This is a genomic window from Kitasatospora sp. NPDC059327, from assembly GCF_042752535.1.
Taxonomy (GTDB): Bacteria; Actinomycetota; Actinomycetes; order Streptomycetales; family Streptomycetaceae; genus Kitasatospora.
This window is the reverse complement of the sequence record NZ_JBHYYB010000069.1, coordinates 1-47,700: the sequence shown is the minus strand read 5'-3', so window position 1 is coordinate 47,700 and position 47,700 is coordinate 1. Positions and strand designations below refer to the sequence as shown.

Here is a 47,700-nt window from a genome sequence, read left to right as displayed (position 1 = left end):
AGCCCGTGCAGCAGGCGCCCGCGCCCGTCCAGGCGGCCCCGGTCGCCGCTCCGGCCCCGGCTCCGGCCGCTTCGCCGGCCGCCGCGCCCGGTGGCGGGCAGCCGTCGGGCGCCGCGCAGCAGGGCGCCGGGCAGGTCCGGCAGATGTGGCCGCAGATCCTGGAGGCGGTGAAGAACCGCCGCCGCTTCACCTGGATCCTGCTCAGCCAGAACGGTCAGGTGGCCGGGTTCGACGGCAGCGTGCTGCAGGTCTCGTTCATCAACGCGGGTGCGCGGGACAGCTTCGTCAGCAGCAACAGCGACGACGTGCTGCGCCAGGCGCTGGCGGACGCGCTCGGCGTGGACTGGCGGATCGAGTGCATCGTCGACCCCTCCGGCGGCTCCGGCGGCACGGGGGGCGGCACCGCCGGCGGCAGCAGCCCCAGCGGATCCGGCGTCTCCACCGGCGGGTGGGGTGCGCCACCGGCGCGTCCGGCGGCGTCCGCGCCTCCGGTCCAGGCCGTTGCGCCCGCGTCCGTACCGGCGCCCGCGCCGATGGCCGCGCCCCCGGTGATGCCTGCCGCGCCGGTGCCCCCGCCGGTGCAGGCCCAGCCGGCGGCGCCGGCCGCGCGACCGGCGCCGTCGGTCGCGCTGGAGGACGACATCCCGGAGGAGGACGATCCGGAGCTCAAGGAGGAGACGTTCTCCGGCCAGGAGTTGATCATCCGCGAGCTGGGCGCGACGGTGCTGGAGGAGATCCGGCACGGCGGCAACTGACCGACGGACGACCGACGGACGACCGGCGGACGGGTCCCCACGCCTCCGGGCACCCGCCCGCCCGTGGCCCGGCGCCCGCCCGTGGCCCGGCACCCGCCCGGCTCCGGTGGCACGTAGGCTCGGTACGACGACGACGCGGCGACGCACGCGACGCCCGGGGCCGAGCACGGCCGGCGGCGCGCACGGAGCACGCGGACCAGCACGAACGCACGTACCGACGCACGAGTCGAAGCACGACGGACGCAGAACGCAAGGAGTGAGCCGTGTTCCCCGGTGGTGGCCAGCCCAACATGCAGCAGCTGCTCAAGCAGGCGCAGAAGATGCAGCAGGACCTCGCCCAGGCCCAGCAGGAGCTGGCCGAGACGAAGGTGAACGGTTCGGCGGGCGGTGGCCTGGTCGAGGCCACCGTGACCGGTGCCGGTGAGCTGGTGGCGCTGGCCATCGCCCCGGCCGCCGTCGATCCGGAGGACACCGAGACCCTGGCCGACCTGATCCTCGCGGCCGTCCGGGACGCGAACCAGGCGGCGCAGAAGCTGCAGGCCGAGCGGATGGGTCCGCTGACCCAGGGCCTGGGCGGCGGCGGCATCCCCGGCCTGCCGTTCTGACCTGGTCGGATCTCCGGATCGGGATGGAAAGTCCGAAGTCATGAAGGTCTGAAGTTCGGACAACCGACCTGTGTGATTTATGCGGGAGTAGGGCGTCGGGCGGTGTGCCCGGCGCCCGATTCGTTGGATGATGGCACCGGGACTCCGGGAAACCGGTGCACCACAGACCCCTGAGGGAAGGCGCGACGTGTACGAGGGCGTGGTTCAGGACCTGATCGACGAACTGGGCAGGCTGCCCGGCGTCGGGCCCAAGAGCGCGCAGCGGATCGCCTTCCACATCCTGCAGGCCGACCCGACCGACGTCCGCCGGCTGGCGCACGCGCTGCTGGAGGTCAAGGACAAGGTCCGGTTCTGCGCCGTCTGCGGCAATGTCGCGGAGGCCGAGTGGTGCCGGGTCTGTCTCGACCAGCGCCGCGACCTCACGGTGATCTGTGTGGTCGAGGAGCCCAAGGACGTCGTCGCGATCGAGCGCACCCGCGAGTTCCGCGGCCGGTACCACGTGCTGGGCGGCGCGATCAGCCCGATCGAGGGCGTCGGCCCGGACGATCTGCGGATCCGCGAGCTGCTGGCACGCCTCGCGGACGGCACGGTCACCGAGCTGATCCTGGCCACCGACCCCAACCTGGAGGGGGAGGCGACCGCCACCTATCTGGCCCGGCTCTGCAAGCCGATGGGCCTGAAGGTGACCCGCCTGGCGAGCGGTCTGCCCGTCGGCGGGGATCTGGAGTACGCGGACGAGGTCACCCTCGGTCGCGCCTTCGAAGGGAGACGACTGCTCGATGTCTGACCGGACGATCAACCAGCAGCCCCACACGCCCCACCAGGCAGGCCCGCAGCAGGACCGGCCCGCCCCGCACACCCACGCGCACGGCTCGGAGCCGGACGACTTCGCGGTGCAGATCGCGGACTCGGTGGCGAGCTTCGTGCTCGCCGTCACCGAGGTCGCCAAGGGTGACGAGCCCGGCAGCGCCGTCTCGCTGCTCCTCCTGGAGGTCTCGCAGCTGCTGTTGGCCGGCGGCCGGCTCGGCGCGATCGAGGACGTCCTCCCCGAGGACCGCTTCGAGCCCGACACCGGGCCGGAGCCGGACAGCGAGCAGCTGCGCGAGCGACTGGCCGAGCTGCTCGCGCCGATCGACGTCTACCACGAGGTCTTCGACCCGTACGGGCCGCCGGAGAAGCCGAACGCCTTCCGGATCTCGGACGACCTGGCCGGCGTGGTCAGCGAGCTCCAGCACGGCCTCACCCACTACCGCGAGGGCCGGGTCAGCGAGGCGCTCTGGTGGTGGCAGTTCTCGTACCTCTCCAACTGGGGCACGACCTGCTCGGCGGTGCTCCGGGCGCTGCAGTCGCTGATCGCCCACGTCCGGCTGGACAGCCCGATCGGGGCGGTGCCGGACGGTGCGGACACCGACGACGACGGGCTCACCGACGAGCAGCTGGAGCAGCAGGCCGGCGACCTGATGGCGGCCGAGCTGGGCCTGGGCCGCTAGCGCGATCGCGGGCCTGGGCCGCCGGCGCGGTCGCGGGCCTGGGCCGCCGGCGCGGTCGCCGGGTCGGCGGCGCCGGACGCCGCCGGGCGCGGGTGCCCCGGAGGGCGGGAGCGGACTGTGACGGACGCCTCAGGGATTTCGGCGGAAGAGAAAACCCCGGGGTCCCCGTCCGTTCGTCCGCCGATTCTCCGGGGCCGCGCCGGATACCCCGCAGACCTGCCCGTGGCGGGCCGCGAACCGCCGCCCACCTGCTGAAACAGGTGTCTCATCATATGGAAAGCGCAGGTCGCGGCACCCCCGCTCGGTAGACTGGCGCGGACCGCACAACCCCCGCCACCCGGGGGTGCGGGGGCCCAGCGCCCCCGGAAACGACACAAGTCGAGGAGCGCACGTGGGCCTTGTCGTGCAGAAGTACGGCGGCTCATCCGTTGCGGATGCCGAGGGCATCAAGCGCGTGGCCCGTCGAATCGTCGACACCAAGAAGGCCGGCCATGAGGTCGTCGTCGTGGTGTCCGCGATGGGCGACACGACGGACGAGCTCATCGAACTCGCGGAGCAGGTGTCACCCATCCCTGCCGGCCGTGAGTTCGACATGCTGCTGACCGCTGGAGAGCGCATCTCCATGGCCCTGCTGGCCATGGCGATCAAATCCCTGGGTCACGAGGCCCAGTCCTTCACGGGCAGCCAGGCCGGTGTCATCACCGACTCCGTCCACAACAAGGCGCGCATCATCGACGTGACGCCGGGCCGCATCCGCACCGCCCTGGACGAGGGCAACATCGCGATCGTGGCCGGTTTCCAGGGCGTCTCGCAGTCCAGCAAGGACATCACCACGCTCGGCCGCGGCGGCTCGGACACCACCGCCGTCGCCCTCGCGGCGGCCCTCAAGGCCGAGGTCTGCGAGATCTACACCGACGTGGACGGTGTCTTCACCGCCGACCCGCGCGTGGTGAAGAAGGCCCGCAAGATCGACTGGATCGCGTACGAGGACATGCTGGAGCTGGCCTCGTCCGGCTCCAAGGTGCTCCTCGACCGCTGCGTGGAGTACGCGCGGCGCTACAACATCCCGATTCACGTACGCTCGTCCTTCTCGGGCCTTCCCGGGACCATCGTCAGCAACGACAACCCGAACCAGCCCGAAGGGGGCGAGATGGAGCAGGCCATCATCTCCGGAGTCGCCCACGACACGTCCGAGGCCAAGGTCACGGTCGTCGGCGTGCCGGACAAGCCGGGCGAGGCGGCGCGGATCTTCCGCGCGATCGCCGACGCCGAGGTCAACATCGACATGGTGGTGCAGAACGTCTCCGCCGCGTCGACGGGCCTGACCGACATCTCCTTCACCCTGCCGAAGACCGAGGGCCAGAAGGCCATCGACGCGCTCGGCCGGGTCAAGGAGGGCATCGGCTACGAGTCGCTGCGCTACGACGACGCGATCGGCAAGATCTCCCTGGTCGGTGCGGGCATGCGCTCCAACCCGGGGGTCACCGCGACCTTCTTCGAGGCGCTCTCCGAGGCCGGCGTCAACATCGAGCTGATCTCCACCTCGGAGATCCGGATCTCGGTGGTCACCCGGGCCGACGACGTCAACGAGGCCGTGCGCGCCGTCCACCGGGCCTTCGGCCTGGACAGCGAGTCGGACGAGGCGGTCGTCTACGGAGGCACCGGGCGATGACCCGGCGGCCGAACCTCGCCGTCGTCGGCGCCACCGGCGCGGTCGGCGAGGTGCTGCTCGGCCTGCTCTCCCTCCGTCAGGACATCTGGGGCGAGGTGCGCCTCGTCGCCTCCCCGCGCTCGGCCGGCCGCAAGCTGACCGTGCGCGGGGAGCCCGTCGAGGTGCACCCGCTCGCCGAGGAGGCCTTCGACGGGATCGACGTCGCGCTGTTCGACGTGCCCGACCAGGTCTCCGCCCGGTGGGCGCCGATCGCGGCGGCCAAGGGCGTCGTGGTGGTCGACAACTCCGGTGCGTTCCGGATGGCCGAGGACGTCCCGCTGGTCGTTCCCGAGGTCAACGCGGCGGCGGCCCGGATGCGTCCGCGCGGCATCGTGGCCGGACCCAACTGCTCCACCCTGGCGATGATCGCCGCGATCGGCGCGCTGCACGCCGAGTACGGGCTCAGCGAACTGGTGGTCGCCTCCTACCAGGCGGCCTCCGGCGAGGGCCGCGCCGGTGTGGACGCGCTGCGTTCGCAGGTCGCGCTGGTTGCCGGCACCGAGGTCGGCGAGCAGACCGGCGACCTGCGCGCGGTGATCGCCGACAACGGCCCGTTCGCCGCCCCGCTGGCGCTCAACGCGGTGCCGTGGGCGGGCGCGCTGATGGACGGCGGCTGGTCGTCCGAGGAGCTCAAGCTCCGCGACGAGTCGCGCAAGATCCTGGGCCTGCCGGCCCTGCGGGTGTCCGCGACCTGCGTCCGCATCCCGGTGGTGCGCACCCACGCGCTGGCCGTGCACGCGGTCTTCGAGCGTGAGGTCACCCAGGAGCACGCCCAGCAGATCCTCCGGGACGCCCCCGGCGTGGTGCTCTACGACGACCCGGCGGCCGGGGAGTTCCCCACCCCGAACGACGTGGTCGGCACGGACCCGGTCTGGGTCGGGCGGGTGCGCCGGGCACTGGACGATCCGACTGCGCTGGACCTGTTCCTCTGCGGCGACAACCTGCGCAAGGGCGCGGCGCTCAACGCCGTGCAGATCGCCGAGCTGGTGGCGGGCGAACTGCCCGTCTGAGGCACCGTCGGCCGGTGAGAGGCCCGGCGGGCCCGGGGGCCGGGGGTTCGGACCCGCCCGCGGTGGCCACCGGTGTCCCGTGTGGACCGTGAGAACGGTACGAACGGTGAGACGTCGTGAGATTCCGTGCGCCTTCTGCGGTCCTTCGGGGCCCACTTGCCCAATCCGCTCGAATCCCCTGGAGCGGTCCACCACCCGTACGGGAGAATGTTCCGCGGGCTGGGGCAACCATGACAGGGGATCGAGTGTCCAACGGGCGTGGCGAACGTGATGGTGGGGGTAGGGGCGGGCATCTCGGCACCGGCCGCGGTGACGTTCTCGCCGCGCGCCCAGCGGCCTGCGGATAGGTCGGAAGACAGCCAGATGACGGCGGTCGCACCCGGCGCGGCGGACTCCGGCGCCGGTACCAGCGAGGATCTGCTCACCGAGACCTACCAGGCCCACTACCGCTCCCTGTTGCGGTTGGCGGCGCTGCTCCTCGACGACCTCTCGACCTGTGAGGACGTGGTCCAGGAGGCGTTCATCCGGGTGCACTCGGCCCGCCGCCGGGTGCGCGAGCCGGAGAAGACCCTGGCCTACCTGCGGCAGACGGTGGTCAACCTGTCCCGCTCCACGCTGCGCCGGCGGATCCTCGGCCTGCGGCTGCTGCCGAAGCCGATGCCTGACATGGCCAGTGCAGAAGAAGGAGCCTACGATGCGCTGGAGCGCGACCAGTTGAAGGCCGCGCTGCGGGGTCTGCAACGCCGTCAGCGGGAGGTTCTGGTGCTCCGTTACTTCGTGGACATGACGGAGGCGCAGGTCGCGGAGACGCTGGGGATCTCGCTCGGCTCGGTGAAGGCGTACGGCTCGCGGGGGATCGCGGCGCTGCGGGTCCAGATGGAGGCCGGGCATGGCTGACGACCGGGCACGTGGCGGCGGACCGAACGCGGGCGGACCGAAAGCGAGTTGGCCGAGCGCGGGCGGATCGAACGCGGGCGGGCCGGACGCCGCCGGCGCCGACGGGCCGGACATCGACGAACAACTGGTCCGGGTCCTGCTGCAGCGCGCCGTGGCCGAGGTGCGGCCCGACCCCGGCGGACTGCACCGGATCCGCCGTGCGGTGCCCCGGCGGCGGGCCGCCCGGCGCGGTGCCTGGACGGGTGCCGCCGCCCTGGCCGTGGCGGTGGCGATCGCCCTGCCGACCCTGCACGACAACGACCACCTCGGACTCTCCGGCGGCCCCGGCACGCCCGGCGCGCAGGGTGGCTCGCCCTCGGTCACCGCTGCGGGCAGCCCGTCCGGCAGCGCGGCCGTGGACCCGAACTGGCCGCCGCACCCCGGCGCGAGCGGGACCACCGGCAGCGGCAGCCCGTCCGGGTCGGCGAGCGCCACACCCCGTCCGGAGGCCGGCAGCGCCAGCACGGGCGGAGGGGCGCCCGTCCCGGCCGCCGCGTCCAGCACCGGCGGCGGCTCCGGCGCACCCGCGCCGCTCTGCCTCCGGGGCGACCTCGGGCACGGGGCGGCCAAGGTCGGCGCGGCCGACGGCGACGGGCGGATCTACGGGTACTTCACGCTCGTCAACGTCTCGGCGCGCACCTGCCGGCTCGGCGGTCCGGGCTCCGTGGCCGTCACCGGGGCCACCGGGACGGACACCGCGCGGATCCGGGTGACCGACCACACGGCGGGCGATCCGGCGACCGAGCTGCCCGCCCCGCGCCCGGCCGACGTGGACGGCCCCGGCCTGCTGCTCGCGCCGCAGGCCGCGTACCGGGTGGACTTCGGCTGGGTGCCGGACGCCGGCTGCCGGGCCCCGAGCGGCGCCCCGCCCAGCGCGACGACCGACCGGAGCGGTTCGGGCGCCGTCGGTTCGGGCACCGCCCTGGCGGGGCAGCCCGGCGGACCGGGTGGGGCGGCCACGGCCGGAGCGCCGGGAGCCGTCGGTCCGGCGGGCGGTGCCTCGGGGGCGCCGACCGCGGCGCCCCCGGCGTCCGCCACGCCGACGACGGACCCGACCTCGGCGCCGAGCCCCTCGGCCACGCCGACCGCCGGGCCCAGCGCGCCGCCGGCCACCGTCACGCTCACGCACACCCCGGCTCCGGGCAGCCCGGCCGCCGCCTCCGCCGTCCTGCCGGGTGCCTGCTCCGGCACCGTCTACCGGACGGCTCCGCAGCCCGTCGCGGGGCCGTCCGCGCCCGCGACCCCGGTGCCGTCCGGCTCCCCGTCGGCCGACTGAACCCGCCGCGGCGGGGACCCGGTCCGGTCGTGCGCCCTGCGGCCGCCAGCGCGGGCGGCCCGGCACTCGGCGCACTCGGCCCGGCCCGGTACCCGGCCCGAGGAGGCGTGGCGGGGGCCCCTGTGGTCGGGAGAGGTGTGAGGAGTGGTTACCGTGGGGGGTGTGTACCGGTTCCTCCTCACTCCGCGCTGGCTGAGCGGCACCGCGCTGGCCGTCGCGGCCGTGGCGGTGTGCGTCTGGCTCGGCACCTGGCAGCTCGGCCGGTTCGAGGACAAGGTCTCCTCGCACCAGGAGATCAGCAGGTCGATGGACGACGCCGGAGCGGTCGCGCCGCTCGGCGAACTGCTCGGCCCCGACCGTCCGCAGGTCACCACCGACACCGTCGGCCGGGCCGTGACGGTCTCCGGGACCTTCGACCAGCAGCACCAGCTGCTCGTCCCCAACCGGGTGTTGGACGGCAAGCAGGGCTACTACGTGCTCACCCCGCTGCGCACCGACGACGGCCGTACCGTCGCCGTCGTCCGCGGCTGGGCACCGGGCACGCCCGCCGAGGGCGCGTCCGCCGCGGCGCTGCCGCCGGCCGGTGAGGTCACGGTGGCCGGGCGGTTGCAGGCCGGCGAGAGCAGCGGCAGCGGCGGCGCCGTGGCCGGCGGGCTCCCGGCCGGACAGCTCGGCACGATCAACACGGCCTCGCTCGTCAACAAGCTGTCCTACGACGGCTGGTACGACGGCTGGGTGTCCGCGGACACCGTGCCGGCCGGGCTGACCCAGGTGCCGACCGTGCAGCCGCAGGGCGGCAACGGCCTCACCCTGCGCGCGTTCCAGAACCTCGGGTACACCCTGGAGTGGTTCGTCTTCGGCGGCTTCGTCGTCTTCATGTGGTTCCGCCTGGTGCGCCGCGAGGCGGAGGCCGAGCAGGACCGGGCCCTCGGGCTGGACCCGGTCCTGGAGTAGTTCCGCGGAAGCCCGCGGGGGATCAGCGGGTCGGTTTCACCGACGGGACGCCCGGCTTGGACGGCGGCACGGGCGCCGTCGGCACCACCGGAGTCGACGGCGCGACGGCTGTCGGCGACGGGTGGGGCGTACCGGACGGGGAGGACGACGAGGACGACGGGGAGGGCGTCGGAGGCGGCTCGGTGCACCGGCTGCTGCCGTTCCCGCTCCCGTTCCCGCTCCCGCTGTCGTCGTCCGAGTCGTAGGTGTCGGTGTGGTGGCGCGGGCCGCGGCTGCCCTTGGAGCCCTTCGACCCCTTGGAGGAGGACGACTTGGACCGGGCGAGCACGACCGTCCCGTCACCGGCCTCCCCGAACCCCCCGGCCTCCCCGAACTCCCCGGCGCCCGGGAGACCGGCCGGACTCCCGGGCGCCGGGGCGCCCGCCGTCCCGGCGGCCCGGAAGACCGCCCGGACGGCCGGGCTCCCCGTCGCGGTGCCGGCGCCCGCCGGCGGGCTCGCGGTGCCCGTCGTCGGCGTCGGCGTCGGCTGCGTGGACGGCGACAGTGGCGGCGGGCAGGCCGCGTCGTCGCTGTCCTGACCCGAGCAGCCGGTGAGCACGAGCGCTCCGGCCACCCCCACCCCCAGGACGGTCAGCAGCCGTCTCACCCGGTCCCCCCGTCGCCCTGGTCCGCCCCGACCGTCCGCGCCTGCCCGTCGCCCAGGTGCCGCCGGACGAAGTCGATCTCCAGCCGCAGCTGCTTGATCCGCTCCTCCACCACCAGGGAGCCGTGCCCGGCGTCGTACCGGTAGACCTCGTGCGGCGTGCCCAGCCGCTCCAGCCGCTCCACGTAGTTCTCGATCTGCCGGATCGGGCAGCGCGGGTCGTTCACCCCGGCGCTGATGTAGACCGGGACCCGCACCTGCTCGACGTAGGTCAGCGGGGAGGAGGCGGTCCAGCGTTCCGGCACCTCCGTGGGCGTGCCGCCGAACAGCGTGCGGTCCAGCGACTTCAGCGCCTCCATCTCGTCGTCGTACGCCGTCAGGTAGTCGGCGACCGGGACGGCGGCGACGCCGAGGGTCCAGGACCCCGGCTGCACGCCGAGGCCGAGCAGGGTGAGGTAGCCGCCCCAGGAGCCGCCGGTGAGCACCAGCCGCTCCGGGTCGGCGAGTCCGCTCTCCACCGCCCAGGCGCGGACGGCGGCGATGTCCTCCAGCTCGATCAGCCCGACCCGCTCGCGCAGCGCGTCCGTCCAGGCCTGGCCGTAGCCGGTGGAGCCGCGGTAGTTGACCCGGACCACCGCGAAGCCGTGGTCCAGCCAGGCGGCCGGCCCGGCGGCGAAGGAGTCGCTGTCGTGGTGGGTCGGCCCGCCGTGGATGTCGAAGACGGTCGGGAACGGGCCCTCCCCGGCCGGGCGCTGGACCAGCGCGTGCACCCGGCCGCCGGGGCCGTCCACCCAGACGTCCTCGACCGGCAGCGAGCCCGGCGGCACCGCGCCGGGCGCCCGCAGGACCACGGTGCCGGCGGTGGAGCGGACGGCGGACGGCTCGGCGGCGGAGGACCAGAGGAACTCCACCGTGCCGTCCGGGCGGGCGGTCGCGCCGCCGACGGTGCCGCGCGGGGTCTCCAGCCGGGTCAGCACCCCGGTGTCGAGGTCGTACGAGAACAGCTCGCTGCGTGCCTCGTACTCGTGCTCGACCAGCAGGGCGCGGGCGCCGGGACGCCACTGGGCGGAGACGTCGCCGGGCAGCTCGCGGCCCTGCTCGTCGCGCAGCTCCAGCGCGGTCTCGGCCCCGGTGGCCACGTCCCAGATCATCGGCTCCCAGCGGCCGGTGCGCTGGTGGGCGACCAGCAGCCGGGTGTCGCCGTCGACCGGCGCGAAACCGAGGCAGGCGACACCGCGCGGCTCGGCGCGGCCGGTGACCTCGTCCAGCTCGGCGACGGTCCCGCCGTCGGAGAGCCGGACGATCCTGATCGCCGAGTGCATCGCGTCGCCGTGCTCGGTGTGGTCGACGGCCAGCAGGGCGCTGTCGTAGCTGAGGTCGCCGACGCCGCCGTACTCCTCGTGCCGGTAGATCTCCTGCGCCTCCGCCGCGCCGGGGCGACGCAGGTGCAGGGTGGTGCCGTGCTCGTCGGTGGAGCGGCCGACCACCACCGTGCCGTCCCGGCCGAGGGCCAGGCCCGCCGAGTAGGAGGCGGCCAGGCCGGGCACGGCCTCCTCGTCGGGGCCCCCGGGACCGTCCGGGCGGCCCCCGAACGGCTGGCGGCGCCAGATCCCGAACTCGTCGCCGTCGTTGTCGTCGAACCACCAGACCCACGCGCCGTCGGGCGACAGCTCGGCGTCGGTGGTGCCGTTCGGCCGGTCGGTGACCTGCCGGTGGGTGTCGCCGGCCCGGTCCCAGGCGTACACCTCGTAGGTACCGGTGGCGTTGGACACGTAAAGCGCCCGGTCGGGGGCGTCCTCCGCCCAGTCCGGAAGCGAAACCCGGGCCGCCCTGAACCGCTGCTCCCACGCCGGAACGGCGCTCTTCTCCTCGCTCATCCACCCATCCAACCCGATCGGGGGGAGAGAACGGAACGGGCGGGCGGACCGTGACCGGCCCACCCGCCCCGCCCCACCCGCGCTCAGACCGTCCGGCGGGGCAGCAGCCGCACCAGAGCCACCAGCAGCAACTCCAGTACCGCCAGCACGCCCACGCTGCGCCCGAAGGCGGTGGCCGGGTCGCCGGCGCCGAAGTGGACGATGCCGATCAGCGCGATCCCGAGCGCCCCGGCCACCTGCTGGACGGTGGCCAGCAGCCCCGCCGCCGAACCGGCCAGCCGGGGCTCGACCGAGGCCAGCACGACGGTGGTCACCGGGGCGATCACCAGACCCATCCCGAGTCCGTCCACGAACAGGCCCGGGGCCAGCCACCAGACGCTGCCGGTCGTCCCGCCGGCGTGGACGGCCAGGCCGAGCAGGCCCAGCCCGGCGGCCATCAGCAGCCCGCCGAGCGCGATCACCCGGCGCCCGAGCCGGGCGGCGAAGCGGTGCGCCGCGGTGGAGGTGAGCAGGTAGCCGACACCGATCGCGGTGAAGACCAGGCCGGCGCCGAGCGCGTCCAGGCCACGGCCCTGCTGCAGGTGCAGGGCGAGTACCAGGAAGAACGAAGCCTGGCCGAGCCAGAACACGAGTTGGGCGAGCAGACCGGCGGCGAAGGCCCCGTTCCGGAAGAGCCCGGTGTCGACCAGCGGCGAACCGGGGTGCCGGTGCTGGTGGACGGCGAAGCCGGCGAGCAGGACGACCGCGCCCCCCAGACAGAGCCAGGTCCAGAGCGGCCAGCCCGCCGCACGACCCTGGATCAGCGGCAGCACCAGGCCGGTCAGCCCGACGGTGACCAGCAGGACGCCCACCGGGTCCAGACCGGGACGGTGCGGGGCGCGGGACTCCGGCAGGCAGCGGCGGACGAGCGCGAGGGCGGCCAGGCCGATCGGCAGGTTGAGCAGGAAGCAGCTGCGCCAGTCCAGGCCGAAGAGGTCCGCGCGGATCAGCGCGCCGCCGATCAGCTGGCCGAACACCGCCCCCACGCCCATCGTCAGCCCGTACATCGCGAACGCCCGGGCCAGCGCGGCGCCGCTGAACGCCGTCCGCAGGATGGCCAGCACCTGCGGGCCCATCAGTGCCGCCGCCAGACCCTGCGCGATCCGCGCGCCGACCAGGGCGGCGGCCGTCGGGGCCAGGCCGCAGCCGGCCGAGGCGAGGGTGAACAGGGCGAGGCCGAGGGCGAACACCCGGCGCCGTCCGTACCGGTCGCCCAGCCGGCCGGCGGTGATCAGCCCGGCGGCCAGCGCCAGGCCGAAGCCGGCGATCACCCACTGCACGGCGGCCGGGCCGGCCCCCAGATCGGCCTGGACGGAGGGGACGGCGACATTGACCACGAAGACGTCGAGGGCGGTCATGAAGGTGGCGGTCAGGACGACCGGGAGCAGACCCCGGGCGGAGGGTGCCGGGGCCTTCGCCGGGACCGGGCGGGCGTGCAGGGCGGTGCTCATCTCGGGCTCTCCTCGGCGGAGTGGGGCGGGAGCGGCGGGGGGCGGGGTGGTTCGGGGAGCGGCGGGGGCGGGGAGCGGCGGCCGCAGGAGGGGCGGGCAGGTCCGCCCGCCCTCCTCCGCCCCGGGGCGGCGGTTCAGGCGCCCGGGACACGGTCCAGGAAGCCGTACACCGAGGCGATCCGGCCGTCCGGGCCGGCCACCAGCACGTCGAACCCGACCACCAGGGGCTCCCCGCCGGCCGGCCCGAGGTGCCAGGTGAACCGGGCGATGTCGTGGTGCGCGTCGACCGGGCCGAGGGTGAACTCCAGGCCGGGGAACTGCGCCTGGGCCGCGCCGATCAGCGCGTCGACGCCGTCCCGGCCGGTGACGGCGGCCAGCGGGTCGGTGTAGCCGGCGTCCTCGGCCCACACCTCGTCGACCAGCGCGCGCCGGGCGGCCGGGTCGGCCTCGTTCCAGACGGCGAGGTAGCGCTCGGCGAGCTGCTGGAGGTCGAGCCGCTGAAGACCGGTCATCGTCTTCTCCCTTGTCCTGCTGGGTGGTTCGGCGGGGCGTTCCCGCTGCTCATGAAGGTACGGAGGGCGCGCGGGCGGCGAATCTGTCACGGATGGGTAGGGCATCGGTCGGCGCCGCGGAAGCCGTGGGTAGCTCGCGCCAGTAGGGTCGGCGTATGGGGGAGCTCTACGGGCGGGAACAGGAGCAGGCCGTCATCGACGCGCTGCTCGACGGTGCGAAGGGCGGCCGCAGCGGGGTGTTGGTGCTGCGCGGCGAGCCCGGGATCGGCAAGACGGCGCTGCTGGAGTACGCGGTGGCGGCGGCCGGCGGCGCGTTCCGGGTCATCCGGGCGACCGGCGTCGAGTACGAGGCCGAACTGCCGTTCGCCGGGCTCAGTCTGCTGCTCGCGCCCGGCCTGGACCGGCTGGCCGCGCTGCCCGGTCCGCAACGGCGCTCCCTGGAGGGCGCGTTCGGGCTGGCAGAGACCACCCCGACCGCCGGACCGAGCGGCGACCGGCTGCTCGCGGGGCTCGCCACCCTCGGCCTGCTCGCCGAACTCGCCGCCGATCAGCCCCTGTTGTGCGTCGTGGACGATGTGCAGTGGCTGGACCGGGCCTCGCTGGACGCGCTGCTGCTCGCCGCCCGCCGGCTCCAGGCGGAGGGCGTCGCCCTGCTGCTCGCCACCCGGGAGGCGGGCGCCGGCGCCGGTGACGGCCCGCCGTCGACCGGTCTGCTCCAACTCCGGCTGCCCGAGATCCGGTTGGCCGGGCTCGCCGAGCCGGCCGCCGCCCGGCTGCTCGACGCCCGGGCCCCCGCGGCCCTGACCGGCGCGGTCCGCCGCCGACTGCTCGCCGAGTCCGCCGGCAACCCGCTGGCGCTCACCGAACTGCCCCTCTCGGTCGCCGGACCGGTCGCCGGATCAGCCGTCGGCCACTCGGGCACCGGCCAGTCGGGCATCGGGGAGTCGGGCACCGGGGAGTCGGCCGCCGCCCCCGGCGTGCTGCCGCTCACCAGCCGTCTGCAGATCGCCTTCCACGGCCAGGTCACCGGGTTGCCCCCGGCCACCCAGAACCTGCTGCTGGTCGCCGCCGCCGAGGAGAACGGCGACCTCGACGTCGTGCTGGCGGCGGCCGCCGCGTTCGGGGCGACCGCCGAGCACCTCGCCCCCGCCGAGGCGGCGGGCCTGGTCACCCTGACCGCCGACCGCCGGCTCGCGTTCCGGCACCCACTGCTGCGCGCCGCGATCCTGCACCGCGCACCGCTGCAACACCGGCTGACGGCGCATCGGGCGATCGGCGGGGCGCTGGAGGAGGGCGACCGCCGGACCTGGCACCTGGCCCTCGCCGCCACCGCGCCCGACGCCGACCTCGCCGACGCCCTGGAACGCGCCGCCGTCCGCGCCGGGACCAGGGGCGCCCACGGTGGCGCCGCCGCCGCGTACGAGCGCGCCGCCCGGCTCACCCCCGACCGCGACGGCGCCACCCGGCGGCTGGTGCTGGCGGCCGAAGCGGCCACCGAGGAGGGTAAGTTGGCGCAGGCCGAGGCGCTCGCCGAGCGGGCCGGGGCACGGACGGACAGCGTCTTCGCGCACGCCCTGCTCGACCAGGTGCGGGCCACCGCGCAGTTCTGGCGCGGCTCCTACCCGGCGGCCTACCGCCTGCTGCTGGACGCGGCCGCCACCGACATCGAGCCGCCGCACGCCGCCCGGATGCTGCTGCAGGCCTTCCACGCGGCCTGGTACGCCGGCGAGGAGCCGGTGATCACCGTGCTCGACCGGCTCGCCGCGCTCCCGCTGGCCGAGGGGGATCCGCTCACCCCGCTCGCCCGTCACCTGTCGGCCGCCGTCCTGCCCGCCCTTGGCGGCCCCGCCGCGCCGCTGCCCGCCGCCCGCGACACCGCGGCGGCGGCCCGCCGGGCGGGCGCCGAGACGCCGAGCGACCTGGTCCAGCTCTGCGGGGTGACGCTGGTGCTCGGCCGGGACGCCGAAACGGTCGACCTCGCCGCCGAACTCGTCGCCGAGGCCCGGTCCAAGGGGACCGTCGGGGTCCTGCCGACCCTGCAGTTCTTCCTCGCCGAGGCGGAACTCTTCCACGGCCGGCACCGCGACGCCGAGGTCACCGCCACCGAGGCGCTGGCGCTGGCCCGGGACACCGGACAGCACCAGTGGGTCAGCCAACTCAGCGCCCTGCTCGGGCTCCTGGCCGCACTGCGCGGCGCGGACCAGGAGTGCGCCGAGCTCACCGCGACCGCGCGGACGGCGACGGCCCTCACCGGCGGCGGCCCCGGCGCGGGTGCGGGGACCGGGACGGGTACTGCCGCGCCCGCGCCCGGCGAGCCCTGGGCGCAGTGGGCGCTCGCCCTGCTCGACCTCGGCCGGGGCCGCGCCGCCGACGCCGCCGAGCGCCTCCAGGCGCTCACCACCGGCCCCTACCGGCACCACGTCGCCGCCACCCGCGCCGTCCCCGACCTGGTCGAGGCCGTCGTGCGGCTCGGCGATCCCGGACGCGCCGACGCTCCGTACGAGCGCTTCGCCCGCTGGGCCGATGCCGCCGCCGTGCCGTGGGCCGAGGCGCTGCGGCTGCGCTGTCAGGCCCTGCTCGGGCCGGACGAACTCGCCGAGTCCGCCTACCGCGCGGCCCTGGACCTGCACGACGGCACCCACCGCCCCTTCGAACAGGCCCGCACCGCGCTGCTCCACGGCGAGTGGCTGCGCCGTGAACGCCGCCGTACCGACGCCCGCCCGTACCTGCGCGCGGCCCTGGAGACGTTCGAACTGCTCGCCGCCCACCCCTGGGCCGATCGCGCGCGTACCGAGCTCACCGCCACCGGGGCCGGCGCCCCGCCCCGCGCCGCCGCCCCCGAGGGGCCGCTGGCGGCCCTCACTCCGCAGGAGCTGCAGATCGCCCGGCTGGCCGCGCGGGGGCTCACCAACCGCGACATCGCGGCCCAGCTCTTCCTCAGCCCACGCACGGTCGGCCACCACCTCTACAAGGCCTACCCCAAGCTCGGGATCACCGCCCGCACGGACCTCCCGGGCCTGTTCTGACCGCGTCCGCCGCCTGCCGTCCGGAGTCTCCGACGTTGCGTCAGATCGACTGCCGGGAACCGGTTCCGGCCGATCCGGCCGGGTGCGATCCGCCGATCGGCCGGGCCCCGTCACGTTACAATCGCCCCAGCTGTGCGAGGCGTCGGCGCGCGTTCGGAGGGTCGCATGCGGATCGGTGAGCTGTCGGCGCAGACCGGGGTCAGCGTGCGCCTGCTGCGGTACTACGAGGAGCAGGGGCTGCTGGAGAGCCGCCGGCGCGAGGGCGGTCACCGCCGCTACGGCGCCGAGGCGGCGGTGGTGGTACGCCGGATCCGGGCCCTGCTGGGGGCGGGGCTCTCGACCAGCGCCATCCGCGATGTGCTGCCCTGTGTGAGCGGCGAGGACACCGTGGACTCGTGCGTGCTGGAGGTGCTCGAACGCCGGTTGGCGGTGCTGGACCGGCAGCTGCTGGTCCTCGGGGCGAGCCGGGCCGCACTGGCGGGCATGGTCGCGGCGGCGCGGGAGGCGGAGTCCTCGGCGCTGGTGGCGTAGCGCGCTCCGGCGCGGCGGGCCCGCCCCGCTCCGGCCGCGGTCCGGCCCCGCGCTGTCGCTGCGGGGCCGGACCGGGGCGGTTCAAGTGGAGGCGCGGGTCAGGCGGAGGTGCGGAAGACCTCCCGCGAGGGCATCCCGGTCAGGTCCGGCCGGTCGTGGCCGAGCGCGTAGGCGGCCGAGACCATCGTCATGTGGTGGTGCCAGCCGAGGTAGGAGCGGCCGGAGAAGTCCAGCAGGCCGAAGTCGGCGCCGAGCCGGTCCACGGCGTCCCGGGTGGTCGTCACGGTGCCGAGCAGCGCGAGGACGGCGGGAGCGTCGTCGGTGAGGTTGGTCAGCCAGTACCGCCGGGGCCTGCCGTCGCGGACGTCCTGCACCCAGAGCCGGTGGACGGGCGCGCCCTGGGCGCCGGGCGTCAGGACGGGGACGCAGCGCAGCGTCGGCTGCGGGCCGCCGGGCGTGCGCGGACGCTGGCGCGGGAACAGCGTCTCGACCGCCACCGCGTCCTGCTGGATCCGGCCGAAGCGCCCGGTGGTCGCCTGGAGGACGGGGCGGACGGCCTGGTGGGGCCGGGCCTCCAGCAGGTACGGGACGCCCCGGCGGGCGAGGGCGGACATCAGCGGCGGCAACTCGTCGACCACGGTGAGGTCCGCGACCAGCGGGGCGACCGGGAGGTGGGCGGCCAGCCGGTCGACCATGTCGAGCACCGTCCGGTCCGCCGGGCGCGGGGTGACGGAGTCCGGGATCCGGGCGCGGGCGCGCCGGCCCTGGTCCTCCGTCCAGTCGGCGTCGAGCAGCAGTGACCAGTCCACCGGTACGGCGTGCCGGTCGGTGGCGATGAACATCCCGGCCGCCGCCTGGCACTTGATGGTGCGGCCGAACTCCGGGACGAAGCGGCGGTGGACGCCGACCGCCTGGTCGCCCCGCTTGGGGATCACCGCCAGGGTGGCGGTCCAGGCGCGCACCGGCCGAGCGCCGGTGCTGGTGAGCCGGGCCAGGGCGCGGCGGGCCGGCCGCCAGTCCCAGGGGCTGCCGTTGATGAACTGCTGCAGCGAGAGCGCGGCCGTCCGGCTGGTGGTGAGGCTGGTGGCCATGTTCGACAGTGACTTGCGGCCCGGTGCGGTGAGCAGGCCGCGCAGATAGGCGTGGGCCCAGCGGCGTTGGTCTATCCGGGGCAGGTGGGCGAAGACCTGCTCGGCGAACCGGGAGACCGTTGCTTCGCCGGCCGGCGGCAGGTGTTGCGCGTCCATGTGAGCTCCCCGGGATCGTGAGGTGCCGTGCGATGCCGTCCCGGGAAGAATAGCGAACGATCGCTTTGTTTTGGACTTCGGGTAGAGCCCTGGCACGATTCTGACAAGTTCGTGTGCCGGGTTGTGCAAGCCCCGGCGCGTACCTGCCATCGCCGAGCGCGCGCCGATGGGCCGCGCCACCCCTCAGACCGTACCGGGAGCGGGCACCCGGGCGCTCGAACGGGCCGACGGCGGTGGGCCGACGGCGGTGGGTGGGCGCGGGTGGGTTGACGACGGCGGCCCGTGCCGGTCCCGGTGTCAGGCGGAGGGGCCGGCCAGCGTGCGGTGCCAGAGCCTGCGCAGCCGCTGCCGGAGCTCGTCCCCGCTGGGGGCGGTCTCCCCGCCCACCGGGACGACGCCGCGCCGCAGCGCCTCCGAGCCCACCACGAGGCAGTGCACCAGGACTTCGAGGTCCTGCGCATCGGCGGCCGCCGCCCGGGCCTCCCGCTCCCGGGGGCCGGGGCCGTCGGCCCCGTGCGCGTCGGGGTCCGGCCCGTCGGCCCGCTGCGGGGGCACCCCGGACGGCTGGCGCGCCAGGTGTCCGCGCAGCACGGGGATCCAGCTGGCGTACCAGTTGTCGGCCGAGCCGGGCTGCTCCCAGGCCAGCCTGGCCGCGGCGCTGACGCTGGGCTCGTCCTGGAGCAGCCGGGTGAGCACGTCGGTCAGTCGCGCCACCTCACCCGTGCCGCAGCCGGGGTCCGCGCTGCCGGGCCCGTCCCGGGCGGGCGTGCCCCCGCCCGCGCTCCTGCCCCCCTCACCGCCCGCGGCGGCTCCCACCGCCGCCCGGGTGAGCGCGACGGCGTCCGCGCGCACCGCGTCCGCCAGGCTGGCCTTGGTGGGGAAGTGGAAGGTCAGCGCGCCCATCGTGACGCCGGCCGCCCGGCTGACCCGGGAGAGCGAGGTGCCCGCGTACCCGTGCTGGTCGAACTCACCGGCGGCGGCCCGCAGCAGGGCCCGTCGGGTGTGCTGGGCCCGTTCCTGCTTCATCGCCCACCGCCGGCGGGGAGGGCTGCTCGGGCGCGCCGGCCGAGCGTCGGCACCGGCTCCACGGCCTGGAGCGGGGGACTGACGAACCGCATGAGCGGGAGTGGCTCCTTCGAGCGGACGGAGCGGGGTGGGCGGAAGGGCCGGGACCCCTGCGTCGGTCCGAGCCGATCCGACGGAGTCCTGACGCTACGCGGAGCTGGCCGCATACGCACCGCTCACCCGTCATCCGCTTGCAGCTTTGGCAACTTCCCCGGAACTCTGTTCGGTGGCCGGGGCGCCGATCCGGGTGAGGTGCTCCCGGTACCAGGGGGCGGCCGCGGCGAGCCGGTGCAGTGGTCCCGGTCCGGGGTCGACGTCCGCCAGCTGCCAGATCTCCGTGCTGCGGTACCAGTGGTCCTGGGCCAGCAGCGCGAACTGCCGCTCGCTGAACACCCCCGGCACCCGCCGGAGTTCGGCCACGCACCGCTCCCAGGGCCAGTCCGTGCCGGGGGTGGGCGCGAGCACCCCGTGCTCGGCGAGGGTGTCCAACAGGGCGCCGCCGCGCACGGGTTCGGGGTGGCCGGCGTGGTGGATCCCAGTCGGGGCCGGCGCCGGGCCGACGGCCAGTCCGGCGACCAGCCGGGCCAGGTCCTCCGCCGCGACCAGCGAGAGCCGGGCGGCGCCCCCGTCCCAGCGGGCCGGTACCCGGCGGGTGAGTTCGGCGAGGCAGGGCACGACCCAGCGGTCCCCCGCGCCCAGCACCAGCGGCGCGCGCAGCACCACCGCGCCGGCGTCGAGCGCCGCCCGTTCCCCGGTCAGCCTGGTCCGGCTGGCCGCCGAGACGGGGGCCGGCGCCACCGCGTCCACGTCGATGCCCCGGTGCGGGCCGGGGCCGTACACGGCGGTGGTGGAGAGGTGGACGATCCGGTCCACGCCCGCACGCGCGGCCTCCGCGAGCAGGGCCCGGGTGCCGTGCACGTTGACCGCCGCGCAGGACTCCTCGTCGCCGGAGACCGCGGCGGCGAGGTGGACCAGGACGTCGGCGCCCTCCGCAGCGCCGCGCAGCGTCGCCGGGTCGGCGAGGTCCGCCGCCACCCGGACCGTCCCGGGCGGTGCCGCGGAGCGGGCGAGGGCCCGGACCGGTCCGGCCCCGGGCCGCTCGCGCAGCGCGGCGAGCACCGCCGAGCCGATGAAGCCGCCGGCTCCGGTCAGCAGGACGGTCGGCCCGGTCATGCCCGGTGCCCGCGCTCGGCCAGGACGCCCCGCAGCGTCTCCACGACCGGGGCGGTGGCGATGCCGGGCAGCAGGTACCACCAGAGCCGGGCGATCCGTTCCGGCAGGTCCGCGCGGTTGCTGCGCAGGTGGGACATCACCTGGGTGCCGGTGTACGCCCCGACCAGGACCTGGGAGAACTCCGCCGAGTCGACGTCGGGCAGCAGCTCACCGGCCTTGCGGGCCTCCTCCAGCTCGGCGCAGAACTGCTCGGCCCACATCTCGTACGGACGGAAGTCGCGCAGGCCGAGCTGGCCCTGCTCGACGGCGAGCGTGACGCCCGCGCGCAGCAGCACGTTGTCCCGCAGCTCGTCGGCCAGGTACAGGTTGAGGTCGAGGAGCTGGCGCAGGCCGGCCGGTTCGGCCGGTAGTTCCAGGTCGGCGGCCTGCTCGTCCATCACCGCCTTGGCCAGTTCCTCCTTGGAGCGGAAGTGGAAGTACATTGCGCCCTGGGTGGTGCCTGCCTGTGTGATGATCTTGTTTACGCTCGAACCGCTGAAACCGTACTCGTCGAAGACCTGTGCGGCAGCCCGCAGGATCGTCCCGCGGGTGCGTACGGCTCGGTCCTGCTTCGCTCGCGTCACAGTGGCTCCAAACTCCTCGACAAACAAAAAGAACGACCTCTACGTTATTTGCAGCGGGGCCCGGCGTACACAACGGAGGCTCCACCAACAACCACGCCAGTGGCCATTCTGGGGGAGTGCACACATGTATCGCACAGACACCGGCAGCACCATCACCGCTGCGACCACCGTGCCCAAGGAACTCGTTCACAAGCGCGCGGCCGACGAAGTGCTGCTGACCGGCTGGGAGCCCACCGGGCCCGACGCCTACCGGGTGACCGCCCGCTGGCCCCGCGACCGGGCCGACGGCGGATTGTACGACCCGATGCTCCTGGTGGAGACGGTCCGGCAGAGCTTCCCACTGCTCTCCCACGCCGCCTTCGACGTTCCGATCGGGCACCACCTCGTCTGGGACCGCTTCAGCTTCGCGCTGGTCCCCGAGCTGCTCCTGGTCAACCGCCCCGCCGACCAGGGCTGGGACGACGTCCGGCTGGACGTGGTCTGCCAGGACGTGGTCCGGCGCGGCAACCGGGTCTGCGCCCTCACGCTGTCCTACATGATCAGCCGGGCCGGCGAACCGCTCGCCACCGCCCAGACCCGCTTCACCGTCCAGGCCCCGGCCATCTACCGGCGGCTGCGCGGAGAGCGCGCCGACGCCGCCGAGATGATGGCGCGCGCCCTGCCGCCGGGTCCCTCGATACGCACCGCGAGACCCGATGCCACCACCTCGCAGGACATCGCCCTCTCCGCCACCGACCACCCCCGCCGTTGGCAGCTCCGGGTCGACACCTCCCACCCGGTCTACTTCGACCACCCCGTCGACCACGCGCCCGGCGCCCTGCTCCTCGACGCCTGCCGCCAGGCCGCCCAGGCCCTCTGCCCGCCGGCCCCCGTCCTCGCGGTCGCCATGGAGTGCGTCTTCACCAGCTACGTCGAGCTCGACGAGCCCTGCCTGGTCGAGGCCGCCCGACTGCCCCGCGACCCGGCCGGCCGCGACCGCATCGGCGTGACCCTCCACCAGGGCCCCGACAGCGCGTCCTGCTCCACCGTCGTCACCGTCGTTCCCCACCCCACCGCCCCGGCCCACTGACCGCCGGCGGAGCCGCCCCGGGCCCGGCGCGCGGACGCCGCTGTGCCCTGCCTCACCAAGTGCGGGGGCTCGCCGTCCACCGGGCGAGGCCATACCGGCACACTGCCGAGCCCACGTCGGTGACCACCTGCCCGGGAGAACGTTCGGGCAGGTTCCTCCTGGATCTCTCCGAGGAACGTCGGGTGAAGCCCGTCAGGGCCGGTCTCCTCGGCGGGAGACCGGCCCTGAGCCGTTCCTGCTGAGCCGGGGTGGCGGGACGTGGACCCACGGCCCTTCGTCCCGCACGCGGTTCGGGACCGACCGTCCGCCGAAAGTCCCGGCGGGCGGCGGAGGAGGGATCAGCGCGTCGACGCCGGCCGATGACCATGAGCCGCCACCAGCCTCTCGGCTGCGGACGCGGCCGCCGACCCCTGCCCCCAAGTCACCGCCGTGACAGTGGATCAGGGAGTGGCGGCGTGCAGCACGATCAGGGCGACGGAGGCCAGGGTGAGGGCCGCTGCCGGCGACGCGCCCTTGCGGTCGCCGACGCGCAGGTGGAACGCGACCGCCCCGGCGAAATAGAGCGTCAGGCCGATCGCGGCGGCGATTCCGACGGGTCCCCACCAGAGGCCGACGATCGCACCGGCCGCGCCGGCGACCTGGGCGCCGATCAGGAGGGTCATCATGCTCTGCGGCACTCCGAGGGTGGACATCTGCTCGGTGATGTGGCGCGTCCGCAGAGACTTGGCTCCGGCCGATATCAGGAGGAGCGCCGACATGACCACGGTGACGACGGCAAGGAAGACGAACACGGCTGAGACCTCAATCATGCGAGATGCGAGTAGAGGGGCGTGCGCACCTCGATGACGATAGGCGGCCGAAAGGTACCTCCAGGTAACCTTCGGGCATGAGTCTGCGACCCGGAATCTCCTTCCTCGCCGACTGCCCCGCTCTCCTGGCCATGGAGATCATCGCCAGCAAATGGTCCGTGGTCACGCTCTTCGCGCTGACCGATGGCCCTTTGCGCCACGGCGAGTTGGTCGAGCTGAGCGGTGGCATCTCACGCAAGGTGCTGACCCAGACCCTGCGCCGACTCCAGGCCAACGGGCTCGTCGAGCGGCACGCGTACGCCGAGGCGCCGCCGCGCGTGGAGTACTGCCTGACCGATCTCGGACGGACCCTGGAGGAGCCCATCAGGATGCTCACCGCATGGGCGCGGGAGAACGGCGAGGCGGTCGTCTCCTTCCGGGAGGCAGCCGAGGCTGCCGCGCCCGCCAGGACCATCGAGGCCGACCGGGCGACCTGGGTGAAGGCCTCTCCGGCCTCTCCCGCCGATGAGGGCCCGGACGGTTTCTGATCGGTAGTAGCGGGCGACTGCCGCATCGTCGCCGGCCGCTTCGCGTCCGGCCGCCGCACGGGGTGGCGCTCCGGCAGCACGAGGACGAGCGGACGGGGCACGAGGACGGCTCCGTCCGGGCGCGGTACTCGCGCGTCACGCCGCACATCGCGCCGGAGCTGCGCCGGGGACTTCCTGGGCGGGTCGACCCGGAGGTGGCTCGCGTCACCGGCCGCCCGCCGGCAGATGTCGCCCGGCGCGCCCGGCTCGCTCCTGGACGCTCTTCCTGAGGGCGCCTCAGGAACCGCCCGGAAGAGCACCTTCTCCCCGGTTTCTCCCGAGGACCCCGGGAGAAACAGTCAGGGCCGGTCTCCCTTGCGGGAGACCGGCCCTGAGCTGGTCCTACTGGGTCGGGGTGGCGGGATTTGAACCCACGGCCTCTTCGTCCCGAACGAAGCGCGCTACCAAGCTGCGCCACACCCCGGTCCTGCGGTTTGTCGCTCTGTTTCCTTCGCAACGAGTAGAACTCTACCGGACGCTTGCCGAGAGACGAAATCCGATTCCCGGCGGGCCTCCGCCGCAGGTCAGCGCGAGGGGGTGAGGGTGAGCAGGGTGGCCTCGGGCGGGCAGGCGAAGCGGACCGGGGTGTAGCGGTTGGTGCCGCAGCCGGCCGAGACGTGCAGGAACGCGCGGCGGCCGCCCGCCTGGTGGGTGGAGAGGCCCTTGACCCGCTTGGAGTCGATGTCGCAGTTGGTGACCAGGGCGCCGTAGAAGGGGACGCAGAGCTGGCCGCCGTGGGTGTGGCCGGCCAGGATCAGCGGGTAGCGGTCGGCGGTGAAGGCGTCCAGGACGCGCAGGTAGGGCGCGTGCACGACGGCGAGCGAGAGGTCGGCGTCGGCGGACGGGCCGCCGGTGACCTCGCTGTAGCGGTCGCGGCGGATGTGCGGGTCGTCCAGGCCGGTGAATTCGAGGTCGAGGCCGCCGATGTTCAGCCGGCCCCGGGTGTTCGTGAGGTCCAGCCAGCCGGCCGCGTCGAAGCCGTCGCGCAGCTTCTCCCACGGGTTGTGCACGGCGCCGGTGATCCCGCGCCGCGCGGTGCCGTCCGGGTTGTTCATCCCGTGGGCGCCGCTGCGCATCGCCTGGAGGTAGCGGGCCGGGTTCTTGCGGGCCGGGCCGTAGTAGTCGTTCGACCCGAAGACGTAGACGCCGGGGAAGTCCATCAGCGGCCCGAGCGCGTCGAGCGTGGCGGGGACGCCGAGCGGGTCGGAGAGGTTGTCGCCGGTGTTGACCACCAGGTCCGGGCGGAGCCCGGCGAGGCTCTGCAGCCAGCGCTGCTTCTTGCCCTGGCCGCTCACCATGTGGATGTCCGATACCTGGAGCACCCGCAGGGGGCGGGCGCCCTTGGGCAGGACGGGCACCTCGACCCGGCGGAGCCGGAAGGAACGGACCTCGTACCCGGCGGAGTAGGCGAGGCAGGCGGCGCCGGTGGCGGCGATTCCGAGGGGGACGGAGTACAGCGGTCGCATCGCTCCATGCTCTCAGACGGTGGATCAGCCGGTGAACGTCCGGTCGGTGCGCGGGGACACGCCGCCATGGGCCGAATGCCCTCGCCGCAGGGGCGGTCCGGCGTCGGGGGCCGGCTGCCCGGCCGGCTCCGCCCCGTCCGCCCGGTCGCGTCGGGCCCGGAGGGCGCGGACCTTGTGCCGGTTGCCGCAGCGCTCCATCGAGCACCAGCGCCGGCGGCCGGGCCGCGAGGTGTCGACGAAGATCAGGGAGCAGTCGGAGGCGCCGCACTCCCGGACCCGGTGGGCGAAGGGGCCGGTGAACAGCGCGATGGCGTCGCGGGCGAGGGTGGAGACGAGTTGGTCGCCGTCGGCCGGCAACGGGGCGGCGGCCGCCCCGTTCGGGTCGATCCGCGGAACCAGCGGCGGGTGGGCGGCGGCGCGGTTGAGGACGGCGTAGTCCGCCCCGGCGCCCGCTTCGCCGTGGGCCCGGGCCGCGGCGAGGCGTCGGAGCGCGTCCCGCAGGGTCCGCGCGGCGGTCAGCTGCGCCGCGTCGACGTGGACGCCGGCGGGCAGCTCCAGCCGGGACCGCGCGAGCCATCGGGTGAGGTCCTCGGGGTGGTGCAGCAGCTCGTACCCCGCCGGGGTCCCGGGGCCGCCCGTGGTGAGCAGTTCCAGGCAGAGCGCGCCGGGGTCGAAGGGGTGGCGCGCGTCTCCGGGGGAGAGCGGCACCGGGCCGGTCGCCCGCTGGTCGGTCATGTAACCACTGTAAGAAGTTACGCCGCCGGTGCGGAAGCCCGCCGCGGCGGCCACGGGCGCGGGCTCCGGTGTTAATGGCGGGCAGCCGAACGTGGCAGGTGGGAGACTCTGGGCCATGACCACGCTCAAGGAGCAGTTGCACGAGGACCTCACGGCGGCCATCAGGGATCGGGCCGAGCTGCGTTCGGCCACCATCCGGCTGACGCTCTCCGCCATCACCAGTGAGGAGGTGGCCGGCAAGGAGAAGCGGGAGCTCTCGGACGCCGAGGTGCTGAAGGTGCTGGCCCGCGAGGCGAAGAAGCGCCGGGAGGCGGCCGAGGCGTTCGATGCCGCCGGCCGGACGGAGCAGGCCGCGCGGGAGCGGGCCGAGGGCGAGCTGCTGGCCGGCTACCTGCCCAAGCAGCTCTCCGACGAGGAGCTGGCGGCGATCGTGGCCGCCGCCGTCGCCGAGAGCGGTGCGACCGGTCCGCAGGGCATGGGCGCCGTGATGAAGCTGGTGAAGCCGAAGGTGGACGGTCTGGCCGAGGGCGGCCGGGTGGCCGCCGCGGTCAAGGCGGCGCTCACCGGCTGACGGCCCGCGCCGGCTGACGGCCCGCGCCGGCCGACGCCCGCGAGACAGCGAAGCGCGCGACCGGGCCCACAGGGCCGACCGTGCCCGCGCGCACATCAAGAGGGGCGCCCTCCGAGCAGATCGCTCGGAGGGCGCCCCTCTCAGTGCCCGGGTGGCGGGCCGGTCAGTGCCGGCCGCCGTTCCCGTTGCCGTTTCCGTTCCCGCCGCCGATGATCCCCGGCGGGAGGGTGAATCCGCCGCCGATCATCCCGCCGGCGTTGTTGGCCCCGCCCTGGTTGCCCCCGGGGTTCCCGCCCGGGTTGCCGCCGGCCGCGGCCGCGTCACCGTTCGGCGGGGTGGCCGGCGGGGTGGCCGGAGCGGTCGCGTTCGGGTCGGGCTTCGGCGCCGGGTCCGGGATGTTGACGGTCTGGAAGGTCTCCTTGCCGGAGCCCTTCAGCGCCTGGTCCATCGCCATCTTCCAGATCGGACCGGGGCCGGTGGCGCCGAAGACGCCGTCGCCGCCGTAGTAGGTGTCGCCGATCTTGATGTTCTTCATCTCGACGCCGCCGGCCGGGCCGCCGATCCAGACCGCGGTGGCCAGCTGCGGCGTGTAGCCGTTGAACCAGGCGGCCTTCTTCTTGTCGGTGGTACCGGTCTTGCCGGCGATCTGGCGGCCGTCCTCCAGGCCGAGCGAGGCGCCGGTGCCCTTCTCCGTCACGTTGAGCAGGACGGTGTTGAGGGCGTCCGCGGTGCTCTCCGACATCGCCTGGCTGCAGCTCGACGCCGGGACCGTGACGTCCTTGCCGTCCACCGTGGTGATCTTGTTGATCGCGATCGGGGTGCAGTACTTGCCCCGGGCGGCGAAGGTCGCGTAGACGTTCGCCATGGTCATCGGGGACATCTCCTGGGTCCCCAGGGTGATGGCCGGCACGACGTCCAGCTTGTCACCGCTGGCCCGGGTGGTGATGCCGAGCTTGTTGGCCATCTGCTTGACCGGGCAGAGGCCCATGTCGGCCTCCATCTGGACGAAGTAGGTGTTGACCGAGAGGGCCATCGCCTGCTTCAGCTCGTACGGGCCGACCTCGGACTTGCTCTCGTTGGGGACGTACCGCTTGTCGCCCTTCTCGGTGTTCTTCCAGGTGCCGTCGCAGGTCTTCATCGTCGGCCACTCGATGCGGTTCTCCGAGGGGTACGCCTGGGTCGGCGAGATCCCGGACTCCAGCGCGGCGGCGGCGATGATCGGCTTGAAGGTCGAGCCGGGCTGGAAGCCGTTGCCGCCGCCCATCGCCGCGTCGACGTTGAGGTTGACGACGGTCTGGTTCTTGTTCGGGTCCAGGCCGTACGGGCGGGTCTGGGCCATCGCCAGGATCTTGCCGCTGCCCGGCTCCATCATGGTGGCGGCGGCCGACACCGGGTCGGTGACCTTGACCTTGGTGGTCACCGCGTTCTGAGCGGCGGCCTGCTTGTCCGGGTCGAGGGTGGTGTAGATGTTCAGACCGCCCTGGTCCCAGAACTTCTTCCGGTCGGCGGCGTTCTTGCCGAACACCGGGTCCTGCTTGACCACGTGCCGGACGTAGTCGCAGAAGAAGCCCATGCCGGCGTTGGCGGTGATGCAGCCGTTCTGCGGGTCCTTGTACTTCAGGCCCAGCGGGGCGGCCTTCGCGTCCTTCGCCTGGTCCGCGGTGATGTGCTTGTTCTCGACCATCTTGTCGAGCACCACGTTGCGGCGCTTCACGGTGTTCTCGGGGTAGCGCACCGGGTCGTACTGCGAGGGGTTCTGCACCAGGCCGGCCAGGGTGGCGGCCTCGGCGATGGTGAGGTCCTTGTTGCTCTTGCTGAAGTAGCGCTGGGCGGCCGCCTCGACCCCGTAGGCCTGGTGGCCGTAGAAGGTGATGTTGAGGTAGTTGGTGAGGATCTGGTCCTTGGTCAGGTCCTCCTCCAGCTTGATGGCGACCTTCAGCTCCTGGATCTTGCGGCCCAGGGTCTTGCGCTGGGCCTCCAGGACAGCGGCCTGGTCGTCGCCGGCCTTCTCCACGTTGACGTTCTTCACGTACTGCTGGGTCAGCGTCGAGGCGCCCTGGGAGGCGGTGCCGCTCTCGGCGTTCTTGCCGGCCGCGCGCAGCACGCCCTTGAGGTCGACGGCGCCGTGCTCGTAGAAGCGCGCGTCCTCGATGTCCACCTGCGCCTGGCGCATGTAGGGCGACATCTGGTCGGCGGTGAGCACCGTGCGGTCGCGCTCGTAGACCTTGGCGATCAGCCCGCCCTTGGCGTCGAAGATCTGCGTGGCCTGGGTGAGCGGCGGCGTCTTGAAGTCGTCGGGGATGTTGTCGAAGCTCTCGGCCGTGCTCTTGGCCGTCAGCCCGAGCGCGCCGACGGCGGGCAGGGCCATGCCGGCCAGCAGGACTCCGGAGAGCACGCTGACACCCAGGAACTTGATTCCGTGCCCCGCCATGTCGAGCGGTGATCCGCGGCGTCGGCCGCTCGGAGCTCCGGTGTTGCCGGGGGGCTGGGGTGCCTGGGGGCGCTTCGGTGCCATGGGGAGAACCCTACGTCGCCGAATCCCGTACATAGGGGCAGGTGTTCGCCTAGGCTTGTCACAAGCTTGCGACAGCTTCGGTGCGTCAACATCACTCACTCTTGTGAGTGATGAGGATTGCCCGAATTGCCCCTCTATGGAGTGTTTTTGAGGCAGCTGTTGGCAGCTGTACCCCCATATTCGGTCGCTCTCAGTGACGGCGCGCGTGGCGAGAGTTTCCCCGGGGTTCTTGGCAAGGCTTGCGACCTGCGATCACTCCAACGAGTGAGCTGACCGATACCCATAGTCCAATCGGGTCATTCGAGATTGAGCCCGAAGGGGCTGTTGCAAGCTGTCGTTCTTCCGTAACGTCCTCAACTGGCAACGGTGAATATGCCGTTGCCGCCGTGGGGGAGCCTCGATTCGGGAGAGGACGGCGCCGGCATGGGCTGGGTAGACGACTGGAGTGCGCAGGCCGCCTGCCGCACTAGTGATCCGGACGAATTGTTCGTCCAGGGGGCGGCGCAGAACCGCGCCAAGGCGGTGTGCAGTGGGTGCCCCGTTCGGACGGAGTGTCTGGCGGACGCACTGGACAACCGGGTGGAGTTCGGGGTCTGGGGCGGGATGACGGAGCGCGAGCGGCGTGCGCTGCTGCGCCGGCGGCCGACGGTGATGTCCTGGCGGCGGCTGCTGGAGACGGCCCGCACCGAGTACGAGGAGTCCCTCGCGACCGGTGTGATACTGACGGACTACGCCCAGGCGGGCTGAGCGGCCCGCGGTGCGGGACTGCCGGAGTCACGCGGCGGAGGACGAGAGCCACGCGACGGCGGTGCACGAGCTGTACGGCAACGGTCCGGGAGCGACGCTACGGGGGAGCAGCGTCGTGGAGGACCGGTGCGGGGCCGCTACGCGGTGTGTGGGTGCCACCCGGTCCGGGACCGCTACGCGGTGCCGCTGAGCCGCTCGCCGATCGCGCGCAGCCCGTCCAGGTCGTGGACGTCACCGGGCAGCGCGGCCACCTCGATGATCGGCACGTCCGGGTAGACCGAGACGAAGCGGTCGCGGGTGCGGCGCTCGCGCGACATGATCTGCATCCGCTCGGCGTGCAGCCGCAGCAGCCCGGCCGCGACCTGTTCGGCCTCGGGCGAGGTGTGCTCCGAACCGTTCTCCTCCAGGGCCTCGGCCGCCGCCAGCGCGCGTTCGGCGGTGAGCTGCGGAGCGCCCGTCCGGTGCACCCGGTTCAGCACCAGGCCAGCGAGCGGCATCCGGTCGGCGGCGAGCCGGTCGACGAAGTAGGCCGCCTCGCGCAGCGCGTCCCGTTCCGGCGCGGCCACCACCAGGAACGCCGTGCCCGGCGCCTTGAGCAGCTGGTACGTCCGGTCGGCGCGCTCGCGGAAGCCGCCGAACATCGAGTCCATCGCGCTGACGAAGGTCTGCAGGTCGGTCAGCAACTGGGCGCCGAAGATCTTGCCGAGGGTGCCGGTGAGCAGGCCCATCCCGACGTTGAGGAACTTCATCGCGCTGCGCCCGCCGACCTTGGCCGGCGCGGTCAGTATCCGGATCACCTTGCCGTCGAGGAAGGACCCGAGCCGGTTCGGCGCGTCCAGGAAGTCCAGCGCGGAGCGGGACGGCGGGGTGTCGACGACGATGAGGTCCCACTCCTCGGCCGCGCGGAGCTGGCCGAGCTTCTCCATCGCCATGTACTCCTGGGTGCCCGCGAAGCCGGCCGACAGGGACTGGTAGAACGGGTTCTCCATGATCGCCTGGGCCCGTCCGGGTTCGGCGTGGGCCAGCACGACCTCGTCGAAGGTCCGCTTCATGTCGAGCATCATGGCCTGGAGCTCGCCCTCGCCCGAGACGCCCTTGACGACGCGGGGGGTGTTGTCCAGCTCGGTCAGGCCCATCGACTGGGCCAGCCGGCGGGCCGGGTCGATGGTCAGCACGACGACCTTGCGGCCGCGCTCGGCCGCCCGCAGCCCGAGCGCCGCGGCGGTGGTGGTCTTGCCGACCCCACCCGAACCGCAGCAGACGATGATCCTGGTCCTCGGGTCGTCGATCAGACCGTCCACGTCGAGGTGACTCCCCTGCGCGGTGGCAACGCCCGAGCCGTCACCCGCGGCGCGCCTGCCGCCCGTGCCGTGCTTGCCGCCGGCGCCGTGCCCGCCGCCCGCGTCGTTCTTGCCGTCCGCGCCGGGCCGCGCTCCCGCGCCGCTCCCGGCCGCCGCGGTCCGCCGGTCGCTCGTGTCCCGCCCGGCACCCTCGCCCGGCCCACCGTTCCCGGTCACGCTGCCCCCTGACGCTTCAGCTCGCCCGCCAGCCGGTACAGCCCGCCGAGGTCCACGCCCTCGCCCAGCAGCGGAAGTTCGTAGGTGGGGAGCTTGAGCTGCTGCAGGTCGGCGCGCTGCTCGCGCTCCAGCTCCACCCGCTCGGCGTGCTCCCGGGCCTGCTCCAGCAGCGGGTCGAGCAGCGGGTCCACCGCCGCCCGGACGGTCTCGGCCTTGCGGGAGCGCCCGCCGAGGCCCGCTTCGCCGAGGGCCAGCGCGACCTCCTCGCGGTGGTCCCCGTCCACCGCGGCCACCGCCGCCGCGTCCAGCAACGGCGGCCGGACCATGTTCACCATCACCCCGCCCACCGGGAGGGCGGCCTCGCGCAGATCGGCGAAGCCGTCGACCGTCTCCTGCACCGGCATCTCCTCCAGCAGGGTGACCAGGTGCACCGCGGTCTCCGGCGACCTCAGCACCCGCATCACGGCCTGTGCCTGGGTGTGGATCGGCCCGAACCGGGCCAGCCCGGCGACCTCGGAGTTCACGTTCAGGAAGCGGGTGAGCCGGCCGGTCGGCGGCGCGTCCATCACCACCGCGTCGTACGTGCGCCGCCCGTCGGGGCCCTTGCGCCGGGCGGCCTCGCAGGCCTTTCCGGTGAGCAGCACGTCGCGGACGCCGGGGGCTACGGTGGTGGCGAAGTCGACGAAGCCGACCTTCTGGAGTGCCTTCCCGGCCCGTCCGAGCTTGTAGAACATGTCGAGGTACTCCAGCAGCGCCTGCTCGGTGTCGATGGCCAGCGCGTACACCTCGCCGCTGCCGCCCCCGTGGCCGCCCCGGCCCGGCAGTCCCAGCTGGGCGCGCGTGACGGACGCGATCCGGCGCTCCTCGTACGGCAGTGCGGCGATCCCGAACAGTTCGGCGATGCCCTGGCGGCCCTCCACCTCTATCAGCAGCGTCCGCCGTCCTTCGGCCGCGAGCGCCAGCGCCAGTGCCGCGGCCAGGGTGGTCTTCCCGGTACCGCCCTTGCCGCTGACCACGTGCAGCCGGACGCCCTCCCAGTCGGGATCACGCCGGGCCGCCTGGCCGGGGGTGCGTGCCACGCTCCGTCTCCGTCCGTCTCCGAGGGCCGAGGGCCGTTCCGAGGGCCGCCACCGCGCAGGTGCCCTCCCGCGAGGGTAACCAGGGACCGCGCCGGATGCCGGGAGCATCCGGGGGGCCAGGCCTGAATCATGCCCGGATTGTGGGCCACCTCACACGCCGGCCAGCGGGCCGCACCGCTCGTCGTTGCCGCTCGTCTAGAGTCTGGCCATGACCAAGTGGGAATACATGACGGCGCCCCTGCTGGTGCACGCCACCAAGCAGATCCTGGACAACTTCGGCGAGGACGGCTGGGAGCTCGTCCAGGTCGTGCCCGGCCCGAACCCGGAGCAGCTGGTGGCCTACTTCAAGCGGGAGAAGAACGCATGAGCAAGGTCGAGGACAAGCTCGCCGAACTCGGTCTGACCCTGCCGCCGGTGGCCGCACCGGTCGCCGCCTACGTGCCGGCCCTGCGCTCGGGCGAGTTCGTCTTCACCTCGGGCCAGCTGCCGATGGTGGGCGGCAAGCTGCCGAGCACCGGCAAGGTCGGCGCCGAGGTCACCCCGGAGGAGGCCAAGGAGCTCGCGCAGATCTGCGCGCTCAACGCGCTGGCCGCGGTGAAGTCGGTGATCGGCGACCTGGACCTGATCGAGCGGGTCGTGAAGGTGGTCGGCTTCGTCGCCTCCGCCCCCGACTTCACCGGCCAGCCCGGTGTCATCAACGGCACCAGCGAGCTGCTGGGCCAGGTGCTGGGCGAGGCCGGCGTGCACGCCCGCAGCGCGGTCGGCGTGACGGTCCTGCCGCTGGACGCCCCGGTCGAGGTGGAACTCCAGGTGCGGGTCAAGGTCTGAGCCCGATCACGAGGGCGGGGTCGGCTCTGTCCAACCCCGCCCTCGTGCGCTTAGCATCCGGGCATGGACCAGCGAGCAACGACGCTCCCGATGCCGCCCGGCTGGCCTGCCCGGATCAGGGCGGTCGAGTCCGGCGAGCTGACCCCGCCGGTGCCCCGGCCCTCCGCCACCGTGGTGCTGCTGAGGGACACGGCGACCGGGCCGGAGGCCTATCTGCTGCGCCGGCGCAGCTCGATGGCGTTCGCCGCGGGCATGTACGCCTATCCGGGGGGCGGGGTGGACCCGCGCGACGCCGAGGCCGAGCTCGGCTGGGCCGGTCCCGGCCCGCAGGAGTGGGCCGAGCGGCTCGGGGTGGACGCCCGCACCGCGCAGGCGGTGGTCTGCGCCGCCGTCCGCGAGACCTTCGAGGAGGCCGGCGTCCTGCTGGCCGGCCCGGACGCCACGAGTACCGCCGAGCCCCGGGACTGGAGCGCGGAGCGCGCCGCCCTGGAGGCCCACGAACTCTCCTTCGCCGACTTCCTCCGCGCCCACGGCCTGCTGCTCCGCAGTGATCTGCTGGCCGGCTGGGCCCGCTGGGTGACCCCGGCGTTCGAGGAGCGCCGGTACGACACCTGGTTCTTCGTCGCGGCCCTGCCGCCGGGCCAGCGCGCCGCGCTGGAGGTCGGCGAGGCCGACCGGGTCGCCTGGCTCTCCCCGGCCGAGGCGGTCCGGGGTCACGAGGAGGGCCGGTTCGGGATGCTGCCGCCCACCGTGACCGTGTTGCGCGAGCTGCTGCCGGTGCGCGGCGCCGAGCAGGCGCTGGACGCGGCGGCGGGCCGTTCACTGCACCCGATCCTCGGCACGGCCGAGGTCAGGGGTGATCGAATGACGGTTCGATGGTCGGGGTATGAAGAACTGACCATCGATGGACACTTTCCCGAAGGCCACTGAGGCCGAGGACCCACCACCGGGGCCGAGGCCGACCGATGACCCGAACACCGACCCGAGGAAGGATCGACGCCCGATGATCCACAACGACGTGGCTCGCCGGACGGCGCGCGAGATGCCCGCCCGCGACCTGACCCCCCGCCCGCTCGCCTGTGCGGCCGCGGTCGCCGACGCGCTGCCGGGCCTGCGCCCCCTCGTCCGGACGCTGCCCGCGCGCGTGCTCGGCCGTTCCTGCGAGGGCGGCCGACTCGGTGGGAGCGGCCAGTGAGCGGAATCCTCCCCGGTGACCCCGCCGCCGGCATCGGCGGCGAGGCCACCCCCAGGGCACTGTGCGTGCTGGCGCCGAACCCGTCGCCGATGACGCTGGACGGCACCAACACCTGGCTGCTCTCCGAGCCCGGCTCGGACCTCGCGGTGGTCGTCGACCCGGGCCCGCTGCACGAGGGGCACCTGCGCCTGGTGATCGACACCGCCGAGCAGCAGGGCAAGCGCGTCGCGCTCACCCTGCTCACCCACGGTCACGCCGATCATTCCGAGGGCGCCGCGCGGTTCGCCGAGCTGACCGGTACCGAGGTCCGCGCCCTGGACCCGGCGTACCGGCTCGGCGCCGAGGGCCTGACGCACGGGCAGCGGCTGGAGGTGGGCGGACTCGACCTGCGGGTGATAGCCACCCCCGGGCACACCTCGGACTCCCTGACCTTCCACCTGCCGGCGGACGGAGCGATCCTCACCGGCGACACCGTGCTCGGCCGCGGCACCACGATGGTGGCCCACCCCGACGGCACGCTCGGCGACTACCTGGACTCACTGCGCCACCTGCACACGATGGCCTCCGAGCACGGGGTGCGCACGGTGCTGCCCGGCCACGGGCCGGTGCTCGCGGACGCGCTCGGCGCCGTCGACTACTACCTCGCGCACCGGGCCGGGCGGCTCGCCCAGGTGGAGACGGCGGTCGAGGCCGGTTGCCGGACGGCGGCCGAGGTGGTGGCCCGGGTCTACGCCGACGTGGACCGCGCGCTCTGGCCGGCCGCCGAGCTGTCGGTCCGGGCCCAGCTCCGGTACCTGGAGGACCACGGACTGATCTGAGCGGGCACGGCCGCTCCGGAACGGCGCGAGGGCCTGTACACCGATCGGTGTACAGGCCCTCGTCGTCAGCGGGCGGCGCGAGCGCTCCCGGCCGGGTCAGCGCGAGCGGCGGGAGAGCCGCTCGACGTCCATCAGGACCACGGCACGGGCCTCCAGCTTCAGCCAGCCGCGGCCGGCGAAGTCGGCGAGCGCCTTGTTGACCGTCTCGCGGGAGGCGCCGACCAGCTGGGCCAGCTCCTCCTGGGTGAGGTCGTGGGCGACGTGGATGCCCTCCTCGGACTGCACGCCGAAGCGGCGCGAGAGGTCCAGCAGGGCCTTGGCGACGCGCCCGGGCACGTCGGAGAAGACCAGGTCGGACATCACGTCGTTGGTGCGGCGCAGTCGGCGGGCGATGGCGCGCAGCAGGGCGATCGAGACCTCGGGGCGGGCGTGCAGCCAGGGCTGGAGGTCACCGTGGCCGAGGCCCAGCAGCTTGACCTCGGTCAGCGCGCTCGCGGTGGCGGTGCGCGGGCCCGGGTCGAACAGCGACAGCTCGCCGATCATCTCGCTGGGGCCGAGGACGGCGAGCATGTTCTCGCGGCCGTCCGGCGAGGCGCGGTGCAGCTTGACCTTGCCCTCGGCGACGACGTACAGCCGGTCGCCCGGGTCGCCCTCGTGGAACAGCGACTCACCGCGGGCGAGGGTGACCTCGGTCATGGAAGCGCGCAGCTCGCCGGCCTGTTCGTCGTCGAGTGCCGCGAAGAGTGCGGCGCGCCGCAGAACGTCGTCCACGTGCTTCCTCCTTCTCGGCCGTCCGGCGATCAAGCCGGTCGGCGCAAGTTTCGTACAGTGCTCTGCATCACCAAGCATGGCGCATGTCGCTCCGATCATATGAGGAGGGGGTGCGCCGAGGTGTGCTGCGCGGGGCCATTCGTACCGCCGGATCGGTCGGCGAGGCGCGTGCGCGGGTGTGCGGGGCGGCGCCCGGAGCGGGGGCGGCGGCGCGCGGGGCGGTGTCGTGGGCCCGGCGCGGTGTTCGCGGGTCAGCCCCGCCGGGTGCGCCGCGGGCGGAGTCCGGGGCGGGTGTCCGGGGCGGACGCGGCACGGCCCCGCCAGGATTCGGTCGCAGCTTAATCAATGGAGTGGCCGAGGCCGGTGCCACAGGATTCCGTCCTGACGATCCAACGGCTCGAAAGACGGTGACCCCGTATGTCCGCCTCCCTGTCCACCGGCACCACCACCCCCGGGCTCCGCGACCGGGCGCTGCGCCTGCGGGCACTCGTGGCCGACGGGGTGCTCGTCCTGCCGAACGCCTGGGACGCGGGCAGCGCCGCGGTGATCGCCTCCGTCGGAGCGGCGGCGATCGCCACCACCAGCGGCGGGGTCTCCTGGTCGCTCGGCCGCGGTGACGGCCAGCGGCTCGGCCGGACCGACATGGTCGAGGCCGCCCGCCGGATCACCGCCACCGTCGACCTGCCGGTCACCGTGGACGCCGAGGGCGGCTACGGCCCGAAGCCCGCCGATGTCGCCGACACCGTTCGGGCGCTGATCGGCGCCGGCGCGGCCGGCGTCAACCTGGAGGACTCGACGGCGGTCGGCGGCCCGCTGCTGTCACGGGCCGAGCAGGCCGCACGGCTGCGCGCCGCCCGGGAGGCGGCTGCCGGGGCGGGCCTGCCGGAGCTGGTGGTCAACGCCCGCACGGACGTCTTCCTGTTCGGGATCGGCCCCAGCGCCGGCCGGCTCGACGACGTGCTGGCCCGTGCCACGGCGTACGCGGAGGCCGGTGCGGACGGCCTCTTCGTTCCCGGCCTGCTGGATCTCGACCTGCTGGCCCGGCTCTGTGCCGCGTCCCCGCTGCCGGTGAACGCGATGGCGGGGCCGGGCGGGCCGACGGTCGCCGAGCTCGCCGCCGTCGGGGTGCGCCGGATCAGCGTCGGCACCGGGCTGGCCCAGGCCGCGTACACGGCCGCCCAGCGGGCCGCCGCCGAACTGCTCGGCGCGGGCACCCTGACGGAGCTGGACGGCACGCTGGGTTTCGGGGAGCTGGACGCGCTGTACCGGCGCTGACCGGCACGAGCTCACCGGCACGCGCAGGGGAGGTGCCGGTGGTCGGGGCCGGGCGGCGTCAGTGGTCGCCCGGCTCCGGCAGTGCGGCCAGCTCGGGCGGTCCGTCGAGTGCGGCGGGCAGCCCGAGCAGGCGTCGCATCGCCCGCCGGGTGCGGGCGGGCGCGGCCGCGTCCCGGTAGAGCCGCCGGGCGTGGTTGAGCGCCAGGATCTGCCCGGTCAGTTCGAAGACCACCTGGCCGGCCTCCGGGTCCGCCGGCAGCTGTCCGGCGGAGATCGCCAGCTCGGCCTGGTGCCGCAGCTCGCGTTGCCAGACGGCGTTCTTGGCGGCCACCGCCGACCGGACCGGCCCGTCCGCCCGGTCGTCGAACTCGGAGGTCACGGCGGCGAAGAAACACCCGCCGGGCAGCAGATCACGTTCCAGGTAGGACACCCAGGCCTCGCACTGGACGAGCAGACGGGGCAGTCCGGGCTCCGCGCCGACGGCCGCCGCGCGCAGCACCACCTCGCGGACGAAGAGGGCGACCGCCTCGTCGACCACGGCGAGCTGCAGGGTCTCCTTGGTGCCGAAGTGGCCGAGGACGCCGGATTTGCTCATCGACAGGTCGGTGGCGAGCCGGCCGATGGTCAGGCCCTCCAGGCCCTCGACCGAGGCGAGGTCCAGTCCCCGGCGCAGGATCGAGCCGCGGGTCCGGCGGGCTTCGGCGACGGATCTTCTCGGACTCACCGGGTCAGTGTAGCCAGCGCCGCCCCGATAGAGTCCGACCGTTCGGACTCCAAGGCCTGGCCTGTACGCCCCCGCACGGAGGAGTGGGCGGGCGGGATCCCGCATCGCGGCCCCGGGCGGCCGCCCGGCTCCGTGCTCCGGCCCGCCCGAACCTCCGGCCGTCCCGCACCGATCGCCGATCACTGATCGCCCACGAGGCCAGGGCTGTTCGGCGTAGCCTTCGTGCATGGCAGAGAGCAAGGTCCGGAAAGCCGCGGCCAAGCCGGCGGTGAAGCCGGCGGCGAAGGTGACCACGAAGGTGACCGCCAAGCCGGCGGTGAAGCCGAGGAAGCCGGAGTCCCACCTGGCGATGGTGCGCCGGGCCCGGAGGATCAACCGGGAGCTGGCGGAGCTGTACCCGTACGCGCATCCCGAGCTGGACTTCGACAACCCGTTCGAGCTGCTGGTGGCCACCGTGCTGTCGGCGCAGACGACGGACCTGCGGGTGAACCAGACGACGCCGGCGCTGTTCGCGAAGTACCCGACGCCGGAGGACATGGCGGCGGCGGTGCCGGAGGAGTTGGAGGAGATCATCCGGCCGACCGGCTTCTTCCGGAACAAGGCGAAGTCGCTGATCGGGCTCTCGATCGCGCTGCGGGACGAGTTCGGCGGCGAGGTCCCGGGCCGGCTGGCCGACCTGGTCACCCTCCCCGGCGTCGGGCGCAAGACCGCGAACGTGGTCCTCGGCAATGTGTTCGGGGTGCCCGGGATCACCGTGGACACCCACTTCGGGCGGTTGGCCCGGCGGTTCGGGTGGACGGCCGAGGACGACCCGGTCAAGGTCGAGGCGGTCGTCGCGGAGATCTTCCCGAAGTCGGAGTGGACGATGCTCTCGCACCGGGTGGTCTTCCACGGCCGGCGGATCTGCCACTCCCAGAAGCCGGCCTGCGGGGCCTGCCCGATCGCGCCGCTCTGCCCCTCCTACGGGGAGGGCGAGACGGACCCGGAGAAGGCGAAGAAGCTGCTCAAGTACGAGATGGGCGGTCACCCCGGTCAGCGGCTGCGCCCGCCCGCCGACTTCCCGGGCGAGGCGGCGGCCCGCGCCGACGCCGTGGCCCACCGGGGCGAGGTCGCGGACCTGGCGGTGGCCGAGTGACGGCGCACGATCACGGTCGGGAGCCCGGGCGGCAGCCGGCCCCGGACGGGCGGATCCGGCGCGACGGCCTGCCGGCCTGGCTGGACCCGGTCCGCGACGCCGCCGAGCGGGTGCTGCCCGAGCAACTGAGTCGCTTCCTGCCGCCCGCCGAGGGCGGTCGCGCCTCGGCCGTCCTGATGCTCTTCGGCGAGGGCGCCTCCGGCCCGGATCTGCTGCTGATCGAACGGGCCCGCTCCCTGCGCTCGCACGCCGGCCAGCCGTCCTTCCCCGGGGGCGCGCTGGACCCGGAGGACGGCGACCCCGACGGGCCCGGTCCGATCACGGCGGCGCTGCGCGAGGCGTGGGAGGAGACCGGACTGGACCCGTCCGGGGTGCAGGTCTTCGCGGCCCTGCCCGCCCTCTACATCCCGGTCAGCCGCTTCGTGGTGACCCCGGTGCTCGGCTGGTGGCGCGAGGAGTCACCGGTCCGTGCGGTCGACGCGGGCGAGACCGGCGCGGTGTTCCGGGTACCCATCGCCGAGCTGACCGACCCGGCCAACCGGGCCCGGCTGCGTCATCCCTCCGGCCACCTCGGGCCGGCCTTCGCCGTCGGCGGCCGGCTGGTCTGGGGCTTCACCGCCGGGGTGATCGACCGGGTGCTGCACCACAGCGGCCTGGAACTGCCCTGGGACCCGGCCCGGATCGTCGACCTCTCCGACGAGGCGCTGGAACTGGTCCAGGGCGACCGCGACCGCTCCCGGGCGCTGCTGGGCGGCGACGCCAGGACCTCGTGAACGCCCGCCTGTGGGGCCCCGCCGCCCGTCATGGGAGGGTGTCGGAGTGAATGTCCTGGATCTGCTGCTGATCGCCGCCGCCGTGGGATTCGCCGTGTCGGGCTACCGGCAGGGCTTCGTGGTCGGCGTGATGTCGGTCCTCGGCTTTCTCGGCGGCGGCCTGCTCGCCGTCCAGCTGCTGCCCCTGCTGCTCGACCACCTCAGCCCCGGCACCACCGCCTCGGTGGTGGCCGTCGTGGTGGTCATCGTGCTGGCGGCGATCGGCCAGGCGGTCACCACCCACTTCGGCTGGAAGCTGCGCGGGCACATCGACCGGCGCCCGGCCAAGGCGCTGGACGCCGCCGGCGGTGCGGTGGTCAACGTGATCTCGATGCTGCTGGTCGCCTGGCTGATCGGTTCGGCGCTCGCCGGGACGTCCCTGCCCACCGTCTCCAAGCAGGTCCGCACCTCGGCGATCCTGGGCGGCGTTCAGGACGCGCTGCCCTCCGACGCGCCGAACTGGTTCTCCGACTTCTCCAAGGTGCTCGCCCGCAACGGCTTCCCGCAGGTGTTCAACCCCTTCGAGCACGAGCCGATCACCCAGGTCGACACCCCTGACCCGGCGCTGGCGGCCAGCCCGGCCGTGGCCAAGGCCAAGCAGAGCCTGGTCAAGGTGGTCGGCACCGCGACCTCCTGCAGCAAGACCCTGGAGGGCAGCGGTTTCGTCTTCGCGCCGCACCGGGTGATGACCAACGCCCACGTGGTCGGTGGCGTCGACGAGCCCACCGTGCAGGTCGGCGGTGTCGGCCCGCTCTACGACGCGACCGTGGTCAGTTACGACTGGCAGCGCGACATCGCGATCCTGGACGTGCCCAAGCTGAACGCCCCCCCGCTCTCCTTCGCCGGCGAGGCGAAGACCAACGACAACGCGATCGTGGCCGGCTTCCCGGAGAACGGCGCGTTCAACGTCCAGCCGGCCCGTATCCGCGGCCGGATCCAGGCCAACGGTCCGGACATCTACCATCGCGGCCAGGTCGTCCGGGACGTCTACTCGGTGCGCTCGCTGGTCCGCCAGGGCAACAGCGGCGGCCCGCTGCTCACCCCGGACGGCCAGGTCTTCGGAGTGGTCTTCGCCAAGTCCTTGGACAGCGCGGACACCGGGTACGTGCTGACCGCAGCCGAGGTGCGCGAGGACGCCGAGAAGGGCAGTACCGCGACGACCCGGGTGGACACCCAGGGCTGCGCGCTCTGACGCGGCCGCCCGTCACCGGTGCGGCCGATCTCCCCCGCGCCGGTGACCCCGGCTGGTAGCGTCGGCCGCGCTCACCCGTTCGGCTCAACCGGCGCCGTCCCGGCGTGGGCCGAGCGGAGGTCGGCGGCGTCCGATGATGGGTCACTCGCACGCGGTCAGTGGGGCGATGCTGTACGCGGCCTCGGCGCCGTTCCTGCCGCCGCTGCTGCTCGACACCACCCTGCAGCCGGCGGACATCCTGATGGGCACGGTGCTGTGCGCCGGCGCCGCCCTGCTGCCGGACCTCGACCACCACGACGGGACGATCGCCAACTTCCTCGGCCCGGTCTCCCGGGTGCTCTGCCGCTTCGTGGCCTGGATCTCCGGGGGGCACCGGCACGCCACCCACTCGCTGCTGTTCGTCGCGCTGATGGGCGGCGGCACCTGGGCCGGCGTCACCTTCCTGGGCCGGAACTTCACCCTCGGAATGACGTTCTTCCTCCTGGCGCTCGCGATCCGCGCCCTGCGACTGCACCCGCCGGGCGACGGCCCGACGATGTGGATCACCATCATCGGCCTCGCCGGGCTGGGCACCGCCGGGATGAACACCTGGATGCCGAACGCTCCCGGCTGGCTGCCGTACGCGGTGGCGCTGGGCACCCTGGCGCACCTGCTGGGCGACTGCCTGACGAAGAAGGGCGCGCCGCTGCTCTGGCCGCACAAGGAGCGCTACGAGGTGGTGCTGATCAAGCGCAGCGGCAACAGCGTCGAGACCAAGGTGCTGGTGCCGATCATGACGGTGGCGACCTTCGTGCTGCTCTGGTTCACCGCGCTGGCACCCACGGTGGTGAACTGATCCGGGCCCGCTGGACCTCTTGACCCGGGGCCGTTGATCCGGGTCCTGCCGGGCCGGGCCCGTTGATCCCGTGGCCCTGCCCGGCCTTCCGACGGTCGCGCCCGGCTCACCGACGGTCGCGTCGGGCTTCGCGGCGCGGGCCTCAGCTCTCGCGCCGAAGTCGCGCCCCCACCCAGCGGGCGCGCCGGCCGAGGATGCGCGGGATGCCGAGCTGCCGCTGCGCCGTGCTCCGGCGGTGGTCCGTGCCGTCGTGGCCCAGGTCGTCCGCCCAGTCGGGGCGGTGGCCGGACCTCTGCGAGCTGTTGTGGCGTCGGCCGCGCGGAGCGTTGCCGTGATCGGGCATCCAGGTCATACCGCAATGGATGCCCCTGGGCCGGCCGGAGTAACCGCCCAGGGGTCGTCAACTTGGCCTATGCGTTTGTCATATGAGCGCAACATCAAGGGAGTTGAGTTCCGCTTCCGCCCTCGGAAGCGGAGGTGCTCAGTCCTTGTGGTGGCCGATCCAGTCCAGCAGTTCGGCGGTGAACTGCTCCGGCGCCTCCTCGTGCGGGAAGTGCCCGATTCCGGGCAGCAACCGCCAGCGGTACGGCGCCGCCACGTACTCGCCGCCGCCCAGCGCGGTGTGCGACAGCAGGACCGGGTCCGCGGCGCCCTGGACGTGCAGGGTGGGCGCGGTGATCGGCTTCTTCATCCGACGGGCGAACTGGATGCCGTCCGGCCGGGCCATCGAGCGCAGCAGCCAGCGGTACGGCTCGATCGAGCAGTGCGCGGTGCTGGGGATCTGGATCGCCTGCCGGTACGCGGCCACCGCCGTCCGGTCCAGCTGGTTGGGGCCCGTCCAGGCGTCCAGGTAGCGTCCGACCAGCGCGGCGTCCTCGGCCACCAGGCGGCGTTCCGGTATCCACGGCCGCTGGAAGCCCAGCACGTGGTCGAAGGCGGCGATCTGGCGGCGGTCCGTCAGCAACGCTCGGCGCAGGTCCCGGGGGTGCGCGGCGGAGACGACGGTGAGGCTCTGGATCACCGAGGGCCGCATCACCGCCGCCACCCAGGAGAGCGTGCCACCGGAGGCGTGGCCCACCAGGTGCGCCCGCCGCTCGCCGAGCGAGCGGATCACCCCGGTGATGTCCAGCGCGAGGTTGCCCGGGTCGTAGCCGCGGGGAGTGCGGTCGCTGCCGCCGATGCCCCGCAGGTCGAGCGCGACGGCCCGGTAGCCGGCCTCGGCGAGCGCGGTCAGCTGGTGGCGCCAGGCCCACCAGTACTCGGGCCACCCGTGCACGAGGAGGACCAACGGGCCCTCGCCCAGTTCGGCGATGTGGAACCGGGCGCCGTTGGCGGCGAGGTCGCGGTGGGTCCACGGGCCCGCCTGCCGGATGTCCCAGGGCGCCGCGGGCACGGCCGCCGCGGTGGCGTCGGCCCCGCCGGTCGCCGGAGTGCCGGCGGTCTCCTCGACGGCGTCCTGACCGTGGTCGACGGTCTCCTGACCGACCGTGCGGTCGGGGCCGGAGCTGGCGGACGGCTGCGCGGGCACGGGCTTATGGTCGAGCGGCATACCGAGAGCGTGTCACATCGGCGCGCCGGGTACGCGTGCGGCACTCGCTCTCGGAGCGTGCAGGACCGGACCGGACGCCCCGGCCGTCGCGGCGGGGCCGCCGGTGCGTGGGCGCGGTGCGTCGGCGCGGGGCGTGGGCGCGGGCTCACGGACGTCGGGGTCCGTGAGCCGGGTCCGGGCGCCGGGGCGACCGGCGGGTCCGGTGGCTCCGGTTACGGGATGCGGCCGAGGGCCCGGTCGATCTCCTCCTGGGTGGCCGGGCGGGGCCGGGCGTTCTTGAGCACGTCGGCGGTCTTCTGGGCGCCCTCGATGGTGCGGTGCGGCTTCTCGATCCGCTTGAACGAACGCAGCGCCAGCAGCCCGAGCAGCACTGCCAGCAGCAGGTACGCGCCGGCCACGATCAGGAAGGACCAGCCGAGCGAGAGGCCCAGCGCGTGGATCCCGTACGCGGCCGCGGCGCTCAGCATCGGTACCGCGGCCAGGGCCACCACGCCGGCGACCGCCAGCGAGACGCCGCCGGAGACGCCACGCTTGACGTCCGCGCGGAGCTCCGACTTCGCCAGCGCGATCTCGTCGTGGACCAGGGCGGACAGGTCCGCGGTGGCCGCCGCGAACAGCTGCCCCACCGAACGCTCGCCCTCGTAGGGCGCCCGGCCGTTGCTGGACGGGTCTGCGGCTCCTGCGGGCATCAGCGGTTCTCCTCTGCGGCTGTGCGGCATGACGCCGCCGTGCGGTGCTGCCCCCGGGGCGTTCCGGGAGCCGTCTCCGGTGACCGCTTCGAGGGATCGGAGCGGCCGGCGGCGCCTGTGGACTGTCGACAGCTCAGAATCATGCCCCTACCGGTCAGTCGCACACCACTCCGGGGCCCCGCCGGAGGGACGTGTCCCGTCCGGAGGGTCGCGCCGTCAGCGGCCCGGACCGGACTCCGGCGCTGATCCCGGCGCTGATCCCGGAGTGGATTTCGGAGCGGAGCCCGAACCGGGACCGGAGCCCGGACCGGGGCGGGCTCCGTCCCGGTCGCCGTCGGCCGACCGGCGGGCCGCCTCCGCGACCCGGGCCTGCCAGGCCGGATCGTCCTGCTGGTAGACGTCCGGGATGCCGTCGCCGTCGAGGTCGCGGTCCTCCTCCTCGCACAGCGCGCGGTAGTGCCGGTTGCGCAGCTTCAGCAGCACGGTGGCGACCAGTGCGCAGAGCAGCGAGCCCACCAGAACGGCGGCCTTGGAGAGGTCGGCGAGGTCCGCGTCGTCGGGGAAGGCCAGTTCGCTGATCAGCAGGGAGACGGTGAAGCCGATGCCCGCGAGGACCGAGACCGCGAACATGTCGGCCCACTTGAGCTGCGGATTCAGCTCGGCGCGGGTGAAGCGGGCAGCCAACCAGGTGCCGCCGAAGATCCCGACGGTCTTGCCGACCAGCAGACCGAGGACGATCCCGAGCGGGGTGGCCTGGGTGAACACGTCGGCGAGGGCCGGTCCGGAGATCGTCACCCCGGCCGCGAACAGGGCGAAGACCGGGACGGCCAGTCCGGCCGAGATCGGCCGGACCAGGTGCTCGATGTGCTCGCCGGGGGAGTACTTCTCGTCGCCCACCCGGTGGCAGCGCAGGATCAGGCCCATCGCGACGCCCGCGACCGTGGCGTGCACGCCGCTCTCGTGCATCAGCGCCCAGATCACGAAGGCGAGCGGTACGAACAGGTACCAGCCGTGCACCCCGCGCCGGTGCAGGAACCAGAACAGCACCAGGCCGGCGAAGGCCAGCCCGAGCGCCCAGAACTTGATGCCCGAGCTGTAGAAGACCGCGATGATCAGGATCGCGATCAGGTCGTCGACCACGGCGAGGGTGAGCAGGAAGGCCCGCAGCGCGGACGGCAGGTGGCTGCCGACCACGGCCAGCACCCCGAGGGCGAAGGCGATGTCGGTCGCGGTCGGGATCGCCCAGCCGCCCGGGTGGCCACCGCTGCCGGAGTTGGCGATCGTGAAGACGATCGCGGGCAGGGCGACGCCGCAGATCGCGGCTATCACCGGCAGCATCGCGGCACTGGGACTGCGCAGCTCACCCGCGACGAATTCGCGCTTGAGTTCGATGCCGGCCACGAAGAAGAAGATCGTCAGTAGGCCGTCCTTGGCCCAGGCGTCCAGGCTGAGGTCCAGGTGGAGCGGTCCGGAGGGCCCGATCGTGTAGTCGAGGACGCTCTCGTACGCGTGCGGCCAGACGTTGGCCCAGATCAGGGCGATCACGGCGGCGATCAGCAGCAGGACACCACCGACCGTTTCGGTGCGCAGGGCGTCGGCTATGTAGGTCCGCTCGGGGAGGGGCAGTCGGCCGAGGAACTGGCGGCGCCGGGTCGGCTCGTTGGCGGGCTGCTGGTCGGCCACGCGGATCTCCTTGGGCGGGGGAACGGTGTGCGGATGCACCTGTGGTGCAGTGCCGACCAGACTTCCCGGCGCGCCCTGTGACGCGACCGATGTCCCGGATTTCCCGGGAGAGATCTTGTCGCGTCTTTGACAGTCTAGCCGGAACCGGATTGGGGCATCCGTATTGTCATACTTCAGGACCTGGGGCCCGGTGTCCCGTTCTGCGTGAGGGCGTGGCACTCGAATGGAGTCGGCCGCATGCAGACGGGTGAACGCCTCCTTATCGTCGATCGCAGTGCCACCCGTTCGAGTGGCGCGACTTCCCGCTCCGCTGTGGAGAGATGACGATGCCCAGACCACCCCTCTTATCGCCCCCGCCGTTCGGTCGGCCGCTCCCGTGGAGCGCGGACCGGTGAACGGTTTGACGCACGAATCCGCAGGGGGACTCGCTGCCGGAGCTGCCGGAGCCGGTGTCGGTGCCGTTGTCGGATCCCCGGCCGGACCTGTTGTCACTGTCCCGGCCACGGAGCCCGGGCCCGAACTCGACCGCCTGCTCCGCCCGCTGTTCCGGGCCGCCGCTCCGGGCGGTGGCGCCGCCGTCGTGGTGATCCGCGGCGACGAACGGATCGTCGCCTGCCGCGGTCAGTCCGACCGTTCCAGTGAGCGGCCCGTTCGCGCCGACACCAGATTCGCGCTCGGGTCCGTCACCAAGACCTTCACCGGACTGCTGCTGGCCGAGATGGTCGCCCGCGGCGAGGTTCGCTACGACGACCCGATCGACCGCTATCTGCCCGCCCACGCCGTCCCCGGCTACCCGCACGAGCGGCCGATCACCCTGCTCCACCTGGCCACCCACACCTCGGGGTTGCCCCGGCTGCCGGTCGGACTCCTTCCGGCGATGGCCCCGCGCTGGTTCACCAGCCCGTACGCCACGTTCGGCCCGGCCCATCTGCTCAGGGCACTGCCCCGTACCCCGGTCCGCGGGACTCCGGGCGCCCAGGTGCGCTACTCGAACCTCGGCTGCGGACTGCTCGGCCTGCTGCTCGCCAACGCGGCCGGACAGCGCTACGACGACCTGCTGGAGGCCAGGGTCTGCGGACCGCTCGGTCTGGTGGACACCTCCTGCGGCCCCGGGCGTGAGGACGCCGCCGGGTACCGGCGCGGCCGGCGGGTCCCGTCCTTCCGCCTGCCCGCACTGCCCGGCGCCGCCGCGCTGCGTTCCACGGCGGACGACATGCTCCGCTATCTGCAGGCGCATCTGGCGCTGGACGCCGTCCCGCTGCCCGAACGGACCGACGCGGGGGCGTTGCGGACGGCCTTGGGCGAGGTCCGGCGACCGCGGGCGGGACGGCGGCGCGGCGGGACACGGATCTGCCTGGGCTGGAACCACCGCTCGGTCCCGGCGGCGCCGGAGCCGGGTCGGCCGGCGGGCGGCCCGGACGTCGAACCGGCTGCCGCGTTGACCGAGGAAGTGGCTGAGCGATTGGCCGTCGAACTGGCCGCGGAATCGGCGGGCGACCTGGTGGGCGACCCTGTGGGTGGCGGGACGGGTGGTGGCGCGGACCGGGAGGGCGGCGACGAGGTGGTCTACCACGCCGGAGCCACCCGGGGGTTCACCACGTTCGTCGGGTTCAGCCCGCGCGCGCAGGTGGGGCTGGCGGTGATGGCCGGCACGCTGCCGCTGCGCAGTCGGGGCTTCGTCCAGAACGCGTACGACATCCTGCGGACGCTGGTCGTCGAGCGCCGGGCGCCGGTGGACTGACCCGCCCCGCGGCACGGAAGCCGGGCGCTCGCGAGGTGTTCACGCGGACGCGCACGGGGCCCGGTGCGTGCCGGCGGGGCCGGACGGCGGTGCCCCGGGTGGTCGCGACCACCCGGGGCACCGTGGCGTTCGACGGGGTGTCAGCCCTCGCTGCCCGCCGGGGGGAGCTGGGACTGGATCAGGCTCATCACCGAGCTGTCGGCCAGCGTGGTGGTGTCACCGACCTCGCGGCCCTCGGCGATGTCACGCAGCAGGCGGCGCATGATCTTGCCGGAGCGGGTCTTCGGCAGCTCGCCGACGACCTTGATCTGCTTCGGCTTGGCGATCGGGCCGAGGGTGCGGCCGACGTGCGCGCGCAGCTCCTCGACCAGTTCGGGGCTGTCGGTGGCGTTGCCGCGCAGGATGACGAAGGCGACGATCGCCTGGCCGGTGGTGGCGTCGGCGGCGCCGACGAC

45 protein-coding genes, 1 tRNA gene and 2 pseudogenes are annotated in these 47,700 nt (G+C 73.9%); 26 read left to right on the top strand and 22 right to left on the bottom strand.

Annotated elements, in window-relative coordinates:
* The 9 genes and pseudogenes from ACFXHB_RS31840 to ACFXHB_RS31800 all read left to right on the top strand — a co-directional run.
* Positions 1-755 (top strand): annotated as a pseudogene (locus ACFXHB_RS31840) (DNA polymerase III subunit gamma and tau); the annotation flags it as partial.
* Positions 756-1,018: 263 nt separating this feature from the next.
* Complete coding sequence (locus ACFXHB_RS31835; RefSeq protein WP_329488611.1) at positions 1,019-1,360, top strand: YbaB/EbfC family nucleoid-associated protein; 342 nt, start codon at positions 1,019-1,021, stop codon at positions 1,358-1,360.
* Positions 1,361-1,547: 187 nt separating this feature from the next.
* Positions 1,548-2,147, top strand: coding sequence for a recombination mediator RecR (gene recR, locus ACFXHB_RS31830; protein WP_380578153.1), 600 nt, complete (start codon positions 1,548-1,550; stop codon positions 2,145-2,147).
* A complete protein-coding gene (locus tag ACFXHB_RS31825) occupies positions 2,140-2,850 on the top strand; it encodes a DUF5063 domain-containing protein (protein ID WP_380578152.1) in 711 nt (236 codons plus the stop codon). The genes recR and ACFXHB_RS31825 overlap by 8 nt, the downstream gene beginning before the upstream one ends.
* A 391-nt stretch (positions 2,851-3,241) precedes the next feature.
* A complete protein-coding gene (locus tag ACFXHB_RS31820) occupies positions 3,242-4,522 on the top strand; it encodes an aspartate kinase (RefSeq protein ID WP_380578151.1) in 1,281 nt (426 codons plus the stop codon).
* The gene (locus ACFXHB_RS31815) at positions 4,519-5,571 is read left to right on the top strand and encodes an aspartate-semialdehyde dehydrogenase (RefSeq protein WP_380578150.1); all 1,053 of its coding nucleotides are present in this window, start codon (positions 4,519-4,521) and stop codon (positions 5,569-5,571) included. The genes ACFXHB_RS31820 and ACFXHB_RS31815 overlap by 4 nt, the downstream gene beginning before the upstream one ends.
* Positions 5,572-5,934: 363 nt before the next feature.
* On the top strand, positions 5,935-6,468 hold the full coding sequence (locus tag ACFXHB_RS31810) for a SigE family RNA polymerase sigma factor (RefSeq protein WP_380578149.1): 534 nt from the start codon (positions 5,935-5,937) through the stop codon (positions 6,466-6,468).
* Positions 6,461-7,783, top strand: a complete 1,323-nt coding sequence (locus ACFXHB_RS31805) for a hypothetical protein (protein ID WP_380578148.1) — start codon at positions 6,461-6,463, stop codon at positions 7,781-7,783. The genes ACFXHB_RS31810 and ACFXHB_RS31805 overlap by 8 nt, the downstream gene beginning before the upstream one ends.
* A gap of 162 nt (positions 7,784-7,945) precedes the next feature.
* The gene (locus ACFXHB_RS31800; protein ID WP_380578147.1) at positions 7,946-8,737 is read left to right on the top strand and encodes an SURF1 family protein; all 792 of its coding nucleotides are present in this window, start codon (positions 7,946-7,948) and stop codon (positions 8,735-8,737) included.
* A 22-nt stretch (positions 8,738-8,759) separates the two neighbouring features.
* Here the strand turns inward: ACFXHB_RS31800 and ACFXHB_RS31795 are convergent, their stop codons facing one another.
* From ACFXHB_RS31795 to ACFXHB_RS31780, 4 genes are all read right to left on the bottom strand, one after another.
* A complete protein-coding gene (locus tag ACFXHB_RS31795; RefSeq protein WP_380578146.1) occupies positions 8,760-9,383 on the bottom strand; it encodes a hypothetical protein in 624 nt (207 codons plus the stop codon).
* The gene (locus ACFXHB_RS31790) at positions 9,380-11,257 is read right to left on the bottom strand and encodes a S9 family peptidase (RefSeq protein ID WP_380578144.1); all 1,878 of its coding nucleotides are present in this window, start codon (positions 11,255-11,257) and stop codon (positions 9,380-9,382) included. Before ACFXHB_RS31790 ends, ACFXHB_RS31795 begins: the two co-directional genes overlap by 4 nt.
* An 83-nt stretch (positions 11,258-11,340) precedes the next feature.
* Positions 11,341-12,747, bottom strand: coding sequence for an MFS transporter (locus ACFXHB_RS31785; RefSeq protein ID WP_380578142.1), 1,407 nt, complete (start codon positions 12,745-12,747; stop codon positions 11,341-11,343).
* Positions 12,748-12,881: 134 nt separating this feature from the next.
* A complete protein-coding gene (locus ACFXHB_RS31780; protein ID WP_380578140.1) occupies positions 12,882-13,259 on the bottom strand; it encodes a nuclear transport factor 2 family protein in 378 nt (125 codons plus the stop codon).
* 155 nt (positions 13,260-13,414) lie between these two features.
* Here ACFXHB_RS31780 and ACFXHB_RS31775 point away from each other — a divergent pair, with 155 nt between their 5' ends.
* Positions 13,415-16,285, top strand: a complete 2,871-nt coding sequence (locus ACFXHB_RS31775; RefSeq protein WP_380578139.1) for an AAA family ATPase — start codon at positions 13,415-13,417, stop codon at positions 16,283-16,285.
* 165 nt (positions 16,286-16,450) lie between these two features.
* A complete protein-coding gene (locus ACFXHB_RS31770; RefSeq protein WP_380578138.1) occupies positions 16,451-16,816 on the top strand; it encodes a MerR family transcriptional regulator in 366 nt (121 codons plus the stop codon).
* 98 nt (positions 16,817-16,914) lie between these two features.
* Here the strand turns inward: ACFXHB_RS31770 and ACFXHB_RS31765 are convergent, their stop codons facing one another.
* From ACFXHB_RS31765 to ACFXHB_RS31750, 4 genes are all read right to left on the bottom strand, one after another.
* Positions 16,915-18,063 (bottom strand): IS701 family transposase, encoded by a 1,149-nt coding sequence (locus ACFXHB_RS31765; RefSeq protein WP_380578137.1) that lies wholly within the window; start codon positions 18,061-18,063, stop codon positions 16,915-16,917.
* A 297-nt stretch (positions 18,064-18,360) separates the two neighbouring features.
* Positions 18,361-19,089, bottom strand: a complete 729-nt coding sequence (locus ACFXHB_RS31760) for a TetR family transcriptional regulator (protein WP_380578136.1) — start codon at positions 19,087-19,089, stop codon at positions 18,361-18,363.
* A gap of 222 nt (positions 19,090-19,311) precedes the next feature.
* Positions 19,312-20,301: an NAD-dependent epimerase/dehydratase family protein gene (locus ACFXHB_RS31755; protein WP_380578135.1), complete on the bottom strand. Its 990-nt coding sequence runs from the start codon at positions 20,299-20,301 to the stop codon at positions 19,312-19,314.
* On the bottom strand, positions 20,298-20,924 hold the full coding sequence (locus ACFXHB_RS31750) for a ScbR family autoregulator-binding transcription factor (protein ID WP_380578134.1): 627 nt from the start codon (positions 20,922-20,924) through the stop codon (positions 20,298-20,300). The genes ACFXHB_RS31755 and ACFXHB_RS31750 overlap by 4 nt, the downstream gene beginning before the upstream one ends.
* A 124-nt stretch (positions 20,925-21,048) precedes the next feature.
* On the opposite strand from ACFXHB_RS31750, the gene ACFXHB_RS31745 reads away from it, so the two are divergent.
* Positions 21,049-21,993, top strand: a complete 945-nt coding sequence (locus tag ACFXHB_RS31745) for a ScbA/BarX family gamma-butyrolactone biosynthesis protein (RefSeq protein WP_380578133.1) — start codon at positions 21,049-21,051, stop codon at positions 21,991-21,993.
* Positions 21,994-22,433: 440 nt separating this feature from the next.
* Here the strand turns inward: ACFXHB_RS31745 and ACFXHB_RS31740 are convergent, their stop codons facing one another.
* Positions 22,434-22,802 carry a DoxX family protein gene (locus ACFXHB_RS31740; RefSeq protein ID WP_380578132.1) on the bottom strand — a complete coding sequence of 123 codons (369 nt, stop codon included), beginning with the start codon at positions 22,800-22,802 and terminating at the stop codon, positions 22,434-22,436.
* 77 nt (positions 22,803-22,879) lie between these two features.
* Here ACFXHB_RS31740 and ACFXHB_RS31735 point away from each other — a divergent pair, with 77 nt between their 5' ends.
* The gene (locus ACFXHB_RS31735) at positions 22,880-23,329 is read left to right on the top strand and encodes a winged helix-turn-helix transcriptional regulator (RefSeq protein WP_380578131.1); all 450 of its coding nucleotides are present in this window, start codon (positions 22,880-22,882) and stop codon (positions 23,327-23,329) included.
* Positions 23,330-23,718: 389 nt separating this feature from the next.
* Here ACFXHB_RS31735 and ACFXHB_RS31730 read toward each other — a convergent pair.
* The 3 genes from ACFXHB_RS31730 to ACFXHB_RS31720 form a co-directional block, all read right to left on the bottom strand.
* A tRNA-Pro gene (locus ACFXHB_RS31730) sits at positions 23,719-23,792 on the bottom strand.
* Positions 23,793-23,892: 100 nt separating this feature from the next.
* Positions 23,893-24,834 carry a metallophosphoesterase gene (locus ACFXHB_RS31725; RefSeq protein WP_380578130.1) on the bottom strand — a complete coding sequence of 314 codons (942 nt, stop codon included), beginning with the start codon at positions 24,832-24,834 and terminating at the stop codon, positions 23,893-23,895.
* A gap of 24 nt (positions 24,835-24,858) precedes the next feature.
* Positions 24,859-25,569: a CGNR zinc finger domain-containing protein gene (locus ACFXHB_RS31720; RefSeq protein WP_380578129.1), complete on the bottom strand. Its 711-nt coding sequence runs from the start codon at positions 25,567-25,569 to the stop codon at positions 24,859-24,861.
* 115 nt (positions 25,570-25,684) lie between these two features.
* Here ACFXHB_RS31720 and ACFXHB_RS31715 point away from each other — a divergent pair, with 115 nt between their 5' ends.
* Positions 25,685-26,140 carry a GatB/YqeY domain-containing protein gene (locus ACFXHB_RS31715; RefSeq protein ID WP_380578128.1) on the top strand — a complete coding sequence of 152 codons (456 nt, stop codon included), beginning with the start codon at positions 25,685-25,687 and terminating at the stop codon, positions 26,138-26,140.
* A 163-nt stretch (positions 26,141-26,303) separates the two neighbouring features.
* On the opposite strand, the gene ACFXHB_RS31710 is transcribed toward ACFXHB_RS31715, so the two are convergent.
* A complete protein-coding gene (locus ACFXHB_RS31710) occupies positions 26,304-28,571 on the bottom strand; it encodes a transglycosylase domain-containing protein (protein WP_380578127.1) in 2,268 nt (755 codons plus the stop codon).
* A gap of 507 nt (positions 28,572-29,078) precedes the next feature.
* On the opposite strand from ACFXHB_RS31710, the gene ACFXHB_RS31705 reads away from it, so the two are divergent.
* A complete protein-coding gene (locus ACFXHB_RS31705; protein ID WP_033333275.1) occupies positions 29,079-29,402 on the top strand; it encodes a WhiB family transcriptional regulator in 324 nt (107 codons plus the stop codon).
* A gap of 173 nt (positions 29,403-29,575) precedes the next feature.
* Here the strand turns inward: ACFXHB_RS31705 and ACFXHB_RS31700 are convergent, their stop codons facing one another.
* Positions 29,576-30,703 carry an ArsA family ATPase gene (locus ACFXHB_RS31700; protein ID WP_380578154.1) on the bottom strand — a complete coding sequence of 376 codons (1,128 nt, stop codon included), beginning with the start codon at positions 30,701-30,703 and terminating at the stop codon, positions 29,576-29,578.
* A gap of 212 nt (positions 30,704-30,915) precedes the next feature.
* Positions 30,916-31,998, bottom strand: coding sequence for an ArsA-related P-loop ATPase (locus tag ACFXHB_RS31695; protein ID WP_380578126.1), 1,083 nt, complete (start codon positions 31,996-31,998; stop codon positions 30,916-30,918).
* A gap of 208 nt (positions 31,999-32,206) precedes the next feature.
* Here ACFXHB_RS31695 and ACFXHB_RS31690 point away from each other — a divergent pair, with 208 nt between their 5' ends.
* The 5 genes from ACFXHB_RS31690 (at position 32,207) to ACFXHB_RS31670 (ending at position 34,839) form a co-directional block, all read left to right on the top strand.
* On the top strand, positions 32,207-32,365 hold the full coding sequence (locus tag ACFXHB_RS31690) for a DUF4177 domain-containing protein (RefSeq protein WP_094743074.1): 159 nt from the start codon (positions 32,207-32,209) through the stop codon (positions 32,363-32,365).
* Complete coding sequence (locus tag ACFXHB_RS31685) at positions 32,362-32,826, top strand: RidA family protein (RefSeq protein WP_380578125.1); 465 nt, start codon at positions 32,362-32,364, stop codon at positions 32,824-32,826. Before ACFXHB_RS31690 ends, ACFXHB_RS31685 begins: the two co-directional genes overlap by 4 nt.
* A 63-nt stretch (positions 32,827-32,889) precedes the next feature.
* Positions 32,890-33,756: an NUDIX hydrolase gene (locus ACFXHB_RS31680; protein ID WP_380578124.1), complete on the top strand. Its 867-nt coding sequence runs from the start codon at positions 32,890-32,892 to the stop codon at positions 33,754-33,756.
* A 73-nt stretch (positions 33,757-33,829) separates the two neighbouring features.
* Complete coding sequence (locus ACFXHB_RS31675) at positions 33,830-34,021, top strand: hypothetical protein (RefSeq protein ID WP_380578123.1); 192 nt, start codon at positions 33,830-33,832, stop codon at positions 34,019-34,021.
* Positions 34,018-34,839, top strand: a complete 822-nt coding sequence (locus ACFXHB_RS31670) for an MBL fold metallo-hydrolase (protein WP_380578122.1) — start codon at positions 34,018-34,020, stop codon at positions 34,837-34,839. The genes ACFXHB_RS31675 and ACFXHB_RS31670 overlap by 4 nt, the downstream gene beginning before the upstream one ends.
* 96 nt (positions 34,840-34,935) lie before the next feature.
* Here ACFXHB_RS31670 and ACFXHB_RS31665 read toward each other — a convergent pair whose 3' ends face one another.
* On the bottom strand, positions 34,936-35,610 hold the full coding sequence (locus ACFXHB_RS31665) for a Crp/Fnr family transcriptional regulator (protein ID WP_030240972.1): 675 nt from the start codon (positions 35,608-35,610) through the stop codon (positions 34,936-34,938).
* A gap of 417 nt (positions 35,611-36,027) precedes the next feature.
* Here ACFXHB_RS31665 and ACFXHB_RS31660 point away from each other — a divergent pair, with 417 nt between their 5' ends.
* The gene (locus ACFXHB_RS31660) at positions 36,028-36,885 is read left to right on the top strand and encodes an isocitrate lyase/phosphoenolpyruvate mutase family protein (RefSeq protein ID WP_380578121.1); all 858 of its coding nucleotides are present in this window, start codon (positions 36,028-36,030) and stop codon (positions 36,883-36,885) included.
* Positions 36,886-36,943: 58 nt separating this feature from the next.
* Here ACFXHB_RS31660 and ACFXHB_RS31655 read toward each other — a convergent pair whose 3' ends face one another.
* Positions 36,944-37,609 carry a TetR/AcrR family transcriptional regulator gene (locus ACFXHB_RS31655; protein WP_380578120.1) on the bottom strand — a complete coding sequence of 222 codons (666 nt, stop codon included), beginning with the start codon at positions 37,607-37,609 and terminating at the stop codon, positions 36,944-36,946.
* Positions 37,610-37,835: 226 nt separating this feature from the next.
* On the opposite strand from ACFXHB_RS31655, the gene nth reads away from it, so the two are divergent.
* The 4 genes from nth (at position 37,836) to ACFXHB_RS31635 (ending at position 41,583) form a co-directional block, all read left to right on the top strand.
* A complete protein-coding gene (nth, locus tag ACFXHB_RS31650) occupies positions 37,836-38,744 on the top strand; it encodes an endonuclease III (protein ID WP_380578119.1) in 909 nt (302 codons plus the stop codon).
* Positions 38,741-39,517, top strand: coding sequence for an NUDIX hydrolase (locus ACFXHB_RS31645; RefSeq protein WP_380578118.1), 777 nt, complete (start codon positions 38,741-38,743; stop codon positions 39,515-39,517). The genes nth and ACFXHB_RS31645 overlap by 4 nt, the downstream gene beginning before the upstream one ends.
* A gap of 46 nt (positions 39,518-39,563) precedes the next feature.
* The gene (locus tag ACFXHB_RS31640; RefSeq protein ID WP_380578117.1) at positions 39,564-40,748 is read left to right on the top strand and encodes a MarP family serine protease; all 1,185 of its coding nucleotides are present in this window, start codon (positions 39,564-39,566) and stop codon (positions 40,746-40,748) included.
* A 133-nt stretch (positions 40,749-40,881) separates the two neighbouring features.
* Entirely contained in the window at positions 40,882-41,583 is a 702-nt protein-coding gene (locus ACFXHB_RS31635) for a metal-dependent hydrolase (RefSeq protein WP_380578116.1), read from the top strand.
* Between the two features lie 142 nt (positions 41,584-41,725).
* Here ACFXHB_RS31635 and ACFXHB_RS31630 read toward each other — a convergent pair whose 3' ends face one another.
* The 4 genes from ACFXHB_RS31630 to nhaA form a co-directional block, all read right to left on the bottom strand.
* Positions 41,726-41,935: a hypothetical protein gene (locus ACFXHB_RS31630; RefSeq protein ID WP_380578115.1), complete on the bottom strand. Its 210-nt coding sequence runs from the start codon at positions 41,933-41,935 to the stop codon at positions 41,726-41,728.
* A gap of 129 nt (positions 41,936-42,064) precedes the next feature.
* The gene (locus ACFXHB_RS31625) at positions 42,065-43,132 is read right to left on the bottom strand and encodes an alpha/beta fold hydrolase (protein ID WP_380578114.1); all 1,068 of its coding nucleotides are present in this window, start codon (positions 43,130-43,132) and stop codon (positions 42,065-42,067) included.
* 212 nt (positions 43,133-43,344) lie between these two features.
* Positions 43,345-43,821 (bottom strand): phage holin family protein, encoded by a 477-nt coding sequence (locus tag ACFXHB_RS31620; protein ID WP_380578113.1) that lies wholly within the window; start codon positions 43,819-43,821, stop codon positions 43,345-43,347.
* Positions 43,822-44,037: 216 nt separating this feature from the next.
* Complete coding sequence (nhaA, locus tag ACFXHB_RS31615; RefSeq protein WP_380578112.1) at positions 44,038-45,504, bottom strand: Na+/H+ antiporter NhaA; 1,467 nt, start codon at positions 45,502-45,504, stop codon at positions 44,038-44,040.
* Positions 45,505-45,880: 376 nt separating this feature from the next.
* Here nhaA and ACFXHB_RS31610 point away from each other — a divergent pair, with 376 nt between their 5' ends.
* On the top strand, positions 45,881-47,245 hold the full coding sequence (locus ACFXHB_RS31610) for a serine hydrolase domain-containing protein (protein ID WP_380578111.1): 1,365 nt from the start codon (positions 45,881-45,883) through the stop codon (positions 47,243-47,245).
* 140 nt (positions 47,246-47,385) lie between these two features.
* On the opposite strand, the pseudogene ACFXHB_RS31605 reads toward ACFXHB_RS31610, so the two are convergent.
* Positions 47,386-47,700 (bottom strand): annotated as a pseudogene (locus tag ACFXHB_RS31605) (acetyl-coenzyme A synthetase); the annotation flags it as partial.

What these genes read in the sequence shown, in the direction of transcription:
- ACFXHB_RS31735 (WP_380578131.1), top strand. Translation starts at nt 22,880, where the DNA reads ATGAGTCTGCGACCCGGAATCTCCTTCCTCGCCGACTGCCCCGCTCTC.
- nth (WP_380578119.1), top strand. Translation starts at nt 37,836, where the DNA reads ATGGCAGAGAGCAAGGTCCGGAAAGCCGCGGCCAAGCCGGCGGTGAAG.
- ACFXHB_RS31690 (WP_094743074.1), top strand. Translation starts at nt 32,207, where the DNA reads ATGACCAAGTGGGAATACATGACGGCGCCCCTGCTGGTGCACGCCACC.
- ACFXHB_RS31810 (WP_380578149.1), top strand. Translation starts at nt 5,935, where the DNA reads ATGACGGCGGTCGCACCCGGCGCGGCGGACTCCGGCGCCGGTACCAGC.
- ACFXHB_RS31680 (WP_380578124.1), top strand. Translation starts at nt 32,890, where the DNA reads ATGGACCAGCGAGCAACGACGCTCCCGATGCCGCCCGGCTGGCCTGCC.
- ACFXHB_RS31705 (WP_033333275.1), top strand. Translation starts at nt 29,079, where the DNA reads ATGGGCTGGGTAGACGACTGGAGTGCGCAGGCCGCCTGCCGCACTAGT.
- ACFXHB_RS31720 (WP_380578129.1), bottom strand. Translation starts at nt 25,569, where the DNA reads ATGACCGACCAGCGGGCGACCGGCCCGGTGCCGCTCTCCCCCGGAGAC.
- ACFXHB_RS31710 (WP_380578127.1), bottom strand. Translation starts at nt 28,571, where the DNA reads ATGGCGGGGCACGGAATCAAGTTCCTGGGTGTCAGCGTGCTCTCCGGA.
- ACFXHB_RS31725 (WP_380578130.1), bottom strand. Translation starts at nt 24,834, where the DNA reads ATGCGACCGCTGTACTCCGTCCCCCTCGGAATCGCCGCCACCGGCGCC.
- ACFXHB_RS31780 (WP_380578140.1), bottom strand. Translation starts at nt 13,259, where the DNA reads ATGACCGGTCTTCAGCGGCTCGACCTCCAGCAGCTCGCCGAGCGCTAC.
- ACFXHB_RS31660 (WP_380578121.1), top strand. Translation starts at nt 36,028, where the DNA reads ATGTCCGCCTCCCTGTCCACCGGCACCACCACCCCCGGGCTCCGCGAC.
- ACFXHB_RS31740 (WP_380578132.1), bottom strand. Translation starts at nt 22,802, where the DNA reads ATGATTGAGGTCTCAGCCGTGTTCGTCTTCCTTGCCGTCGTCACCGTG.
- ACFXHB_RS31815 (WP_380578150.1), top strand. Translation starts at nt 4,519, where the DNA reads ATGACCCGGCGGCCGAACCTCGCCGTCGTCGGCGCCACCGGCGCGGTC.
- ACFXHB_RS31620 (WP_380578113.1), bottom strand. Translation starts at nt 43,821, where the DNA reads ATGCCCGCAGGAGCCGCAGACCCGTCCAGCAACGGCCGGGCGCCCTAC.
- ACFXHB_RS31775 (WP_380578139.1), top strand. Translation starts at nt 13,415, where the DNA reads ATGGGGGAGCTCTACGGGCGGGAACAGGAGCAGGCCGTCATCGACGCG.
- ACFXHB_RS31715 (WP_380578128.1), top strand. Translation starts at nt 25,685, where the DNA reads ATGACCACGCTCAAGGAGCAGTTGCACGAGGACCTCACGGCGGCCATC.
- ACFXHB_RS31825 (WP_380578152.1), top strand. Translation starts at nt 2,140, where the DNA reads ATGTCTGACCGGACGATCAACCAGCAGCCCCACACGCCCCACCAGGCA.
- ACFXHB_RS31770 (WP_380578138.1), top strand. Translation starts at nt 16,451, where the DNA reads ATGCGGATCGGTGAGCTGTCGGCGCAGACCGGGGTCAGCGTGCGCCTG.
- ACFXHB_RS31630 (WP_380578115.1), bottom strand. Translation starts at nt 41,935, where the DNA reads ATGACCTGGATGCCCGATCACGGCAACGCTCCGCGCGGCCGACGCCAC.
- ACFXHB_RS31685 (WP_380578125.1), top strand. Translation starts at nt 32,362, where the DNA reads ATGAGCAAGGTCGAGGACAAGCTCGCCGAACTCGGTCTGACCCTGCCG.
- ACFXHB_RS31755 (WP_380578135.1), bottom strand. Translation starts at nt 20,301, where the DNA reads ATGACCGGGCCGACCGTCCTGCTGACCGGAGCCGGCGGCTTCATCGGC.
- ACFXHB_RS31805 (WP_380578148.1), top strand. Translation starts at nt 6,461, where the DNA reads ATGGCTGACGACCGGGCACGTGGCGGCGGACCGAACGCGGGCGGACCG.
- ACFXHB_RS31745 (WP_380578133.1), top strand. Translation starts at nt 21,049, where the DNA reads ATGTATCGCACAGACACCGGCAGCACCATCACCGCTGCGACCACCGTG.
- ACFXHB_RS31635 (WP_380578116.1), top strand. Translation starts at nt 40,882, where the DNA reads ATGATGGGTCACTCGCACGCGGTCAGTGGGGCGATGCTGTACGCGGCC.
- ACFXHB_RS31785 (WP_380578142.1), bottom strand. Translation starts at nt 12,747, where the DNA reads ATGAGCACCGCCCTGCACGCCCGCCCGGTCCCGGCGAAGGCCCCGGCA.
- ACFXHB_RS31790 (WP_380578144.1), bottom strand. Translation starts at nt 11,257, where the DNA reads ATGAGCGAGGAGAAGAGCGCCGTTCCGGCGTGGGAGCAGCGGTTCAGG.
- ACFXHB_RS31760 (WP_380578136.1), bottom strand. Translation starts at nt 19,089, where the DNA reads ATGAAGCAGGAACGGGCCCAGCACACCCGACGGGCCCTGCTGCGGGCC.
- ACFXHB_RS31675 (WP_380578123.1), top strand. Translation starts at nt 33,830, where the DNA reads ATGATCCACAACGACGTGGCTCGCCGGACGGCGCGCGAGATGCCCGCC.
- ACFXHB_RS31625 (WP_380578114.1), bottom strand. Translation starts at nt 43,132, where the DNA reads ATGCCGCTCGACCATAAGCCCGTGCCCGCGCAGCCGTCCGCCAGCTCC.
- ACFXHB_RS31765 (WP_380578137.1), bottom strand. Translation starts at nt 18,063, where the DNA reads ATGGACGCGCAACACCTGCCGCCGGCCGGCGAAGCAACGGTCTCCCGG.